The organism is Myxococcus sp. CA039A (assembly GCF_013336645.1).
Classification (GTDB): domain Bacteria; phylum Myxococcota; class Myxococcia; order Myxococcales; family Myxococcaceae; genus Myxococcus; species Myxococcus llanfairpwllgwyngyllgogerychwyrndrobwllllantysiliogogogochensis.
Genome location: NZ_JABUMQ010000037.1, coordinates 1 through 47268, shown reverse-complemented (window position 1 = coordinate 47268; position 47268 = coordinate 1). Strand labels below are relative to the sequence as shown.

38 protein-coding genes are annotated in these 47268 nt (G+C 69.0%); 18 read left to right on the top strand and 20 right to left on the bottom strand.

The genetic code is table 11. From position 1 onward, the window contains the following. Positions 1-1726: PQQ-binding-like beta-propeller repeat protein (locus tag HR086_RS08870; protein WP_254626256.1), on the top strand; the 1726-nt coding region annotated here is incomplete at its 5' end. Positions 1727-1766: 40 nt separating this feature from the next. Here the strand turns inward: HR086_RS08870 and HR086_RS08865 are convergent. Next, on the bottom strand, positions 1767-2681 hold the full coding sequence (locus HR086_RS08865) for a hypothetical protein (protein ID WP_174456665.1): 915 nt from the start codon (positions 2679-2681) through the stop codon (positions 1767-1769). A gap of 51 nt (positions 2682-2732) precedes the next feature. On the opposite strand from HR086_RS08865, the gene HR086_RS08860 reads away from it, so the two are divergent. Beyond that, entirely contained in the window at positions 2733-3767 is a 1035-nt protein-coding gene (locus HR086_RS08860; protein WP_174465359.1) for an alpha/beta fold hydrolase, read from the top strand. Between the two features lie 13 nt (positions 3768-3780). Here the strand turns inward: HR086_RS08860 and udk are convergent, their stop codons facing one another. From udk to HR086_RS08840, 4 genes are read right to left on the bottom strand one after another with little or no spacing between them, the layout of a single operon-like run. Further along, positions 3781-4419 carry a uridine kinase gene (gene udk / locus HR086_RS08855; RefSeq protein WP_141643739.1) on the bottom strand — a complete coding sequence of 213 codons (639 nt, stop codon included), beginning with the start codon at positions 4417-4419 and terminating at the stop codon, positions 3781-3783. 11 nt (positions 4420-4430) lie between these two features. Beyond that, complete coding sequence (locus HR086_RS08850; RefSeq protein WP_174465358.1) at positions 4431-6128, bottom strand: DUF692 family multinuclear iron-containing protein; 1698 nt, start codon at positions 6126-6128, stop codon at positions 4431-4433. 22 nt (positions 6129-6150) lie between these two features. Then, positions 6151-7041 (bottom strand): protein tyrosine phosphatase, encoded by an 891-nt coding sequence (locus tag HR086_RS08845; protein WP_174465357.1) that lies wholly within the window; start codon positions 7039-7041, stop codon positions 6151-6153. A 7-nt stretch (positions 7042-7048) separates the two neighbouring features. Beyond that, positions 7049-9136 carry a hypothetical protein gene (locus HR086_RS08840; RefSeq protein ID WP_174465356.1) on the bottom strand — a complete coding sequence of 696 codons (2088 nt, stop codon included), beginning with the start codon at positions 9134-9136 and terminating at the stop codon, positions 7049-7051. 198 nt (positions 9137-9334) lie between these two features. On the opposite strand from HR086_RS08840, the gene HR086_RS08835 reads away from it, so the two are divergent. Both HR086_RS08835 and HR086_RS08830 read left to right on the top strand, forming a co-directional pair. After that, positions 9335-11215, top strand: coding sequence for a von Willebrand factor type A domain-containing protein (locus tag HR086_RS08835; protein WP_254626255.1), 1881 nt, complete (start codon positions 9335-9337; stop codon positions 11213-11215). A gap of 89 nt (positions 11216-11304) precedes the next feature. Beyond that, on the top strand, positions 11305-12120 hold the full coding sequence (locus HR086_RS08830) for a GNAT family N-acetyltransferase (protein WP_174456670.1): 816 nt from the start codon (positions 11305-11307) through the stop codon (positions 12118-12120). Between the two features lie 9 nt (positions 12121-12129). On the opposite strand, the gene HR086_RS08825 is transcribed toward HR086_RS08830, so the two are convergent. Continuing rightward, a complete protein-coding gene (locus tag HR086_RS08825) occupies positions 12130-12801 on the bottom strand; it encodes an RNA polymerase sigma factor (protein WP_254614888.1) in 672 nt (223 codons plus the stop codon). Between the two features lie 66 nt (positions 12802-12867). Further along, positions 12868-16914 (bottom strand): protein kinase, encoded by a 4047-nt coding sequence (locus HR086_RS08820; RefSeq protein WP_174456671.1) that lies wholly within the window; start codon positions 16912-16914, stop codon positions 12868-12870. 195 nt (positions 16915-17109) lie between these two features. On the opposite strand from HR086_RS08820, the gene HR086_RS08815 reads away from it, so the two are divergent. From HR086_RS08815 to HR086_RS08800, 4 genes are all read left to right on the top strand, one after another. Beyond that, positions 17110-18696, top strand: coding sequence for a hypothetical protein (locus HR086_RS08815; RefSeq protein ID WP_174465355.1), 1587 nt, complete (start codon positions 17110-17112; stop codon positions 18694-18696). Further along, positions 18638-20215 (top strand): Dyp-type peroxidase domain-containing protein, encoded by a 1578-nt coding sequence (locus HR086_RS08810; protein WP_174465354.1) that lies wholly within the window; start codon positions 18638-18640, stop codon positions 20213-20215. Before HR086_RS08815 ends, HR086_RS08810 begins: the two co-directional genes overlap by 59 nt. Before the next feature lie 79 nt (positions 20216-20294). Next, positions 20295-21119, top strand: a complete 825-nt coding sequence (locus HR086_RS08805) for a hypothetical protein (RefSeq protein WP_174465353.1) — start codon at positions 20295-20297, stop codon at positions 21117-21119. A 110-nt stretch (positions 21120-21229) separates the two neighbouring features. Beyond that, the gene (locus tag HR086_RS08800; RefSeq protein ID WP_141643748.1) at positions 21230-21901 is read left to right on the top strand and encodes a 2-hydroxyacyl-CoA dehydratase family protein; all 672 of its coding nucleotides are present in this window, start codon (positions 21230-21232) and stop codon (positions 21899-21901) included. A gap of 290 nt (positions 21902-22191) precedes the next feature. On the opposite strand, the gene HR086_RS08795 is transcribed toward HR086_RS08800, so the two are convergent. Then, positions 22192-23202 carry an Ig-like domain-containing protein gene (locus tag HR086_RS08795; protein ID WP_174465352.1) on the bottom strand — a complete coding sequence of 337 codons (1011 nt, stop codon included), beginning with the start codon at positions 23200-23202 and terminating at the stop codon, positions 22192-22194. Between the two features lie 337 nt (positions 23203-23539). On the opposite strand from HR086_RS08795, the gene HR086_RS08790 reads away from it, so the two are divergent. The 5 genes from HR086_RS08790 to HR086_RS08770 all read left to right on the top strand — a co-directional run bounded on the left by HR086_RS08790 (position 23540) and on the right by HR086_RS08770 (position 28214). Next, the gene (locus HR086_RS08790; RefSeq protein WP_141643750.1) at positions 23540-24061 is read left to right on the top strand and encodes a hypothetical protein; all 522 of its coding nucleotides are present in this window, start codon (positions 23540-23542) and stop codon (positions 24059-24061) included. Then, positions 24055-25266 (top strand): hypothetical protein, encoded by a 1212-nt coding sequence (locus tag HR086_RS08785; RefSeq protein ID WP_174465351.1) that lies wholly within the window; start codon positions 24055-24057, stop codon positions 25264-25266. Before HR086_RS08790 ends, HR086_RS08785 begins: the two co-directional genes overlap by 7 nt. A gap of 44 nt (positions 25267-25310) precedes the next feature. Beyond that, the gene (locus HR086_RS08780; RefSeq protein WP_174465350.1) at positions 25311-27434 is read left to right on the top strand and encodes a hypothetical protein; all 2124 of its coding nucleotides are present in this window, start codon (positions 25311-25313) and stop codon (positions 27432-27434) included. Between the two features lie 114 nt (positions 27435-27548). Further along, a complete protein-coding gene (locus HR086_RS08775) occupies positions 27549-27962 on the top strand; it encodes a hypothetical protein (protein WP_174462410.1) in 414 nt (137 codons plus the stop codon). Between the two features lie 102 nt (positions 27963-28064). Further along, positions 28065-28214: a hypothetical protein gene (locus tag HR086_RS08770; protein WP_174462411.1), complete on the top strand. Its 150-nt coding sequence runs from the start codon at positions 28065-28067 to the stop codon at positions 28212-28214. Between the two features lie 76 nt (positions 28215-28290). On the opposite strand, the gene HR086_RS08765 is transcribed toward HR086_RS08770, so the two are convergent. Beyond that, positions 28291-29037, bottom strand: coding sequence for an endonuclease I family protein (locus tag HR086_RS08765; protein WP_373564280.1), 747 nt, complete (start codon positions 29035-29037; stop codon positions 28291-28293). 219 nt (positions 29038-29256) lie between these two features. On the opposite strand from HR086_RS08765, the gene HR086_RS08760 reads away from it, so the two are divergent. The 3 genes from HR086_RS08760 to HR086_RS08750 are packed head-to-tail and all read left to right on the top strand — an operon-like array spanning position 29257 to position 31940. Then, positions 29257-29955, top strand: coding sequence for a response regulator transcription factor (locus tag HR086_RS08760; protein WP_174465348.1), 699 nt, complete (start codon positions 29257-29259; stop codon positions 29953-29955). Next, the gene (locus HR086_RS08755) at positions 29924-31561 is read left to right on the top strand and encodes a histidine kinase dimerization/phospho-acceptor domain-containing protein (protein ID WP_174465347.1); all 1638 of its coding nucleotides are present in this window, start codon (positions 29924-29926) and stop codon (positions 31559-31561) included. The genes HR086_RS08760 and HR086_RS08755 overlap by 32 nt, the downstream gene beginning before the upstream one ends. A 13-nt stretch (positions 31562-31574) precedes the next feature. After that, entirely contained in the window at positions 31575-31940 is a 366-nt protein-coding gene (locus tag HR086_RS08750; protein ID WP_141643757.1) for a GatB/YqeY domain-containing protein, read from the top strand. Here the strand turns inward: HR086_RS08750 and HR086_RS08745 are convergent. From HR086_RS08745 to HR086_RS08735, 3 genes are all read right to left on the bottom strand, one after another. After that, on the bottom strand, positions 31928-33115 hold the full coding sequence (locus HR086_RS08745) for a hypothetical protein (protein ID WP_174465346.1): 1188 nt from the start codon (positions 33113-33115) through the stop codon (positions 31928-31930). The two genes, HR086_RS08750 and HR086_RS08745, sit on opposite strands and share 13 nt — an antisense overlap. Before the next feature lie 7 nt (positions 33116-33122). Next, the gene (locus HR086_RS08740) at positions 33123-34430 is read right to left on the bottom strand and encodes a hypothetical protein (protein WP_174465345.1); all 1308 of its coding nucleotides are present in this window, start codon (positions 34428-34430) and stop codon (positions 33123-33125) included. A 118-nt stretch (positions 34431-34548) separates the two neighbouring features. Then, a complete protein-coding gene (locus HR086_RS08735; protein ID WP_141643760.1) occupies positions 34549-36342 on the bottom strand; it encodes a choice-of-anchor X domain-containing protein in 1794 nt (597 codons plus the stop codon). Positions 36343-36556: 214 nt separating this feature from the next. On the opposite strand from HR086_RS08735, the gene HR086_RS08730 reads away from it, so the two are divergent. Then, complete coding sequence (locus HR086_RS08730; RefSeq protein ID WP_141643761.1) at positions 36557-37225, top strand: hypothetical protein; 669 nt, start codon at positions 36557-36559, stop codon at positions 37223-37225. Positions 37226-37234: 9 nt separating this feature from the next. Here the strand turns inward: HR086_RS08730 and HR086_RS08725 are convergent, their stop codons facing one another. From HR086_RS08725 to HR086_RS08690, 8 genes are all read right to left on the bottom strand, one after another. After that, positions 37235-38656 carry an RICIN domain-containing protein gene (locus HR086_RS08725; RefSeq protein WP_174465344.1) on the bottom strand — a complete coding sequence of 474 codons (1422 nt, stop codon included), beginning with the start codon at positions 38654-38656 and terminating at the stop codon, positions 37235-37237. A gap of 197 nt (positions 38657-38853) precedes the next feature. Continuing rightward, a complete protein-coding gene (locus HR086_RS08720) occupies positions 38854-39858 on the bottom strand; it encodes a cysteine synthase A (RefSeq protein ID WP_174456687.1) in 1005 nt (334 codons plus the stop codon). A gap of 56 nt (positions 39859-39914) precedes the next feature. Then, positions 39915-41147: an ABC transporter permease gene (locus HR086_RS08715; RefSeq protein ID WP_141643764.1), complete on the bottom strand. Its 1233-nt coding sequence runs from the start codon at positions 41145-41147 to the stop codon at positions 39915-39917. A gap of 4 nt (positions 41148-41151) precedes the next feature. Next, positions 41152-42390, bottom strand: coding sequence for an ABC transporter permease (locus HR086_RS08710; protein ID WP_141643765.1), 1239 nt, complete (start codon positions 42388-42390; stop codon positions 41152-41154). Further along, complete coding sequence (locus HR086_RS08705) at positions 42387-43139, bottom strand: ABC transporter ATP-binding protein (RefSeq protein ID WP_141643766.1); 753 nt, start codon at positions 43137-43139, stop codon at positions 42387-42389. Before HR086_RS08705 ends, HR086_RS08710 begins: the two co-directional genes overlap by 4 nt. Continuing rightward, positions 43136-44401, bottom strand: a complete 1266-nt coding sequence (locus HR086_RS08700) for an efflux RND transporter periplasmic adaptor subunit (protein ID WP_141643767.1) — start codon at positions 44399-44401, stop codon at positions 43136-43138. Before HR086_RS08700 ends, HR086_RS08705 begins: the two co-directional genes overlap by 4 nt. Further along, on the bottom strand, positions 44398-45738 hold the full coding sequence (locus HR086_RS08695; RefSeq protein WP_174465343.1) for a TolC family protein: 1341 nt from the start codon (positions 45736-45738) through the stop codon (positions 44398-44400). Before HR086_RS08695 ends, HR086_RS08700 begins: the two co-directional genes overlap by 4 nt. Then, positions 45735-46448, bottom strand: coding sequence for a YIP1 family protein (locus HR086_RS08690; protein ID WP_141643769.1), 714 nt, complete (start codon positions 46446-46448; stop codon positions 45735-45737). The genes HR086_RS08695 and HR086_RS08690 overlap by 4 nt, the downstream gene beginning before the upstream one ends. Before the next feature lie 232 nt (positions 46449-46680). On the opposite strand from HR086_RS08690, the gene HR086_RS08685 reads away from it, so the two are divergent. Beyond that, a partial coding sequence (locus HR086_RS08685) for a Clp protease N-terminal domain-containing protein (RefSeq protein WP_305794057.1) occupies positions 46681-47268 on the top strand: 588 nt, incomplete at its 3' end.

Here is a 47268-nt window from a genome sequence, read left to right as displayed (position 1 = left end):
CCCGTCGGTGAAGCGGGTGGAGCCGCCTGAAACACCCGGTTTCGGCTTCGAGCTGAAGGACGCCGGCGCGCGAGCCAGTCGCGAGGGAGGCAAGCGGGGCGCGTCCGGAACCCTGGCCTCCCTGTTGGGCGCCGGTGAGGTGTGGCTGGCGCTGCCCGGCCGGCCGGACGCGTGGAAGGTGCAGGCCCCGCCGTTCCTCACCGTGCTGGAGCTGTCGCGGCAGGCGGTGGAGCTGACCCGGGCGGTGGAGCTGGGGGAGGCGCGCTTCGAATTGGAGCCCGCGGGCGCCCGGACTCCGCTGCTTCTGGACCTCCAGACGGGCAAGGCCCGGACGGGGCGCACCGGAGCCCCCTTCGCGCTGACCGGCGGCACCCTGGCCACCGCCCTCTTCCATTTGGGTGAGGCGCTCGCCGCCGCGTTCGCGGAGGAAGACCGCGCACAGGTGAGCAACCCCTATCTGGTGGAGCTGGCGGACCGGTGCCGGGAGGGCCTGTCCCACCTGCGCGGCGCGGTGGAGCCCCCGGAGCAGACCGGCGCGGCCCGCGAGAAGCGGACGAGGACGGCGGAGAGCGTGTCGAAGCCACTCAAGGTGCCCGGTCGACTGCGGCGGCTGCGGTTCGACCGCTTGTGGGAACAGCGCGGGCTGGAGGACGCGGAGGAGTCCCGCCTGTTGCTGGGGCGCCATGGGCCCGTGTGCTGCGCGCCCCAGGCGGCGGTGGCCTTCTCGCGCAAGGACGGCTCGCGACTGTGGAAGCGGGCGGCGGCGCTGGGCGTGGCCGCGTCGGCGGATGGGCACGCGGTGGCGGCGGACCTGTCGCGCGTGTACGGCTTCACGGGCCGGGGCACGGGTGCGCGCTGGCTGCATGACCACGATGGCATCCCCCTCGGGCCGTTGCTGCTGCGCAAGGACGGGCTGCTGCTCACGCTCTCCGAGGACCGCACCGTGGTCGCCTTCGCCGAGGCCACCGGACGAGAGGTGTGGCGGCTTGCGCCTCCCCGCACACAGCGAAGCTGGCTGACGACGCAGGGACACCGGGCCCTGGTGACGACGGACTCCGGCTACGTCTACGGGTTGGACCTGGAGGACGGTCAGGTGCGCTACCGCATGCGCGCGCCCATGCCCTTCCATGGCGCCCCCGTGCCGTGGGGACGGCGCTTCCTGGCGCTGCTGGGACGCGGCTCACACTGGGCCCTGCTGCTGGCGGACGCGCACACGGGCGAGGCGGCGTGGACGCACGAGCCCAACCTCACCCACCCCTCCGCGCCGCTGCCCGTGGGCTCGCGGGTGTTCATCGCGGGAGAGCGCGAGCGCGAGGGCATGTTGCTGTGCCTGGACGCCAAGGGGCAGCGGGTGTGGGAACGGCCGCTGAACCTGGGGCCAGGCCCCTATGCGCTGTCGCCCCTGCCGCGCGCGGTGGTGGTGACGAGCGCCTCTGGCGCCGCGGCACGGGTGGCCGCATCTGGAACAGTGGACTGGCGCGTGGGGGCCGCGGGAGAGCCCCTCATCGGCGCGCTGCCGGCACGCACCGCGCGAGGCGTCACGCTCTTGGCCGGCGAGAAGGTGCGCGCGGTGGACCCTCGCGGGGGCCAGGTGCTGGCGGAGGTCCGCGCCGGGCTGGGGCTCGTCGCGCTCCAGGCGGACGTGCGCCTCAACCTCTACTTCCTGGACGACACCGGCACGCTGTCCGCGTACCGGCTCGGCTCTCACTTCACCGTCGTGGAGTGAGGGCGCGAAGCACCACCGCGCCCCCTCCTCCCCAAGGTCGCTAGTTCGCGGCGGCCTTCTTGCTCGGGTCGATCTCGTCCTCGGGGCGCTCTTCCTGCGTGGCGCCTTCCCACGTCTCGCCCGCACCCAGCTTCCACTCGGAGGGCACGTCCAGCTTCCACACGTAGGAGGCCGTGGCGTCACCGCCCGAGGCCGCGCGCGAGGAGATGTTGATGGTCATGTCCATCTTCGCCACCTCGATGGGCATCAGGTCCAGGTCGTAGTGGCCCAGCACCATCTGCGGAGGGAACTCCGCGATGAAGCGCTCCGGGTGGTCGACCTTCATCGACGGGTCGCTCCCGCGCATCTCGCCCAGGAGCTTCCCCTTCGCGTCGGTCAACTTCCACACCGTGTCGAACGAGGCGCTGGTGATCATCTTCCGCACCTTGCCCTCGTCCTTCAGCGTCCGCTGCGCGCCCCACAGCGCGAGCTGCAAGCGCACCTGGGGCTTGCCCATCACCATGATGACGTCCGAGGACACGACATCCAGCCGCATGCCCTTGTCCGTGGCCGTCCACACCGGGCGGTAGCGCCCCTCGCGCAGGCTGTCGAAGACCTTGCGCGTGTAGTCGTAGAACGCCTTGCGATCTCCGGCGCGCTCGTCCTTGCCGCTGTCGGCGCGCTTCTCCAGCTCCTGCAGGTAGTTGTCGAAGTTCTTGTTGCCGTTGAACGCCTTCAGGTGGTCGTCCACCTGCTCGAAGTAGCTTTTGAAGAAGGGCTTCAACTCCTCGCGATACGCGTTGTCGTCAGGGTTGACCCGTATCCAGGAGACGCGCTCCAGATAGTCGGCGTGGATGCGCTGGATGTCCGCCTCACGCTGCGCCTCCTTGGTGCGGGCACTGGCGCTGCGGTAGCTCATGATGGCGCCCAGCAGCACACCAGCGACGAGGACAATGACTCCGAAATAGCGCTTCAAGCGGCAGTCTCCTGTGCGGTGGAGCAGGCAGTGATATGAAAATTCCCCAACGTGATCCAGGCCACCGGCACCCACCTGTTCAACTCGCTGCTTCCTCTGGAGGAGGGAGAGCTGTTGCGCAACCCCCAGGTGGCTTGGGAGGCCTACGGGGAACCGTGCGACGGCAAAGCGGTGGTGCTGCTGCACGACTTATCTCACTCGCACCGGGCGCTCGGGCCCGTGGAGGACTCCGCGTACCAGTCGTCGGGATGGGCGCGGGAGGTGGTGGGGACGGGGCGGCCGTTGGACCCGGGCATCATGCCCATCGTCGTCCCGGGGCTCCTGGGCAGTCCCTTCGGGAGCACGTCACCGGCGACGGTGGACGTGGAGACGGGCGAGCGGCTGGGGCTCAACCTGCCGCCGCTCACCGTGCTCGACATGGCGCGCGGGGTGTCCGCGCTCTTGAGGGCCCGCGGGCTGAACCGCGTCCGGGGCCTGGTGGGCGTGGGGCTGGGAGGCCAGGTGGCGCTGCGACTGGCGGCCCTGTTCCCAGAGCTGTCGGACTCGGTGGTCGTCATCGGCGCGGCGCGGGCGCTGCCCGAGGGCGTGCGCGAGAAGCTGGGGCTGGCGTGGCAGTTGCTCCGCGCGGACCCGGACTTCCGCGAGGGCCTGTACGAGCCGGACGCCCAGCCTCGCAAGACGATGCGGCGGCTGCGGCTGGACTTCCAGAAGCTGCTGTACGGACGGGAGTACCTGTCCCGGAACTTCCCTGACGTCGACACGGCGAAAGCCGCCCTGGACGCGGAGGCGGAGGACTTCGCCGACCGCTTCGATGCCACGTCGTGGGCCACGCTGTGCTCGGCCTACGCGGGCTGCGACGTGGCGGACTGCTTCTCGCAGATTCGCGCGCGGGTGCTGCTGCTGGCGGGGAGCTCGGACGTGCTGGCGCCGGTGAACCGGGTGCGGGACACGTACCATCTGCTGAGCGCCGCGGGCGTGAGCGCGCGGATGGTGGAGCTGCCCGGCCCCGGAGACCATGGGGCCCTGCTGACGGAGCCGGAGCGACTGCACGCGCCGCTGGGGGATTTCCTCCGGCGCGTGGGCTGAAGACGGCCCTCCGCTACTCGCGGGGCTGCGGCGCGGAGAGCTTCCCGCGCAACGCGCCCACCAGCATGCTGATGGCGATCTCGTTGTTGCCGCCGTGCGGAATGATGATGTCCGCGAAGTGCTTGGACGGCTCCACGAAGCCCATGTGCATGGGGCGCACGTGGCGCAGGTACTGGCTGACGACGTGGTCGAAGTCGCGGCCCCGGTCCTTGATGTCGCGGGTGAGGCGCCGGAGGATGCGCAGGTCATCGTCCGCGTCGACGTAGATCTTCACGTCCATCTCGTCGCGCACTTCCTTCATGTGCAGGACGAGGATGCCCTCGATGAGGATGATGTCCCCCGGGTCCACGCCCATGGTGCGGGGCTGACGCGACGAGGTGACGAAGTCATAGACGGGCTTCTGGATGGGGCGTCCGGCCTTCAGCTCCCGGAGGTGCTTGACCAGCAGGTCCGTGTCGAACGCGTCCGGGTGGTCGAAGTTCACCTCCCGGCGGTCCGCGATGGGGAGGTCCTTCAGGTCCCGGTAGTACGAGTCCTGATCGATGAAGGCCACGCGGCAGTCGGCAAGCGCCTCACGGACCTTTCGGGCGACGGTGGTCTTGCCGGACGCGGTGCCACCCGCGATGCCGATAACCAGGGGTGACGACGTCATTGCGGCGCGACCTACCCTACCGGACGGGCAGGTGCAAGGGTTCGGTCCACTCCGGGGGTGTCACCCAGGCGGATCAGCCGGTGATGGAGCCCTTCCGCCAGCAGGGCCGGGGGCACCGACTCCACCGCCCGGGGCCGGGCGGACAGCTCCCGGAGCAGCTCCGCCAGCCCCCGCGACACGCTCAACAGCTCATGTCCTGGGGACTTGCGTCGCACCGCGAAGGTCCACGGCGAGGCTCCCGGGCGCCGCGCCACCTGCGCCAGGGCCTCCAGCCCGGACAACTCCAGCTCCCCACATGCCCACGCACGGGAGGTGAGGTGCCGGCGCACGGCCCGAGCCGCGAAGAGCAGCTCGGACAGGTCCGCCGGAAAGCTCCCGGGCCGGACCTCGTCCACCAAACCCACCTGCCCCGCCCCCGGTGCGGGCACCGCCTTCATGAACGCGGTGGGCGCCATCATCTCCAGGCTCAGCGCGGCGGAAGCCCCGTCATCGGGCCGCTCGCGCAGCCGCCGCATCGCCCAGGTGGAGAAGGATTGCGGCAGCGAGCGCCCTCCCCCCTCGAAGACGTTCCGGTACTCGCGCGAGCCGGTGAAGGCCACCAGGTCCTCGCGTGTTCCCGCCAGGAGCAGGCGCGACAGCGGCCAGTCCTTGTCCAGCAGCTCCGCCACCACGGCCAGCCGGAAGTCCTGGTCCGCCAGCGTGCCCTCGGGGTCCTCTGTCGCGCCCGTGGGGACCAGGCCGTGGCCCGCCTCGAACAGCTCCCAGGGGCGGCTGTCACCCGTCAGCGGGGTCGGCGTGCGAGCCTCGGGAGCGCGCAGGCGCAGCGGAGGCCGCTCTCCCGAAGGAATCATCGCGCGCAGGCGACGCAGTGACACCTGCGCCACCTCGGCGGGGTGACCATCGCCCTCGAAGGTGACGGCGCGCAGGGAAGGACAACGCGGTAGCAAGGACTCCAACAGTTTGAACAGCTCCTCGCGCACCGGCTGCGTGTGGTCATCGACGTAGAAGCCGCGAGCCCCGCGGCGCGTCACCACACCGCCCGCGATGTGGATTTCGACGACCTGCTCCAGGGGGAACCCATCCAGTCCGGCTTCCAGCGGGAGACCGGACGCGAGCTGATGACTGAAGAGGTGCCCCAGGTCGAGCAGCAGCGGCAGGCCCGTACGCGCGTGCAGCTTCGCGAGGAAGTCGAGCACGTGCCACTCGCCCCGCCGCGCCAGCACCGCGGGGTTCTCCAGCACCAGGGGCATGGAGAGGTGGGCCTGGACATGGAGCGCATGCGCCACGCAGTCGCTGAGCCCCGCCTCGTTGAAGGGAGGCGTGATGTAGAGGTAGCCCGGGAACGGCTGGCCCCCCACGTGCCACCAGCCCACGTCGTTGCCCACCCACGGGCTGCCCACGGCGCGCGCGTGCGCGTCCAGGTCCTTCAGCACGGAGACAGGCTCCAGCTCCGGCCCCCAGAGGTTCAGGTGCACGGGGTGAAAGAGCACGGGCACGTCCGAGCGGCGGCTCCACATCTCGGGGAACAGCGACGCCTGGGCGCGCGCTTCGTCCAGGGACAGGGGCGCGCTGTACTCGACGAAGTCGAAGAGGCCCGGTGACGCGTCGAGCAGCCGGTAGGGCTGCGGGATGTCCGCCGCGCTCAGGTTGCTGCTCAGCCCCAGGCCCCGCCAGGGCAACGTCCATGCGTCCGAAACAGCCTGCGTCATGCGGCGGACCCTAGACCACCGCTCATCCTTTGTGTTCGGGGTTCATGGGCTGCCGAGCAAGCCACGCCAACCATCCGAGCGGCGCACCGCCGGGGTTCTCCCGTGCATACGCGTGGAACCGCTCCAGGAAGGCCCGGCGCTCGGCGATGTACGGGGCCTTGCGGCTGGTGGGGTCCGCCTCCTTGCGAAGGTCATAGCCACCGAGCCGCGTCTGGCGCGTGAGCAGCGCGTCCAGCGAGAGCCTCTCGGCATTGCGCAGCATGTCCAGCAGGCACATGAACGTGGCGGTGCGCCCCTTGCCTCCCCGACAGTGCAGGTGCACGTGCGCCCCCTCGTCCAGCGAACGCACCTTCTGGATGAAGCGCTCCACCGTCTCGTCGCGAGGCCGCGTGTGGTCGGTGACGGGCAGTCGCACGTAGCGCTCCGGCGGAAGCTCGAAGGCCCGCGCCTCGTCGCGGACGTCGCGGCACTCCCACTCCGTGGAGACCAGGGGCTCACGGCGCTTCACCGTGCCGGCATCCCCCACCCTCGCCGTCCGCGACCGCGCGAGCAGCCACAGCCGGCCGGCCTCCAGCGCCAGCGCCTCCTCGTCGGAAAGGCCCGCCGCGCCCCAGTTGGACTCGGCGTACCAGCTCACCGCGACGCCGTTCAGGAAGCCATGTGACTCCTGGCGCAGGTCGAACACGTGCAGCGCTTCAGCGCTCACGCCCTCGAGTCGCCGCACCAGGTCGCGAAAGCCCGCCACGGAGAGCTGGGCGCTCCCCGAGCACCGCAGCTCCGAGAGACCGTGCGTGTCCAACCCCACCATGTCCGGCGGCCGCGTCGTCGTGCGCAGCAGGCGCGCCTCGTCGCCCCCGTCGTCGAGAACGAGCACCGCGGACGTCGCATCGGGAGCAAGAGGAGGTATGCGCATGGGCCTATCAGACGTGCCCTTCATCCGTGATGGGAGGAAGCCCCAGATTCGGGCCGGCAATCGCCAAGACAGGCCCGGCATTCCCCTGGGTGAGCTTATCGAACATCGAGCGGATTCTCTGAACCTCGTCGTCGCGCTTCCTCTTCTCCTCCTCGTCGGTCGTCTTGTCGGAGGAATGCGTGACCAGCCATTTGTGGAAGAGCTTCTTCATCTGGGGGTCGCCCAGGTAGTTCTGCGCGCCAATCGCGGCGGCGATGTCCGCCTGGAGGGTCAACCGCTGTGCGGGCTGGAGGCTGGGCGCCTGTCCCTGGTGCAGCATGAGTGCGCCCATCGACCCATCCAACAGGGGCCGAGGCACGGACTCGCCCCGGACCAGGCGCTGCCACGCCGCGTACTCGCGAAGGACCTCCTGGTTCTTGTCACCAGCCCACACATCCACCTCGGTGCCCGTGCGGTCCACGTCGCCCGTCGTGCTCCACCGGGGAATGACCGAGCCCGGGCAGGCCGCGAGCACCTGCTCACGCGCCTGGGCCGTCGCCGCCTTGAGCTCCCGGCCAAGGTTCGCGCCCGTCTTCTTGTAGAGGTCGACGCAGTCCTGCCAGAACGACCGCACCTGCGTCTGTCCACCCGGTGAACGATTCAACACGGCATTCCACACGTCGTCCCCGTCGACGCGGGGAATGGCGCTCAAATCACGGACCGTCGCGTCGGCGTGCGAGCCCTGGAAGGTCTCGAACATCGTGTGGAAGCCACTCACCCGCTTGTCGTAATACAAGCGCCAGAGCACGGCGTAGCCGGCGGAGATGACGAGCCCCAAGGGGATGTTGGCGAGCGCGGGCACCGTCGGCACGAGCGCGAGCCACGCCAGGATGCGCCCCTGGTTGTGGCCCGACGTGCCCGCGTAGAGCGGCGCGAGCATGAGTCTCGACGAGACGACGTTGGGACAGAACTCGTTGCGACTCCACCCCGTCGCGAACGGAAAGGGATTGGCCGCCGGGTTTCCGTAGCCGGGGTCATGCGGTGTCGCGCTCTGATGGACGCGCATCGTCACCGGCCACCCGCCGCATCCCGCGACGTTGCCGGGGAGTCCTCCCAGCGTGGCATGGTCGAACTCCACCCGGATGTGAGCGCTGTGCGCCTTGCCACCCGGCAGGATGCGCGCCAGGTCGCTGATCATCACCTGGTACCTCGCCACCGGTGGCAACATCCGCCAACGGCGGTACTCCTTGCCGCCGTCGAGCCCCTGGAAGTCAGCGATGTGTTGCGCGTTCGCTCGGGCACGCGTCGCCGGGGAGTCGTTCAGGCAGTCATGCAGCGCTCCGAGCACGCGAGTCGCCACCTGGAGCGCGGTCAGGGCCTGACCCGGGCCCGACTTCTCCAGCGCGATGCCTCGAAGATAGTACGGCAGGTATTCCCACATCGCGGGAGTGGCCGTGGGCGCGGCGACCGCGGCGGCCACCGCGTCGAGCATCTGCAACTGGAGCGCGGCCAGTCCCCTGCTGCGCAGCAGTGACAACACCGAGATCTTCTCGATGGTGCGCGAGGGCCAGGAGGTGACTTCGCCGACGATGGCGCGGGCCGCTTCCGTGACGTTGCGATAGATCTGGATGCGATCCCGGCGACCCGCGACATTCAGCTCACTGAAGAAGGGCAGGTTCGCCAGGTTGTTCAGCGTCGCCTGATTGAGCCCGTGTTTGCTCCACAGCCGGTTGTATTGCTCGTCCACGGTGGAGCGGTGCGCATCGCGACTGCCCAGGTTGCCCGACAGCGGGCTCAGCCAGACCTTGAGCAGCTTCAGGTACTGCTTCTGGACCGCCTCGGTGACGAACGCCCCCGCGTTGATGGAGAAATCCAGCCCCCAGACGGTGGTGGCGCGTGCGACGAGCGCGCGGCACACGGGGTCCGCCGCCGCCACGGTGAGCAGCCGCCTTCCGAACACCTGGGGATCCGCGTCGATGGAGTACCAGGGGACGACGCGGGTGGCGTTGTTCAGCTTGGGGTAGGTCCCGGTGTAGTTCGCGATGAGGATGGCCGGATTGGCCGTGGTGATGGCGGTGTCATTACCGTCGGCGGTGTTTCTCAAGAAGATCATCATGGCGGCGTCACCCTTTTGACGTCGCCTTGAGCAAGGAGCGTACCGACACGGGAGCATGTCCCGTGCGGGCAAGGGTCCCTGACGACCGCGCCCCTGGCGTTCCAACGTGACGCGACTGCGTCTGACGGGAACGCGCGGAACCTTTCGCGCCCGCCTGCTGTCGGAGGTTCCGGCGATTCCAAGACACGGAGGCAGCAAATGAGGCGGAACCCCAGGGCCGTCATGGGTGTCGTGTGCGCACTCGCGGTGGGCAGCATGATGTTCGCGTGCCGTTCGAGCGAGGAGGGCGCCAACGCCCCGGCAAAGGCACAGGGCGACACGGACGGAGCCCCCGTCTTCGCCGACAAGGCAGGGCTGATCGTGACGCCCGAGCCCTCGAAGCAATCGCCAGAGCCCGCGTCCGCATCGGCTCCAGCACCAGCACCCTCCTCGGCCCCGCCCACTGCGAAGCGCAGCCACCTCGGTTCGCAAGGTCTTGGCGTGTTCGGCACCGGCGCGGGCGGCGGCGGCCTGGGGAGCAGGCTGGGCCCGGGCATCGGATCCATGGGAACGGGTTCCATCGGAACGAAGGGCCGCGGCGGAAGCAGCTCGAGCTACGGCTCCGCCAAGGCCCCGTCGGGCTCCAACGGCGCCCACCGAGTGCACCCCATGGCCGTCCTGGCCGGGAAACTGAACACGACGCCCGAGGAAGATCCTGCCGCCGCACAGCGCGCGGAGGCCGCACTCGACACGGTGGTGAATCCCTTCGTGACGACGCAGGAAGACCGGCTCTCCACCTTCGCGGTGGACGTGGACACGGCCTCGTACACGATGACGCGACGGGCGCTGATGGAAGGCTCGCTTCCACCGCGTGACGCCGTGCGCGTGGAGGAGCTGCTCAACTACTTCCGCTACACGTATCCGGACCCTCGGCCGAGCGACGGCCCCTTCGCCGTGCACATGGACGCCGCGCCGTCACCCTTCACCCCGAAGCGACACCTGCTGCGCGTGGGAGTCCAGGGCAAGCGCCTGAGCATCTCCGAGCGGAAGCCCGCGCACCTCACCTTCCTCGTGGACGTCTCCGGGTCGATGAGCTCACCGGACCGCCTGCCGCTGGCCCAGCGCGCCCTGCGCATGCTGGTGGACAACCTGCGTGACGGCGACACGGTGGCGCTCGTCACCTACGCGGGGAACGTGCGCCGGGTGCTCGGCCCCACGGGCATGGAGCGCAAGGCCCTCATCCACTCCGCCATCGAGGACCTCACCGCCGGAGGCTCCACCGCGATGGGCTCGGGCATCGAGCTCGCGTACCAGGAAGCGATGAAGACCCTGGATGGGACCTCCTTCTCGCGCGTCATCATCCTCTCGGACGGCGACGCCAACGTGGGCAGGACGTCGCACGAGGACATCCTGAAGACCATCCAGGGCCACGTGAAGGAAGGCATCACCCTCACCACCGTGGGCTTCGGCATGGGGAACTACAAGGACACCACGATGGAGCAGCTCGCGAACAAGGGGAACGGCAACTACTTCTACGTGGACTCACTGATGGCCGCGCGCCGCATCTTCCAGGAGCAGCTCGGCGGCACGCTGGAGGTCATCGCGCAGGACGTGAAGATCCAGGTGGACTTCGACCCCGCGCAGGTCGCCCGCTATCGGCTCGTGGGCTACGAGAACCGGAACATCGCGGACCGCGACTTTCGCGACGACAGGGTGGACGCGGGCGAGCTGGGCTCCGGCCACACCGTCACCGCGCTGTACGAGCTGGAGCTGAAGCCCGGCGCGGGCGAGGCACTGGCCACCGTGCGAGTGCGCGCGAAGCAGCCGCGCGCGGTGAACGCCACCGAGCGCGCGTACCCCTTCCAGGCCCACGCACTCGCGAGCACGTTCAAGGAGGCCAGTGTCGATCTGCGCTTCGCGACGGCGGTGATGGGCGCGGCGGAGCTGCTGCGCAAGAGCCCACACGCGGAGAACTGGAGCCTGGAGACGATGCGCGACATCGCACGAGCGGCGTCACCCGCGGGCAACGCGGAGCGCGAGGAGTTCCTCACGCTGCTGGAGAAGGCCCGGCCGCTGCTGCGCGGTGTCGCCGCGCGCTGAACAGAAGCGGATGGATTCCGGCGCCCCGCGTTTCCAGGCGGGGCTCGTGGGGTAGACTCGCGGGTCCACCCCTACCCTGGAGCCCCTCCATGCACTCCGCGACGCAGGCAGAGATCGACGAGTCCCATGCGCAATTTCGAGGCGCGTGGAGGAGGATGGCGCTGGCGGGACGCGCGGGTGAGGTTGTCGAGCGTCCCGAAATCTACATCGCCGCGAGCCACGTCTCGTGGGCCCTGATGAACGCGTCCTTCCTGCGCGCCCCCGCGGAGACGGAGCAGGCCCTGGCGACCTCCGTCGCCTCCGCGGCGCGCTACTTCTCCACGGGCAAGCACGCGTGGACGTTCGTCGTATCCGACGACTGGCTCGCGCCCCAGGTTCGTGAGCGGGCCGAGTCCATCCTCGCCTGGTACAAGCTCAAGCCGCTCGCGGTCATCACCGGCATGGTGGCGGACGGGCTCGCGGAGCCCACGCATCCCCTGCCCTCTCTCGAGTTCCGCCCCGTGCAAGACACCTGGGGCCGACAGGCCGTGGCGGACATCAACGCCCAGTCATACGACGCATCTCGCGAGACGGGCCGTGAGGCGTTCGACGTGGAGGCCCTCTACGGGCCGGACTCCCGAGGCTTCGTGGCCTGCCGAGGCGACGCCCCCGCCAGCAGCACCGTGGTGATGCGCGTGGACGACGTCGCATACATCGCGCTCGTGGCGACGTCGCCCGAGCACCGCCGTGTTGGCGCGGCCGAAGTCGTCATGCGACGCGCGCTTCAGGAGGCTCGCGACGCCTGGGGCATCCAGCGCACCGTGCTCCACGCCACCGAGGCCGGACTGCCGCTCTACCTCCGCATGGGTTATCGGCCCGTGACGCGCTTCCGCGTCTACAAGGCCCCGCCTCCCGGGACGACCTGAGGCCGCGACTCACTCCGCCGACTCGACCGTCTCCGCGGAGATGACGCCCTGTTCGATGGCGAGCGCCCGCAGCCGCGCCTTCACGCGCTGGAACTGCTGGCGCAGCGCCGCGGCCCGCCGGTTCAGCGCCTCGCGCGTCAGCGGCTCGTCGGACTCCACCATGACACGCGCGATCTCCGTCCAGGGCTGACGCTGGTCCACGCGCAGCATCAACAACATCCGCTCCTGCGGCTCCAGTTGTTCCCGCAGCGCGCGGAAGCGCTCCTTCACGGCGGTGCGCTGCCAGGGGTGCGTGTCCGTGCGGTGCCGCTGGGGCTCGTTCGCCGCGGGCTCGCTCACCGGCTGTTCCCGCAGCGACGGCGAGTGGAGCTGGTGGTAGCAGGCATTGCGCGCCAGCCGGTATGCCCACGTCCGGAAGGAGCTCTCCCAACGAAAGCCCGGCAACCCCTTGACCAGGTTCTCGCTGAACAGCCCGAACGCGTCCTTCGCCAGCTCAGGATGATGCAGCACGGACGCCATCAATCGTCGCAGCTCCGGCCCATACGTGCGCATGGCCAGCTCCACCGCCTTGCCGTACTCGCCGCGAGTGCAGAGCACATGGAGCACCTCCTCCGCCTGCTCACGGGGCACCGCCACCTCCGCGCCCGAGACTCCCCCTGGCTCGACGTTCATGGACATCATCACGTCACGCTCCTGCTGTGGACCTGCCGGGAGGAGTCACCCCCTCGGCCCTGTGACGACGTCGTCTCACGGCCCAGGCGCGGGCTCCTCCGCTTGAAGGTCCCGCAGGGGAGGAAGCTCCAGGAGCGGATGGCCCAGCCTTCGCTCCCGCACCAGCCGTCCGTACCCCAGCGCCCCCTGCGTCTCCGCGACGCGCAACGCGTGCGCCCGGGCGAGCAGGGCCTCGTCCTCGCGCCCCATCATGGACAGCGCCTCCGCTTCCAGGCCCCGCAGCACCACCTCGTAGGAGCGCTCGCCCGTCGACCCCGCCTCCCCCAACGCCTCGTGCAGCGAGTCGAGCGCCTGGCGCTTCTGCCCAAGGAGCAGCTGGATTTCAGCCAGCATTCCCAGGTTGTGGGGCAGCCCCGCCTTGAAGCCGGAGCGTCGCCAGTGCCCGAGCGCCGCCTGCATCAGCGCCAGTCCTTCACGCGCATTGCCCAGGAGCGCCTGCGCCCAGGCGCGGATGAGCGTGGACCAGCCCAACCACAGCCGGAAGTGGTGCTCGCGGGAGAGCGCGATGTTCCTGTCACACAGCTCCAGGGCTTCGCGCGGCTCGCGGCGAAGCTGGGCCGCCAGGGCCGCGTACAACAACGCGAACGCGGAGGTGTTCGCATGGCCGATGTCCATCGCCAGCCGCAGCCCCTGTCGCGCGTGCTCGCGGGAAGCGTGGGGGGCGTCCATCACCGCGTGCAGCACCGCCGCGTAGGCCAGCGCCGCCACGCGCGGATTGACCCAGTGCTTCACGGCCAGCATCTGATGCCGCTCCAGCTCGAAGTCCGAGAACGTCAGCGCCAGCTCCACATTCTCCAGCGCTGAAGCCAGCCGCCCCCACGTGAAGAAGTCCGTGGCTCGCATCCGGTAACCCAGGGCCAGCAACTCTCGCTGCCCATGCCGTTTGCCCAGGCGCACCAGTCGCTCCGCGACCTCGTGGGCCTCGTCCCAGTGCGCCCGCGCGAAGGCGTGCGCGAAGGCCACCCAGTGCGGCGGCTCCAGTCGAGGCAGGTCATCCTCCAGCTCGCGCATCAGGAAGCGGACCCGCGCATGGACGGACTCGACCTCCGGCGACGAGTACCCCTGCACCTGGACCAGTGACAGCGCGAGGCCGAGCAGCAGCCGCAGCTCCTCGCCATCCAGCGTGCGCGACGGGCGCTGCGCGCGAAGCAACGACAGGGCCTGCCGCAAGTGGCTGATGGCCTCCACGTTGGCCATGCGCCGGCTCGCCATCTCTCCGGCTCGCGCCCACCACCGGATGGCCGCCTCGGCCTGGCCCGACTCGGTGTAGTGCCACGCCAGCAGCTCCGGCTGGGCCTCGGTCACCTCCGGGAACTGCTCCGCCAGCACGCGGGCCACGCGACGGTGATACTGCCGCCGCGCCTTCCTCGGCAGCGAGTCCGCCGCCGCGTCCTGGATGAGCGCGTGCCGGAATCCGTAGCTCGGCTCCACCGTCTCGGCTGGCTGCAACAGCCCCTCGGCCACCAGGCCTGAGAGATCCGCGCGAAGCGAGGTCTCCGTCCGCCCCGACAGCGCCGACAGCAGCGCATGGGAGAAGCTGCGCCCCACCACCGCGCAGACCTGCGCCAGCTCCTTCTGCGAACCGGGCAGCCTGTCCAACCGTGTGAGGAGCAGCTCGCGCAGCGACACGGGCACCTCCACCGATGCGGACTCGCCCCCTCGGGGCTCCTCCACCACCCGACGCGTCAGCTCCTCGGCGAAGAGGGGAATGCCGTCGGTGCGGCGCACCAGTTGGGCGACGAGCTCCGACGAGAGCGGCCTGTCCCCCGCGGCCTTCCGCACCAGCTCGCCCGCAACCGGGGGCGGCAGCCGCTCCAGGGCCAGGCGTTGGACCCTCGAATCGTCGCCCCAGGGCGGAGGCAGCGCGACGCGCGAGGTGAGCAACATGCAGACGCGCAGCTCCGGCAGCCGCTCCAGAAGGAAGCCCAGCAATTGCAACGAGGACGGGTCCGCCCAGTGCAGGTCCTCGACCTCGAGCAACACCGGGCGCTGCTCGGCCAGTCGCGCCAGCAGGTGCGCCAGTGCATCCAGCGTCTCCTGCTTGAGGCGCTCGGGGGCGTAGCGCAGGTGCGGCGCGCCCTCGTCACCGGAGAGCCCCACCAGCCCCGACAACAACTGCGTGCGCCCCGCGCCCAGCCCGAGCACACCCAGGCCCGCCTCCAGCTTCGCCCGGTGCTCCTTCGGAGTGCCCTCGGCGTCGAGCTCGAGCATGCGGCGCAACAAGTCGATGACCGGCGCGAACGCACTGGTGGTCGACTGGGGCCAGCACTGTCCCCGGAGCAGATGGGCCATGAAGGGCGGCACGCGCTCACGCACCTCGCGCACCAGCCGGGACTTGCCGATGCCCGCCTCTCCCGTGACGAGCACGCACGACCCTCGGCCCGCGCGCGCCTCCTCCCACTGTTCCAGGAGGAACTGGAGCTCTCCCTTGCGTCCCACCAGCGGTGTGAGGGAGCGCGACACGAGTCCCCGGTCGAAACGACTGGTGACGCGCCGAGGCTGCACCAGCCGATACGGCGTCACATCCCGCACGCCCGACAGCCCGGTGAATCGCAGCGGCGGCATGGCTTGCGTCACGAAGGCCCCGCGCGTCAGCGCATCCGTCGAGTCGCTGATCCACACCGTCCCCGGCGTGGCCTGTCGCGCCAGCCATGCCGCCACGCGGGGCGCCTCTCCCTGGATGGAAGCATCGTCCAGCACCACCGTGTCCGTGTGCACGCCCACCGTCACGGTCAGCTTCCGCTCCGGGAGCGATGCCAGGGACTCCTGGAGCGTCGGAGCCACGGTGGCGGCGAGTCGCAGCGCGGCGCGCAGGGCCCGCTCGGAGTCGTCCTCTCTCGCCACGGGGTGACCGAAGCAACCCAGCACCTCCTCACCGACGCACAGCACGACCGTGCCCCCCTGCTGCCTCAGCACCTCCGAGCAGCTCCGGTGGAAGGCGGCCTCCAACTCGCCCAGGTCCTCCGCATCCAGCCGCCCGGCCAGCCCGGCCAGGTCCGCGAGGCGACAGGCGACCAGCGTCACCTGTCTTCGCTGCGGGGCCCGGACTCGCCTCGGCTCACGTCGCGGCGCCAGGCCCTCCTCCACCTCGCGCAGCCGCTCGCGCAGCTCCGTCGCCGAGCGGAGCCGGGCCTCGGGCGCCTTGGCCAACAATTCGGCCAGGAGGCCCTCCACCGGCTCCGGCACATCGAGCTCTCGCTCACGCACCGCCGGCACCGGGCCCTGCGACGTCACCCGCTCGCGAATCGATTCGGGGGTGCCCAGGAAGGGTGGCTCACCGGCGAGCATCTCGTAGAGCAGCACGCCGGCGGCCCATAAATCCGTCCGGGAATCCTGCGCCTCGCCACGCCATTGCTCGGGCGCCATGTACGGCGGCGTGCCGGCGGTGGAGAGCGTCACGTCAGGCGCGGCGCTCGCGGCCACCAGCCAGGACAAGCCGAAGTCGAGGATCTTCACCACGCCCGAGCGCGTGATGAACACGTTGCTCGGCTTGAGGTCGCGGTGGACGATGTGCCGCTCGTGCGCGTGAGCCAGCCCCGAGGCCACCGCGTCCAGGATCTCCATCGCTCGCCGGTGCCCCGGACGACCGCGCCGCAACAGGGAGGACAGGGACTCGCCCTCCAGGCACTCCATGACCAGGAAGGGAACCGGCGGCTCCGTCGGCCCACTGCTCCAGAGGTCCACGTTGAAGATGCGGACGATGTGCTCGTGGTCCAGCTGCGCGATGGCCCTCCCCTCCTGACGGAGCAGGGAGATCATCGGCGCCTCCGCGATGGACTCATGCGGGACGAGGAACTTCAGGGCCACGGGCCGCTGGAGTTCCGAGTCGAGCGCGCGGAAGACCTGCCCCATGGCGCCGCCCCCCAGCTCCTCCAGCACCTCGTAGCGCTTCCCATCCCGGTCGCCGACTCGCATCCCAGGGACAGGCAGCCGAGGGGGCACGGACGCCCGCGCCACCTCCCGGAGAAAGGCGTCGTCGAAGTCCCCGTCCTCGATTGCGTCCGGCCCGTGCTCCAGCACGGAATCAGTACATCGCTCCTCGTCCTGGCCGCTCTCAGGCATCACCGAGTCCCCCGGATGTCTCCGCGCCCGTTGTCCTCTCCTGCCCCCAAACCCCAGGCGTGCCACGCGGCTCCTGCCTGCCCATGAACCGTCGGGTGGGACAAGCGGGCGCAGCCCCTGGTCCCACTCTGGTTCCCACCCGCCCGGGCCAGCGTCACCTCATCGGAAGCAGCCCACGCAACGGGGAAGGTGTGAATGCACCATGGCACATCGACCGTCATCACCCGCGTCCTCCAAGGCAAGCGCGAGGCACTGGATGACTTGCTGAGCTCGGCCGCCAACGCGCGGCGTGAGCTCTTCGCGGGAGTGCCCGGTCTGCACTTCGCGCGCTGGGCCCTCATTGACCTGGGGCCTCGGACCTCCGGAATGGGCCCCGCCGACCCCAGGCTCATCTTCGGCGCGGATGCCGTCCTCGACACGCGAGCCACGAAGCCGGACGCGCTGGACCGCGAGTTGCTCCATGCCCTGGTCCGCTGGTTGACGACGCTCCACGAGCGCGGCGCCGACGCCGCCCACCTGTTCGACGCCATCTACCGGAACTGCGCGGGTTATCCCGAGGCGGGACTGGCCGAGCCCGAGGCCGTGGAGGACTACCTCGTGGGCCACCGCGCGCCCGCCGTCACCCGGCACGTGGACTTCGCCTACCGCTTCCAATCTCCCGAGGACCTGCGCGCCTCCGTGGACGCCCTGCGCGCGGTCAACACTCACCTGGACACGCGGGCCCCACTGCTCGCGGAGACACCCTGGCGGGGACGCCCCCGGGACATGCCGGACCTGCACCACGAACTGAGGGACGTCGCACGCGCCGCCGCGACGAACCTGGATGACCCGGGCTGGCGGGAGCGCCTGGCCACCGCGCGCGAATCGGCGGCGGTGGCCACGCTGGGCTACGCCTTCTATCGCTACGCCTGGGCGCTTCCCGGCATCTATCTGCTCAAGCTGAGGATGTGGCTGGGCGCGAGGAATCGGCCCGAGAGCGCGACCTCCTCGCAGGCGCATGCTTCGGAGTCCGCGCCCCCCATCCCACCCATGAGCGACGCCATGGTGCAGAACCCCATGGTGCATGTCGCGCGCATCGTCGATGACCCGGGCGCACTGGCCCTGGCGAGACTGGCGCTTCGCAGCGTGAACCTGCGCCTGCGACGGTACGTGGTGGGCCTCAACCACGTTCAGACCATCCACTGCGCGCGCTGGCTGGTGTACAGCGACGAGGACGGTCGGGGCCCGCACCACCTCATCTTCTTCAGCAACTACGACGACACCTGGGAGTCGTACATCGACGCGTTCGTCGACCACGCGGACGTGCGTGGCTTCCTGGAGCTCATCTGGAGTCGGACCGAAGGGTTCCCCGCGAAGTCGCGGGGCATCGACCCGACGATGCCCAAGCCGCGCCTGCCCGTGGAGCCGTTCAAGGCCTGGCTGCGCGCGCACGAGGTCCCCACGCGAGTCTGGTACAGCGCAGCGCTCGACGGGACTCCACGCCAACGTCACTCCGTCCTGCTGCTGCACAACGCGCTCCGCCTGCGTGAGCTGCTCACGCGCGAGCGCATGGACCAACCCGTGAAGGACAGAGGCGCTCGCCGCGCCCTGGCCGCGTTCCTGTCCAGGGGCGCGTGCGACCCCGGCCGTCCGCTGCTGCGCCCCATGGCCATCGTCATCCACTCGATGTCCGCGCTGCTCACCTCGCTTCGACACGGGCGGCGAGAGCCCCGGAGGAAACACCATGCGAACTTCCGAGCCGAGCCTTCCCACGTCGCCCCCATGGAGCACGCCCCCGCCTGAGCTTTCGACGCAGGTGGACCTTCATGATGTGCAGGGCGTGCTGCTGCATGGTTACCGGCACATGGGGGAACTCACCCTGCTCTTCTTGCGCATCGACGACGCTGACGGCTGTCGAAGGTGGCTGCGTGAGCTGACGAGCGATGGGACGCTGACCCAGGCGGACCGCACCGAGCACCCGAGCGACTCCACGCGTGACAAGACGCGCGTCAACGTGGCGCTGTCCCATGCGGGGCTCGTGGCGCTCGAAGTGCAGGAAGACGTCCTCGACTCCTTTCCCCATGAACTGCGCGAAGGCATGGCCCTCAGGGCCCGGGAGCACCTGCGCGACGTGGAGGAGAATGACCCGGACCGCTGGACGCTCGGTGGGACGCGGCACGAAGGCGCGCTGCATGTCCTGCTGCTGCTCTATGCGTCGGACGCCGCGAACATGGAGCCGCTGCTTCGTGAACACCGCGAGCGAGCACTGCGCCACGGGCTGCGCGAAGTCTTCGCCCAGCGAGGCCAGCGACGCGCTCGCGAGGGAGATCCTCCGGGGTATTTCCGCGACCACTTCGGCTTCCTGGATGGCGTGTCGCAACCTCGTCTGGAGGGACTCGATGGCCCCACGGCGCACCCTCGCGACTACGACCGCCCCGTGAAGCGGGGAGAGTTCCTCCTGGGCCACGCCAATGAATACGGCGAGTGGCCCTTGTCACCGCACGTCGCGGAGCACCTGCCTGGCGCCAGCGCACTGCCTCCCGTCCCGGGCCTTCCGGGCCGAAGGGACCTGGGACACAACGGGACCTTCCTCGTCCTGCGCAAGCTGGAGCAGGACGTGCCGGCCTTCGAGTCCTTCCTGGACGAACAGGCCTCGCTCGCACCGGAAGGAAGCCCCGAGGAGCGACGGGAGTGGGTGGCCTCGAAGCTGGTGGGGCGAAAGCGCGACGGTGCTCCTCTCGCCGCGCCGCGACGACATCGATTGCTGCGCAGACTGCTTCCCTTCCTGTTCCAGAAGGACGGCACACCCGCGCGCGCGAGCGGCACTGGACGGCCCCAGCCCGACAACGACTTCCTCTATGCACGGGATGATCCTCACGGGTACGGCTGCCCCATCACCGCTCACACGCGGCGATGCAACCCTCGCGACGCACTGCCTCCCTCGCCTCACGTGTCGAGCGACGTCACGCGGCGCCATCGACTCCTGCGGCGCGGATTCAACTACGAGGACCCGGAGGGCAAGGGACTCCTGTTCATCGCCCTCAACGCGCACGTGGGCCGTCAGTTCGAACTTGTCCAGCGAAGCTGGGTGCACTTCGAACAGCTCGGAGGCATTGAGGGCGTTGAGGACCCACTCGCCGGAGACGGCGGCGGACGCCTGGTCATCCCCGCGGAGCCAGTCCGGCAATGCGCGACATCTCTGCGAAAATTCGTGACTACCCGGGGAGGCGGGTACTTTTTTCTGCCGAGCCTGAAAGCGCTCTCGTTCCTGGGCATGAAAGAGCGCGCGGCGGATGACGGAAGAGGGGTCCCCCGCTCGTGAAATCGCGTGGCTGTGGCAGACTTGTTCCTCAGGGGGTTCGACGGATCCATGAGGCGCCGCAGCACACGGGAGTCCGCAAATGGCGACGTGGAATGACCTCATCCAGGCGACGCCCCGACAGGTTGGGGGCAAGTTCCAGGATGATGGTTCGGTGGCGCTGCTGGAGGCGCTGCTGGGGACGGAGGGGGAGCAGTTGGTCCTCTTGGGCCATCTGCATCGGGAACCGCATCTGCTGAGGGAGGGGGCTTTTCACCAAGGCCGGCTCCACCTGGAGACAGCGACGCGGCCCGAGTGCACCCGCGAGGCGCAGCTCGAGCTGCTCAAGTCCGCGAGTCACTGCTTCACGGAGGCGCTGGGCGCCGAGCGGGACACCGCGCGCGTCTCGTTGATCTCCCTGCACCTGGGGGTCTGCCGGCTGCTGCTGGGCAGTCCGAAGGACGCCAGGGAGTGGGCGGCGATGGCGAACCAGGCGGCGGTGGAGACGCTGAAGGACATCCTCACGGAGGCGACGGGTGAGCAGGGCTTCACGCGCAACCGCTACCTCGGGGGCGTGCTGAACTTCGTCATCTTCTTCACCAGCTCGGCGACGTTGGGCGCGGGCTACCTCGTCTGGGACCGGGTGATGAGCAAGCGGGCCGACAAGGTGCTGCGCCGGGCGCTGGCGCGCATGGAGCCGCTGGCTGGCTACATCGACTCGATTCGGGAGATGCGGCTGCGGCTGGGTGAGGCGGCCTCCAACGTGCCGCGCTACGTGGTGACGCACGCCGTGGACGACAGCCAATGCCTGTCACGCATCACCATCCGCGCCCTGGTGGGTGAAGGCGAGTCCGTGGACTTCAACGGACGAGAGACACGCCGGGTGTCGCGCACGGGGTCTGAGCGGATCACGACGGTCATCCGCTGAGCGTCGGGCGTCGCATGCATCGGTTGTGATGTGAACCGGTGCGACAGAACGAAGCATGGAACGTTGGAGAGGTACGGGACGTACCAATCCTACCCGCTCGAGGAATCTCCATGCCCGCTCACCGTGCTCCCCTCCTTTCCGCTCTCTTGCTCGTCGCGATCTCCGGCTGTGTCCCTGGCCTCGCGACCTCCAACCCGACCTACTTCACCGGAGGGAAATGGAGCGCGCTGGACAAACCCTACGCGCTCACACCGCTGCTCGCGTGTGCCGAGTCGGCGGACAACAACGACAAGGTCATCCAAAACATCGAGGACTACGTCGCACCGGCGCTCTGGAGCGCCTACGGCCAGGACGTCTCCACCGCGAAGGTGAAGCGCTTGAAGGGGGACAGCGAGTGGTGCGAGGCCCTCCCAAACATCGCCACCGACAAGTTCACTGTCCCGCCGAGGATGAAGCAGGACCTTGCCCGGTACGTGAAGGAAGCGGGCGCCAAGGGCATCATCATCCCGGTCGCGACCCTCTATCGCTCCCCCATCCAACGGGAGCTCCGGACCGAGGACGGGACGCCGTTCGCAAGCGTGGATACGGATCGCTTCACCGCCGACGGCACCGCGCTCTTCTATGTGCACTACATCAACGAGAGCGGAGAGCTGCTCCACACCGAGCGCGCGGGCAGCGGCGGCGACGGAGACTTCAATGATCGGCTCAAGTACATGCGTGACAGCGCGGCGGCGGTCGCCAAGAGGCTGACGCAGGGAGCGCCGCCGGTCGACTTCCAGTAGCGCCCGGCCCGGTCAACGCCACGGCATCGTCCATGAGCCGTGCCGAGACCATCACAGACAAGCGCTCAAGGCAGACCACTCCGGCCGCACCGTGCGAATTGTTCGACGCGCTGCTGGAGTTCGCCATCTCGCGCGGCATCTCGGCCAGGACGAATAGCCAGACACTCCCGCGCGGGGACTCGTTCGTCAGCGAGAGTTCCTTGGATTGAAACGACGGGCCGAGCATGGCGTTCCTCATCCACGAGGACACCGCACCCGGCCCCACGGCGAATCCCCCCTCACGCGCTCGACTACGGCGCGGGAGTGGACACCACGCACAGGTGATACGAACCCGAGCGAACGCCACCCTTGAGGTCTCGCGCCGTCATCGTGACGCTGCAGTTGTTGCAAGCGCCCGTGGGGACCGCCGACGGCGTGAAGTTCGACGACTGGCCCGTGGGCGAAGAGAAGGTCCCCGCACAGGACGACGTCCACTGATACAGCACCGTCCCCAGGTCCGGATCATGAACATTGGCGCTCACCGCCGTGCTCTGGCCCAGCACCACCCTGCCCTCGCTCGCGGTCACCAAGAGGATGAGCGGCGGCGTGTTGAAGCTCACCTGGATGGTGACACTGCCGCCCACCTCCAGCTCCTCCGTGACCTCCACTGTCACTCGCGCCCGGCTGATGCCGTTGCGCTGATCTCTCACCGTCAGCGTCAGCGTGACGGTCTGCGCGGATGAGGGCGCCGTCCACGTGGGGTTCGCGATGGTCGCGCTGCTCAGCGTTCCCGCGGAAGCGCTCCAGGAATACGACACCAGGTCGTTCGGTGCCGGGTCATGCGCCGTCGCGCCCAGGGTGAGCTGCCCACCGGCCTCCACCGTCGTGCCTGACACCGTCACCGAGTCGATGATGGGCGCATCGTTGTCCGTGTAGTGCCCCAACGTCATGTCATGGAGCGTGACGGCCACGAGCGCCGTCTCGCCTTCGACGATGGTGACCTCCGTCGCCTGTCCCTGGTACTGGAGCGAGTTGTTCGAGGCGTAGGCGGAGACCACGACGACCCGATTCGTCCCAGCGGGGATGCCATCGATGGTGCCGCCCCAGGTGCTGCCCGTCTTCACCAGGTCCTGCTGGATGTCGGAGATGCCCAGACCGGAGATGACCACCTGGATGCGAGTGACGCTGGACTCGCTCGCCGCGAACTCCTGCGTCCCGATGACCATCTGTACCGCCCCCGCGCCCGCGGGTAACTCCTCACCACAGCCAGCGACGAGCGCCAGCAACAACCCGGCGACGGGAAGACGCTTCAAAAGGTGCATGACTGTTCCCCTCTCGCGCGAAAGCGAAGATTCGCTGATGTGGCGCGAGGACTTCGGGGCCCATCAAATACAAGACAATCCATACATCCAACTGGGGCAGGTCCGACACCTTCGCGCGGGGTTTGCGCCCTTCGGGTGACTCAGAACGCTGCATTCCCCAAGGCACCGAGCGGGTCATTCCAGAGGCCCCGGAGTGCCCGAGCCATCACCTCCCGGTGTTTCACGCGTCCGGCAAACCACGGGAATCCTGTCCGTGGACATACACACAGGGAGTGCGCCGGCACCCACCCTCGTGCTAGAGACATCGGCCGAACCGTCCACCTGGGAGTCTCTCTCCATGACCTCGGCTGTCCGAAACGTCCTCGCCCTCGCCCTGTTCTTCGCCTCCACGTCCGCCGTCGCCATCGAGCAGTGGGCCGACGGCCGCGCGGTGCTCCACTCCTGTGTCTACGCCAGCTCCTATGAGGCGGAGATCCGGATGTCGTACCGGAACTACACGCTGCCCTGGGGCACGTCCGTGTATCTCATCCACGGCTGGGGCGGGCTCGACAACGGCGTCGCCATCGAGTGGGACAACACGCAGACGGTCGCCGCCCCCGCGTCCGCCCCGTGGACGTGGACCGTGACGGTCCGGAACACCATCTCCAACCGCACCACCCCCAAGTGGTACGAGCACTTCGACTACGTCTGGAAGGTCGTCCTCCCGAACGGCACCGAGTTCTACGAGAAGGGCAACGGCTCCACCTACGGCTATTACTCCGCCAACCTCCTGGACATCACCAACCGCCCCTGCACGTCGAACGGCACGTTCATCGGCACTCCGTTCGCGCTGACCATCACTTCCATCGAGAAGTGGTAGTCCGTCTGGCTTCGCCGCGACACCTCCGGGCACGGCTGCTGTTGTGGGCCGCCGTGCTCGGCTGTACCTCGAAGCCCCCGCCGTATGCGCTGGATTGCGCGCTACCCACCGGGGACGTCGAGTCCCACTGCACCCGCCTCGTCGAGCATCAGCAAGTCAATCGGCTCGAACTCACGGGCGCGCGCGAGCTGGTGGTCACCGCCCTGTCCGCGACGCGCACCACCACGCGCCTGGTGGTGGATGCGACGCTCCAAGGCGGCTTTCGCAACCCCGCGGACCAGAACCTCTATCTGTTCCTGGGCGAGCCCACCGACGGCGCCCCGACGACGTATTCGCTGACGGCGGACCCGCAGTACGCCGCGGACCTGGGCTACCCGGTGCGCATCGCGCTGGAGCTGCCCCATCGACTGGACGTGCGCGTGGGCCTGATGGCGCCGCGCACGCAGGGCTACACGCCCCAGGTCTACGTGCGCGACACGGTCCGCGCGGACGCGGTGGGCCCCGACGCGGAGGTGCTCGTGCAGGTGGATGGCGCCCGGATCCACGTGGAGGTGCCCCTGGAGCGCTACTACGCCCTCAAGGGTGTTCCCGTTCCCGGCACGCTCTCCGTCACCCTCGCCACCGCCCGCGACTACGTGGGCTTCGTGGACCACCTCACCGTCCCCTCCGTGGGCCCGGGCGACATGAGACTCGCCGCGACTCGCACCACGGAGCCCGTGCTCTACCCTTCGCTCAACGCGCGCGCCCACCGTTTCAAAGCTGTGACATTGCGCCGGGACGAGGCCGTCACCAGCGTCGAGCTGGAGATGGCCGCCCCCATCACCGACTGGGCCCAGACAAACCTCCAGTTCTTCTTCATCCCCCTGCCACCCACCGCACCACGCCAGGTCATCCAGGACGCCGCGCACGCGGTGGACCTGCCCTATGCCTGGTCCTGGTATTGCGCCGTGTATTCCCCCCGCCGCGTCTTTTGCCGAGCCTCCGGGGGGCTCGACTTCTCCTACGACACCGCCTACGCCGAGCGCACCGAGCTGCCCACGCTCACCGGCGTCCGCTTCCGCGAGACGGCCCCGGGCCGCTACATCCTGGAGTCCCCCAACACCTCCGTGGGCGCGGGTCCCGAGGGCTTCGCGGTAATGCTGGCGGCGGGGCGAGATGGCTTCGCCCCCACCGCGTTCTACGGCAAGCCTCCACCCGCCAGATGACAGACAATCTCACGAGCTGAGTCCAAGCCACGTCCCCGGTATCCATGAAGCAAACACTCACCTCGCGCCCTGTCCTGTTCGTCGCGCTCGCCCTGGCGGCGCTTTACGGGGCGGTGCTCATCGTGACCCGGCTGGATGTCTTCAGCATCGACGTCGCCGGACATCTCGCCAGTGGAATGGCGGTGCGCCGAGGGTACTTCCACCAGTTCAACGACAGCGCCTTCCTGGGCTACGTCCAGAACCTCTTCTACCCGCCGCTCGAGGACCTGCTGTTGGGGGCGCTGCTCTGGCTTCCGCTGGAGCCCATCACCACCTTCAAGCTGTTCCTGTCACTGCTGGTGGCGGGCTACTTCGCGGGCGTGGGCGCCCTGGCGCTCCGCTTCGAGCGGCCAGCGGTCCGCTCGCTCTTCGTCCTCGCCTCGGTGCTGCTCTTCTACACGCACAAGGCGGAGGGCTTCGCGCAGGGACTCTGCTTCCTGGACCTGTTCCGGGTGGGCATCACCAGTCAGTTCCTCGGCGCGGTGTTCTTCTTCGCGGTGACCGCCGAGCTGTACGGAACGCCGCGCCCACTCCGAATGGCGTTGCTCCTGGCCGGAGTGGTCCTGTCACACCTCATCATGGGCCTGGCCGCGGGAGTGCTCGTGATCCTGTCGCTGCCTCGGATTGTCCGGGTGCCTCGGCTCATGGGGGCGCTGGTGCTCGGCGCGGGACTGAGCGCGTTCTTCTGGCTGCCCTTCCTCGCCTACCGGGGGTTGATGGTCAGCAACCGCGTCATGGTCGAACAGACGGGCTGGAGCGTCGCGCTCGCGTGCCTGCCCGTGGCGCTGTTCGGCTGGACGCGCGGCATGCGCCTGCTCGCGGCCGGCACCGTGACGCTGCTCCTGCCCTCCCTCTTCGCGCGTGTCTTCGAGGACGCCGCGTGGCTGCCCTCGCTCCACTACTACCGCTTCGACATCTGCGGCCTCGTGCTGGTCCCCGCCGTCGCGGCGGCGGTGCTGGACGCCCTGCCCGCGACGACGTCCCCGTGGAGAACCCGACTGGTGCGCAGCGCCGCGCTCGCGGCCCTGGGGCTCGTGACCTGGCTCTTTCCGCTGCGCTCGGGCCTCACGCTGCCGGACAGGATCGCGCAAGGAACTCGCTTCGAGCAGGAGGCCGCGCCCATTCCGGATGAGCGCTTCGGACGCCACTTCGTTCTGGAGTACCGACGGGCCTTCGACTTCGCGGTGGAGAGCTACCTGGGGGCGATGGACGAGGAGTTCAAAGGTCCCAAGGGCCTCTTCTGGGAGAGCAACACCGCCAACCACCTGGTCAGCTCGTACATGGCCACGCTCGTGGGGCGGCCCGTCATCCTCGACCACTTCTACTTCGGCAGCTTCACGTGCCCCTTCCAGCAGTGCGTGCTGGACCACTTCCTCGCGGACTTCAACGTCACCCGCTTCTCGGTGGACGCCCGGGTGCTGGCCGCGCGTCCCGTGGAACCGGGCACGCCGCTGGAGGCCATCACCGCCCGCGCCGCCTGCTACACGCGGACGCTCGAGCTGGGTGGGACCTCGCGCTTCCGGCTCGTGCCCGAGCCCTCGTTCTCGGTGAATGGCGCGCCCTTCCGCACCCTGCGAGTCGAACCTCGTGAAGACATCCCGGGCGGCCCCGCCCTCAACTCCGCCGTGGAAGTGTTTGCTCCGTCCGAGCTGATGCCCTTTGAGCGAGAGGAGCGGTTCTTCTACAACGCTTATTTCCATCCCATCGGCCCCGCCTGCGAGGCGCGCATCCACCTGCGACAGACGCTCGTGGGCGACGCGGAATGGCAGCCGTTGCACGACGCGCTCGCCCACGCGGGGCCCTCTGTGAACCTGCCGCCCGCGCCCGTCTCGTTGCACAAGGAAGGGCGAGGAACCTATCGCCTGGAGCTTCCCGAGGGAGGCCCGCGACTCTTCAAGGTGAAGCTGGCGTGGTTTCCCGGCATGCGGCTGGTGAATGAGCAGGGCATCGAGCAGCCCCTCTTTCGCGCATACCCGCATCTGCTCGGCCTGGGACAAGGAACGCTTCGACTGGAGTACCAGCGGCCGCCCATCCTCTGGGCGGGCTATGTCATCAGCGCGCTGTCCTGGACGCTGCTCATGACCCTGGCGCTCATGGCGCGGAGACAGTCCAGACACCCGTCCGCCTGACGCCCCGCGACGGCGCACAAAGACTCGCAACGCTTTCGCTGGATTTAACGACTTTGCACTGATGATATTGTTGAAGCGCGGTCCTTCACCCGAATCACGTTCCAGGAGACGCGCATGGCGACGAACTTCATGGCAGCGACGATGCTCGGAGCTGGGTTGTTCTTGATGGCCTGTGGTGGACCCGCCGACATCGAGGACCCCGGTGCGGACTCGCTGACCACGCAGGGCGCGGCCCTGTCGGCCTCGCTCGCCTGCTCCCAGGACTTCAGCGGCGTCACCTGCACGGCGACCGTCACGGACGGCATTCCGCCGTTCACCTACTCCTGGACCCAGCAGCACTTCCTGTATGCGACGAACAGGACCTACACGTCCGGGCCCACTGCGGGCGGCGCCACCCGGAGCTTCTCGTGTCCCGGGCCAGATGGAACCGGAACGTTCCTCTACGACTTGAGGGCCAGGGTGACGGTGACGGACTCCACGGGAGCTTCGGTGGGCACCGGCTACGGCCCTTACTTCTCCTGCTCCTGAGCCGTTCCGTCACACCCCGCCCCACACCTGGAGTCCAGGCTCTTTCAGGTTTTGCAGGGACTGAGCGTCAGACCCCACCGCCATAGTTCCAGGAGGAGGGAGATGGTGACGGCTCAAGCGTTGTTGGTGTTCGTTCCGGTGGTGCTCGCGCTCGTAGCGGCGGTGGCCATCCGGCGCCCGCGGCGGCGGACGCGGCGACTCAAGGTTCGCGAAGGGTACCCGCCGTACCCTTCGCCCACGGTGACTGGGTGAGCCGGGGCTCGGACTGACGCCCCGGCTCGGCCCGGACGAGCCCCTCCCCCGAGGTCGCTCGTCCCTTTCCGTCAATTCAGAAGTCCTTGATGCGGTCGACCAGGTCCTCGTGTTCGACGAACTGGTTGACGTTGCCCTGGATGTCCGAGACGCGCTGGTTGCGCGCGTGCTCCGCGGTGTCCACGACGTCCAGGTCATTCCACTCGCGCAGCACGGCCTCTTCCGCATCCGGGATGGGCTTGCTGTAGGTGGAGGAGAAATAGAACATCGCGCGCGCGACGTTGCCCTTGTGCGAGTCGGGCGGCTCGAACACCGTGCGCCCCTGAGCGTCGGTTCCAAACTTCGCGCCGTTCTCACTCCACTTCACGTTGACCACCTCGCCGAAGGGCCAGTTGCCCCGCTTCGCGTTGGTCTTGCTGTCAGTGGGGAACAGGTGGTGCAGGTCGCTCTTCGCGACGCCCGTGGCGCCCTTCGACTGGGGCCAGGTGTGCTCCACGTTCATGTCGGAGTTCTTGGGCAGCTTGCCGCCCTCGATTTCCCGGCCGGTGTACACGCACGCCACCTTGCCGTTCACCACATCGAGCTCGCCGAAGATGATCTTGCGCGCCTCGGTGTAGCTCTTCACGTGCTTGCCGGAGGACGACTCCTTGATGGCGCGAAGCAGCGCGGCGTCCCGGAGCCCCTCGAAGGGATCACTCCCCTCTGACGGCGCCGGCGGGGTGGGCGCCTCCGTCCTGGCCGGGCCCTTCTTCGCGGCGGGCGCCTGCTCGAACGTATCCTTGAGGCCCAGGGCGGCGACGTTCCGCGCCTGGGGCGACGACACGTCTTGAGAGGGACGGGTCCCCACGCCAGCAGTGGATGAATTGACGAGCAGACGAGTCAGCGGGCGGGGGGAACCGACAACGGTCATGCCGGGGTTATCGACCGACCCATCCGGCAGTTGCGTTCCGTGACGACAAAAAATACGACTGTGACGGCAAGTCCCTGAGGAGGGGTGGCGGAGCTACACTCCGAGTCTCGCCCTCCCATTTCCGGGTGTCCCTTGGCCGAGCGTCCCACCATCCTCGTCGTCGATGATGATCCGCACCTGCGGGACATCGTCCGCTTCGCGTTGGAGCAAGGAGGCTTCCGGGTGGAGGAGGCCGCGGATGGACGGGCGGCGGTGGCGCAGGTCCAGCGTGCGCCCCCCGCGCTCATCGTCCTGGACATCATGATGCCGGAGATGGACGGGCTGGCGGTGTGCCGCGAGGTCCGCCGCGCGCACGAGTTGCCCATCGTCTTCCTCTCCTCGCGCGACGACGAGGTAGACCGCATCCTCGGCCTGGAGCTGGGCGGCGACGACTACCTCACCAAGCCCTTCAGTCCGCGCGAGCTGGTGGCGCGCGTGAAGGCGGTGCTGCGCCGCGCCCGGCCCGCTCCTGAAGCCGCCGCCACCTCGACGGCGCCCCAGCCGCTCTCGCGGGGGCCCTTGAAGCTGGACGAGGAGCGCTTTCGCGCCTGGTGGGGCGAGCAGGAGGTGGTGCTCACCGTGACGGAGTTCCACCTGCTCGCGGCGCTGCTGCGCGTGCCCGGCAAGGTGTTCACCCGCGACGAGGTGATGACCCGCGTCTATGACGACGGCGTGGTGAGTGACCGCACCATCGACAGCCACGTGCGTCGGGTGCGCCAGAAGTTCGCCGGAGTCGGCGGAGAAGTCATCGAGACGGTGCATGGCCTTGGCTATCGGCTCGCCATCCCCTAGGCCCCGAGCCAGGCCCCGGCTGTGGATGGTCTTCGCCTCGGTGGGGCTGGCGGGCTTCGTGCTCACGCTGGGCGGACTGTCCTTCGTGCGCGTCTACGACAACCAGCTCATCCGACAGACGGAGACGGAGCTGCTCACGCAGGGCGCCGTGGTCGCCGAGGTCTACCGGTCCATGCTGGCCGAGCAGGTGGGGACGCTCGACTACGGAAAGCCTCGCACCGCGAAGTGGCCCTTCCCCATTCCGAGCGACGACCAACTGCGGCCCGTCCTCCCTTCCCTCCGGGCCTCGGACGAGCCCTTGCCGCCGGACGACCGTCCACCCCTCTCGCGCGTGCCAGGAGAACCCCTGGCCCAGGACGTGGGTCAGCGACTGCGGCCTCTGTTGGAGAACGTGAGGGCGGCCACGCTCGCGGGCATCCGCGTCGTCGACGTCAGGGGCGTGGTGGTGTCCAGCAGCAGCGCCGAGTTGATTGGCGCGACGCTGGGTGACCGGCTCGAAGTGCAGGAGGCGCTTCACGGCGTCCCCACCAGCGTGCTGCGTCGCCGCCACGCAGAGCCCGAGGACACCCCCCTCGCCTCCCTCAGTCGAGACACCGGCATCCGCGTCTTCGTGGCCCTGCCCGTCCTCCACGGTGAGCGCGTCTGGGGCGCGGTGGTGCTGGCGCGCACGCCCATGACGTTCGCCAAGGCCACGTATGCGGACCGATGGAACCTGACGGCCACGGGGCTGGTGCTGCTGGGCGCGGTGGCGCTGATGTCGCTCGCCGCCGCCGCGCTGCTGGGCCGTCCCGTGCGTGCGCTGGTGAGGCAGACGCGCGCCATCGCCGCCAGCGCGCCCGAGGGCTTCGAGCCCGTGGCCCGCCCCGTCGTCGCGGAGCTGGCCGAGCTGTCCGAATCCCTGGCCGGCATGGCCACCGCCCTGCGCGACAGGAACCAGTACATCCGCTCCTTCGCCGCCAACGTGTCGCACGAGTTCAAGACGCCGCTGGCCTCCATCCAGGGCGCGGTGGAGCTGCTGCGCGACAGCGCCGAGGTGATGACGCCAGAGCAGCGCGCGCGCTTCCTCTCCAACATCGACGCCGATGCGAAGCGCCTCACCCGGCTCGTGCAACGGCTGATGGAGCTGGCCCGCGCGGACTCGATGACGGCCCGCCCCGCGCAGGTGGAGCTGGCGCCCTTGCTGACGGCGCTCTCCACCCGGGCAGGCGCGGAGGGACTCGCGCGCGTCGACGTGGGGCCCGTGCCGGAGGGGCTCACCGTGAGCCTGCCCGCAGAGGTGATGGATGACGTGCTCTGGCAGCTCGTCACCAACGCGAGGCAGCACGGGGGCGAGGACGTCCAGGTGTCTCTGTCCGTGGAGACGAACACCGAGGGGTCCGTTCGAGTCGTCGTGCGAGACACCGGCCGAGGCATCTCCGAGGCGAACCGGGCGCTCATCTTCGACGCCTTCTTCACCACGGCGCGTGAGCGCGGCGGCACGGGTCTGGGCCTCACCATCTCCCAGTCGATGCTGCGAGCGTTCGGCGCGGGACTGGAGCTGCTCCCGGCCCGCCCCGCGGAGTCGGGCGCGGCCTTCGCCGTGGCGGCGCCCCTGGTTCGTCGCTAGGTTGGGCAGGCCCATGAAAACCGTGGATGAATGGAAGGCGATGCTTCGCGCCGCGATGAAAGAGGCGCTTCGCGCTCGGAACGCACCTGCCTCGGCGGTGCTTCGTGAAGTGCTGGCGGCCCTCGACAACGCGGAAGCTCCCGACGTAAGCGGCGCTCCAGCGGCCGTGGATGGGGCCTTCGCGGGAAGTGCCGGTGGCCTGGGGAGTGGTGAAGTGGCCCGCCTGGCCCTGACGCCCGAAGCCGTGAACGCCGTCATTGAACGCGAGGTTCAAGAACGGCGGGACGCGGTGGCCCTCTACGTCAGCCTCGGCAGACACGACGAGGCCAACGCGTTGAGGGCCCAGTTGAACGTGCTCCTGGAGCTTCAGCGGAAGTAGCTGTTGGAGATGTCCACCGAGTAGCCCAGCTCGAGCGTGGGCGAGGACGCGGCCACCAGGTACTGACGGAAGTGCAGCACCTTGCCCGGCAGGGGCGCGCTCTCCGCCACGGCGGCGGCCTCATCCACCTGCTCCAGGCTTCCACCCTCGCGGCGGTAGTTGAACACCGCGGGGAAGTGCGCACGGGCCCGCAGCTCCGCCACCGGCCACGAGACGCGGGGCAGCGCCAGCTTCAGCCGACCGGACAGGTGGAAGACGCCCAGCTCCCGCGCCAGCACCACTTCCAGCGCGCCGCCCGTCTCACCCAGCCGCGCCGGAGCGACCTTCAGCTTCAGCACGCCGTCCGTTGCCTCCTCCACCGGCACGGGCACCGCGTTGAGGGTGACACGCTCCAACTTGTGCCCTTCCGGCACCGTCAACTCCAGCGGCTGCTCGCGGTCCAGGCTCAGCGTGTAGCTGACGCGCAGCGAGGCACGCCCCTCCAGGGTGGACACCCACGTCGCGGTGGCCTCGGCGATGCGAGGCTCCATCGGCGGGCGCACCTGCGGCTTCATCGACTGCGACACCAGCGAGGCCGCGCGCCACCCCACCCGCAGCACGCCCTGCACGGGATAGACGGCGTAGCCCTCCCCCGAGGTCGGCAGCGGCTCCATCAGCGTGAAGACGGACGTGTCGGCCTCCAGCTCGAGCGGCACCGGAGAGGCCTGTGGTCCGAAGCGAAGTTGCGCGCGACGCTCAGGTCCCGTGCCCGACGAGCGCACCGTGAGGCCCACCTCGAAGTCGTGACGCCCCGCCTTGCGCGTGAGCAGGCACAGGAAGCCGTCCACGACGCCCACCGTGGCGTCTTCCAGCGTGGGCAGCGCGGTGGGGTACGTGTCCGCGTCGAGCTGGAGCAGGCGCACCTGCGTCCAACGTCCGTCCGCGAGCACCTCCACCTGGAAGGTCGCTTCCACCTGGAGGGCATCCGTCGACAGCCGGCCCTTGAGCTCACTCTTCACCAGGGCCTCGGTGGGAGGCGCGGGCACATCCGCCTGGCGCTGCGTGTAGAGGGGAATGAGCTGCTCCAACGGCACGGTGGCGGTGCCCGCGGGAGAAGTCGAGGCCGCGGTGGCGCCCGTGGCCAGGGCCTCCGGGGCGAGCAGCATGAATCCGACGAGGAGAGAAAGGGTCCGCATGGTGGGCTCAGCTCGCTTCCGGGGTGACAGGGGTGGCGGCCTCGCGAGGTGCGGCGCCGGGCTGGGACAAGTCGGAGAGGAAGGCCCGCACGCTGGCGCGGGTGGAGAGGACCATCAGTCCGAGCAGGCCGGCGAGAATCTCCAGCGTGTAGATGAGGCCGGTGTAGCCCTCCAGGATGACGGCGCCGGTGGGCACCAGCAGCGTGGCCGCCCAGAGGCCCGCCAATACCGCCATACGCTCCTTGGGGAACAGCCAGCGGGCATAGGCCACCACGGCCGCGCCCAGTCCCAGCGCGCTGAGGACGTACGCGCCATAGAAGTTCATGAAGGCGGCCAGGTACGCGAGGAGCACGAAGAAGAAGCCGTACACGGCGGCCAGCAGATACGCCTCATGCAGCGCGAGCTGTCGCTTGTGCCGCATGCCCAGCGCCGCGAGCAGCGCCACCAGGGCGAGGAACGGCACCCACGCGCGGCTCGCCATGCGGGACACCATGGAGTCGAACGTCTTCTCCGAGGGCAGGATGACGCCCAGGTTGACGCCGGACTCCAGCGACTGGAAGGCCCAGTCCAGTGTCACGGTGTCGCTGCCCGTCTGCACGGCCGAGGCGGACAGCACGCCCCCCGGATAGTCGTAGTTGTCGCCCCCCTCCACGGCGAAGTGCAGGCGGACGTCGCGCGCGGAGAGCGCCGGGTCCAACTTGTAGATGAAGGAGTCGAGCCCTCGGGCGCGGTAGCGGATGACGAAGCGGGCCGTGGCGCCCTTCGCGATGCGTCCCGTCCACACCAGCCGGTTGCCGGAATCACCCAGGTCCAGGCTGGCCTCCTGGCCGTCCACGAGGAACTGGAGCTCCGACAGCAGCACCTGCGACTTGTCCATCTCCATGGGGAAGATGAACGCCACGTCGATGTCGTGGCCCTCGCGGTTGACCACCGCGTACTCCGCGCCCAGGTTGAAGTCGAAGCCGGAGAAGTAGCGCAGGCCGCGCTTGCGGTAGTTCATCTTCGCCAGCACCTCCACGTGCTGACGGTCGAAGGCCAGCGGCTTCAGCTCGGTGAAGATGGTGCCGCTGTGCACGAAGCGCAGCGAGGGCGCGGGTTGGACGACGGGAGCACCCCACCGGTCCTCCACGCCCGCTGCCAGCTCCGAGTTGGCGAAGTCCGCCCGGTCCGCCACCTGGCCGGCGATCACCGCCGTGGCGAAGATGACGATGAAGAGACTGCCGAAGACGTGGTGGGCGACGAGCCACCGGAAGGCCCTTCGGATGGGGCCGTCGGACGTCCGCTGCGGACGCGGCGCGGAAACAGGGATGTTCATGGGCCCAGACTGGCCCCCCGGTGTGCAACCCGGATGGCCAGCCTGTGCGCTTCATGAGGAATGTTCGTGCGGAATTTGTGCAAGCCCGGGGAGATTCCCCCCGGACCCGCGTTTCACATCAGTGCACCGCGAGGTTGCGCACGTCGAACGCGCGGGTGAGGCAGGACTGGTTCGCGGTGGAGTCCAGGTGCTGCGCGCGGTCCCGAATCTCGAAGAAGCTGCGCACCGTGCCGTCCACCGGGTCCGCCACGTTGAAGGGCGTGAGCGGGTTCACCATGCCCGTGGAGAGGAAGGCCGACAGCGCGCCCGTCTCGCCAATGTGCGTGAAGGGCGTGTTCGTCTCACGCGCGTGACAGCCGTTGCACGTGTTGAACGAGAACTTGTGCCGCGCGGTGTTGTTCACGATGCCGGTGGCCCGCCAGAACGTGCTGGACGGCGTTGGGACGCGCGGGTTGGCGCCCAGGAAGTTCACGCTCGCGAAGGTGGCCGGCACGCCGTAGGTGTTGGCGAGGATGGCCGCCTGGTTGGTGTTCACGAAGTCGCGGAAGATGGTGGTGTTGTTGCGCGCGTCTCCCGGCGTCAACGCCACCGTGGTCTCCGACAGGAAGTTCGGCGTCGCGCCCGTGTCGAACAGGTGGAACTCCCGCAGCTCCCAGGGCGAGGCGAGCATGAAGTCGTTGGTGCGAATCTGGTTGATGGCGTTGCCGTTGGGCTTGGTGGGCGCCGCGCCGGCGACGACGACCTGCTCCGTGAGCGCCTGCAGCGCCGCGTTGTAGGCCGGGCTGCCCAGCACCATCAGCGGGTTCGACAGCTGCATCCACTGCTGCGCCCAGCTCTTCACGTTGAGGCAGCCGGAGATGGGCACGCCGTACTCGAAGATGACCAGCAGCGGCCGGATGACGCAGCCCGCGCTCTTGTCCACCGCGGCGAAGACGAAGCGCAGCTCACCGCCACCGCTGGAGCCGCCGTAGCCCACCGGGCCATTGCCCTTGCCCAGGTCCAACCGGTTGAAGATGGCCACCAGCTTGAACGCCGACTTCGTCATGTCGAGCGTGCCGGCGATCTTCGGCCACGGGTTCAGGATGCGCGGCACCACCTGCGTGCGCGCCGGGACGGTCCACCCGTTGAGCGTCTGGTTCGCGTTCCACTGCAGCAACCACTGCTCGGTGAGGGCCGACGGCGTCACGAACGTGCTCGCCATCTCCGTCATCAGGTGGTTGAACGTCCACACCCCGTTCGGGTTGCCAGAGTTCGAGCACGGGTCATACGTCCGCGTCGGGTCGTTGATGACGTTCGGATGGGTGATGATGAGGGATTTGGCCGGCCTGACGTCGGCGAGCAGGCCCACGGGCGTCACGGGGATGGGGACGCGCGGACGGAAGACGTCCGATGAGAGAGCCACCACCCGGCGCTCCTCCACCAGCTCGCGGTTGTTGAAGACGGCGAACGTCAGCGGCTCGTTGGGCTGCCGGTTCTGCGCCGCGGTGATGCGGTCCTGCGTCTTGCGGTGCAGCTCGAGGTCGACCTCGGCGAAGCCGGAGAACACACCATCTCCGGCCTGCTCGTCACCCTCCGTGCCTTGATCTCTCAGCACCACGGGCTTGCCCGTATCGGACACCACGGGGACCTCCGTGAAGAGGCCTTGCTGACTCTGGGCGAGCCGCACTCGGACCAGGCTGCGGGTCGCGGTGCCCAGGACGTCGTCCTGCGCCACCACGTCGAGCGACTGGATGATGGGCGCGGGCTTGTTGGTGGGCGTCGGCTCGGCCACCGCCGCCTGGGGCCGCTCCTCCAGGGGAGCCGGGCTCTCCAGCGCCTCTCCACCACAACCCGTCATGCACAATGCGATTGCGAGCACACCGGACCCAGCCCACTTCAGGCCCAGGGCCTTCTTCGGGGACCACTTCTTCATGGATGTCGCCTCCAGGGGATTTACGGCGACCCCTCCAAGTGCACCCCGCAGGCCAGGACCAGCACCCCGAGAGAAGCCCACACACACCAGAGGGATGTGTCTCTTGAGGCAACAACCGTCACTCGGACTGTGACTTTCCGCGCTACAGCGCCTCTCCTTTCCCGAGAGGGTCCAAAGTTGTACGGCAGCCCAGAAACCGGCTCAAATCCAGGAAATGGAGAGAGTCGAGGAGATCTACCAGGGCTTCGTGGTTGATCATCAGCTCGAGCGCGCGGGCCTCTTCGAGCTGCTCCGCGAGCGGTTCGTGGCCGTGGACACCGTGCTGTACCCGGGGTGCTTCGTGCACATCACCCCGTCGTTCTTCTTCCAGCACGTCGTCTACGTGGACCGGAACGATTTGGCGCAGGGGTTCTTCGCCAACAAGGACGGCGTGCTGCGGAAGATATCCTCCCGGCAGCAGTACGCCCAGAAGGCCCACGTGCGCTTCGTCTCGCAGGACTACCTGCAGCCCATCCCCGCGCTCGAGGAGAGCTTCGACCTGCTGCTGGCGCTGTATGCCGGAGGAATCTCCCGTGCCTGCGGCAAGTACCTGAAGGTCGGCGGGCTGCTGGTGACGAACGACCACCACGGCGACGCGGCGGAGGCCGCGGCCGAGGAGAACCTGGAGCTGGTCGCCGTGGTGAAGGAGCTGCGGGGGAAGTACACCTTCAGCGACCAGGAACTCGCCGCGTACCTGGTCCCAAAGCTACCGCCCCGGGGCCCCGCCGCGCTCGACGACGCGGGCGGCTCCCACTGGGCCCGGCCCGCCGACTACTACGTGTTCCGCAAGACGCGCCCGGGCGCGGCGTCGCTGGAGACCGGGCGCTTCTCGGCACCGCACTGAGGCCCCTCGTTACTGGGCCTCCAACCGGAACTGCTGGCAGTCGTTGTTGGACCAGGTCCACTGCTGGATGACGGTGCCGTTGGCGCTCGTCCCGCAGCTCGTGACATCCAGCACCTTGCCGCTGTGTCGGGCCTCGATGCGATGGAACCCGCCGGAGGTCTCCACCGTGCGGAACTGCTGGTTTCCACCGTTGGACCAGGTCCACTGCTGGAGCCCCGCGCCATCCGCGGTGCTCACGTCGCGCACGTCCAGCACCTTGCCGCTGTACTGGGACACGATGCGGACGTAGCCGCTGTCGGTGGGCTCCAGCACCCACTGCTGGCTGGCGCCCGTGTGGCACGCCCACTGGTGAATCGTCGCGCCGTCCGCGGTGCTGGGACCGTTGATGTCCAGGCAGCGGCCGGAGGACTTGTTGACGATGCGGTAGCGGGTGGCGCCACCGCCGCCCTGCGCGGCGTTGAAGATGGCGAGCAGCAGCGACGTGTCATTGCGCGTGTCCTGGGTCAGCTCCCAGATCATCACCCCGCCGCCCTGCTGGAGCCCCAGCCGCGTCTTCGCCTGGATGGTGGCGATGCCGTTGTAATAGACGTCGCCCACGTTGTCCTTGTACGGCGCCTGCGAGTCGCGCGCGACGAGGTCCGCGTAGCCGACATACGACGACGGCGAGCGCCCGTAGAACGGCACGCCCAGCACGGCCTTCGACGCCGGCAGGCCCCGCCCCTTCCAGTAGTTGAGCGACTGGACGGCGTAGTCGTACGTCGAATGCGGCTGCCCGCCGTCGTACGCCATGATGTTGAGGAAGTCGAAGTCGGCGAACGTCGAGGCGGGGATGCCCTCGCCGTAGTAGCCGTTGGCCACCACCGCGGCCGTGAGCAGCTTGCCGCGCGAGCGCATCGCCGCGCCCAGCTCCCGGATGAGCGCCGCGTAGTTCTGCGCGGAAGCGCCCGGGTCCGGGTACTCCCAGTCGATGTCCACGCCGTCCAGCCCCGCCGCGTTGACGTAGTTGACCAGGTTGTTCACGAAGGCCGTGCGAGTGCCCGCGTTCGCCGCGAGCGACTCGAAGCCACTGTCATTGCCGTCGTTCCACCCGCCCACGGCGATGAGCACCTTCACGCCTCGCGCGTGCGCCGCCGTGACGAGCGAGCGAAGCCGTGCGTCCGTCCCGCTCGGCCCCGTGAGCCCACCCTGCGCGGTGGGCACCACGAAGGCGTAGTTGATATGCGTGAGCCTGTCGTAGGGGATGGTGTTGACGTCGCCCGCCCACGTCGGGAAGTAGCCGACGACGCGGGTCGCCAGCGCCGCGCCCTCTTGCCGGCCCAGCGGCTCTTCTCCGGAAGAGGCGGCGTCCGGCGGCCCGGAACAGGCCAGCACCACGGCCGCCAGCGCGGATTGCACCACCAGGGCTCTCAACGGCAACACCATGCGCGACATGCGGACTCCATGAGGTGAGCCCCCGTCCCCGACATGGGGACGGATGGGTCGCGCACCTGTAGCGTCGCCCTAAACCCGCAACAACAGCTTTTCCAGAAAACGAAGAAAGACTATCCAGTCCTGTCGGACAGTTGAGAGGACCCTGAACGCGCTTGCGCCGGGGTCCGCATTTTCGGCGCGGGCTGGACGGGCGCCGCTCAACGCGCGGCGAGGTTGACGGGCAGCGGCTTCACCCGGAGCTGCTTCGAGGCGAGGAACTCCGTGTTGAAGACCTTGGAGGCGTAGCGGCTGCCGTGGTCGCACAGGAACGTCACGATGCGCAGGCCCGAGCCGGGGTGCTGGCGGGCAATCTCATACGCGGCGCGCACGTTGAGAGCGGCCGACGTGCCCACCACGAGCGCGTCCTCGCGGGCCAGGTGGTAGAGGGTGTCGAGCATGTCCTCGTCCCCCAGGCGCATCGCCTCGTCCACGCGCGCGGCCTTGAAGTTGGCGGTGAGCCGCATGATGCCGATGCCCTCGGTGATGGAGGAGCCCGACGACTCCAGCTTCCCGTCGCGCACGAAGCAGTAGAGGCCGGAGCCCGGCGGATCCACGAGCACCACGCGCAGCGCGGGGTTCTTCTCCTTGAGGAAACGGCTGACGCCGGACATCGTCCCGCCGCTGCCCACGGAGACGACGAGCACGTCCACGCGGCCCTCGCACTGCTCCCAGATTTCGGGCCCCGTCGTCTCGTAGTGGAAGTCGCCGTTGGCCGTGTTCTCGAACTGGTTGGCCCAGAACCAGCCGTGCTGCTCGGACAGCGCGCGCGCCTGGTGGAAGAAGTGGCCGGGGTTGGCGAAGGGCACGGGCGGCACCTTGCGGACCTCCACGCCCATGGCCTCCAGCAGCTCGTACTTCTCGCGCGCCTGGTTGTCCGGCATCGTCACCACGACGCGGTAGCCGCGCTCGCGGCCCAGGAGCCCCAGGCCGATGCCGGTGTTGCCCGCGGTGCCCTCGACGATGGTGCCGCCCGGATGGAGAAGTCCCTCCTCCTCCGCGCGGCGAATCATCCCCTTGGCGGCGCGGTCCTTGATGCTGCCGCCAGGGTTCATGAACTCCGCCTTGCCCAGAATCTCGCAGCCGGTGATGCGGCTGAGAGAACCGATGCGAAGCAGCGGAGTGTTTCCCACCGAGTCCCACAGCGAGCCGATGCGTGGCGCCATCCCCCTCCCCTAATGGAGTCCGGGGAGGGAGGCAACCGACGACGGACCGGGGCCCGCTACTCGTTGCGCATCGCCTCGACGGGGTCCAGCTTCGCGGCGCGGGCGGCCGGGTAGATTCCGAACAGCAGCCCTACCCCGCAGCTCATCGACAGGGCCAGGCCCACCGCCCAGGGCGGCACGGACATGGGGAAACCCACCATCCAGTCGCCCAGGAAGACGAGCCCGAAGCCCAGGCCCACGCCCAGGCCACCGCCAAAGAGCGCCAGCAGCACGGCCTCCGTGGCGAACTGCCCGAGGATGCGCCGCCGCTTGGCCCCCAGCGCCTTGCGCACGCCAATCTCCCGCGTCCGCTCCATCACCGACACCAGCATGATGTTCAGGATGCCGATGCCGCCCACCACCAGCGACAGCAGGCACACGCCGATGCCGGCGATGGTGATGACCTGGGAGAGCTGGTTGAAGGACGCCGTCACCGACTCGTTGGTGTGGATTTCGAAGTCGTTGGGCTGGTCCGGGTCCACGTTGCGCCGACGCCGCATCAGCGTCGTCACCTCGTCCTGCGCCTTGCGGAACAGGCTCGGGTCCTTCGCCTGGATGTCGATGTCCAGCGAGCGCTCCTTGCCGTAGAGCTGCTGGAACACGCGCAGGGGGATGAGGGCCTGGTTGTCCATGCTCACCATGCCCAGGAAGCTGCCGCGCCGCTGGAGCACGCCAATCACCCGGAACGGCCGGTTCTGGATGCGCACCTCGAAGCCCACCGGGTCGATGCCGGGGAAGAGCAGGTCCGCCACGTCAACGCCCAGCAGCACCACGTTGCGGCCGTCCATGCCCTCCACTTCGTTGAAGTAGCGGCCGGACTGCACAGAGACACCGCTCGTCATCGGGTACGTCGTGGACGCGCCGATGATGCGCACTGACGGCCGCGTCTCCGCGCTCACCGTCGACACCTTCTGCCCGCCCTGGTCGTCCGACGGGGCCACCACGCCCACCGACGGACAGAACATCTCGATGGCGCGCACGTCCTCCAGGCCCATGTCCGGGCGCTTGGCGAACTTCGCCCAGTTGAAGCGGCCAAAGCCGCCCGCGGGCCACTTGGTGAGCTGGAAGGTGTGCGCCCCCAGCCGGCCCAGGTCGCGGTTCACCTTGGTGCGCAGGCCCTCGATGAGGCCCATCATCGTGATGACCGTGGCCACGCCGATGACGATGCCCAACAGCGTCAGCAGGGAGCGCAGCGGGTTGCCCAGGAAGGTCCCCAGGGCCAGCCGCAGATTGTCCAGGAAGGCTCGCATCGACTCACTCGTACCGAAGGGCTTCCACGGGGTCCAGGTTCGCCGCGCGCGCCGCCGGCCAGATGCCGAACAGCAGGCCCACCAGCGCGGCGAAGAACACCCCACCCAGCACCGTGGACGTCTGCACGTCCGCCGCCAGCGGCGTTATCAGCGACACCACCTTGGCGGTGCCCAATCCCACCGTCGTTCCCAGCAGGCCTCCCACCGCGGACACGCTGGCCGCCTCCATGAGGAACTGGACGACGATGGTGCGCTTGCGCGCTCCCAGCGCGCGCCGCACGCCAATCTCCCGCGTCCGCTCGCGCACCGACACCAGCATGATGTTCATGATGCCGATGCCGCCCACCAACAAGGTGATGAGCCCCACGCCCACCGCCACGCCGTACAGCGCGCCGGTCAGCTGCGCGTAGGTCTGCGCCATCGCCTCCGGCTTGTTGATGTTGAAGTCGTCGGGCTGACCCGGCTCCGTGCCGCGCAGGCGCCGCAGGATGCCGATGAGCTGGTCCTCCGCCATGCGCACCTGGGACGCGTCCGCCACCGCCATGGCGATCTCGAACGGCCGGCCCTTGCCGAAGTTGCTGTAGAACGTCTTGAAGGGGATGAGCACGAGCAGGTCCATGCTCTCGTTGACCACCTTCCCCTTCCGACTGAGCGTTCCCACCACCTGGAAGGAGCGGTTGTCCACGCGGATGCTCCGTCCCACCGGGCTGATGCCGGGGAACAGCCGCTCCGCCACGTCCGCGCCCAGCACCGCCACCGGACGCGTCACCTCTTCATCCGACTCCGTGATGAAGCGGCCCCCGGTGATGTCGAAGCCCGCGATGCCCAGGTACTCGTGGTTGACGCCCTGGATGCGCACCGACGACATCTGCTCGCCGCCGTACGACACGTCCGACAGCCGCGAGACGGACGGGGACATCGCGGTGATGAACGGCGCCATGGCGCGCAGCCGGGGCAGCTGCTCCAGGGTGAAGTTCTTGCGATTGCGGTACTTCCACCAATCGCCCTTGATCATCCACGGGAACTTGGAGACGTAGAGCGTGTTGGCGCCGAAGCTCGCGAGCTGTCGGTGGAAGGACGTGTTGAGCCCCTGGATGATGCCGACGATGGCCAGCAGCGTGGCCACGCCGATGCCGATGCCCAGCGTCGTCAGCACCGTGCGCAGGCGGTTGGCGCGCAGGGAGAACACGGCGATGCGCGCCCCCTCCAGGACATCCACCCGCAGGCTCGTCGCGTTCTTCATACGCCTGCCACCATCGGGCCGGCGACGCCCATGGCCACTTCACGCCCGGGACCGTCGGCGACAATCTCTCCGTCGCTCAGGCGGATGGCCCGGGGGCAGCGCGCCGCGAGCTTGGGCTCGTGCGTGACGAGCACCAGCGTGTGGCCCGCCTGGTGGAGCTGCTCGAACAGCCGGACGATCTCCTCGCCCGTGGCCGAGTCCAGGTTGCCCGTGGGCTCGTCCGCCAGGAGCATGGAGGGCTCAGACACCAGCGCGCGGGCAATGGCCACGCGCTGACGCTGACCACCCGACAGCTCGTTGGGTCGGTGGTGCATGCGGTGCGTGAGCTGAACCTTGTCCAGCGCCGCCTTCGCCCGCTCCCGCCGCTCCTTGGCCGCCATGCCCCGGTACACCAGGGGCAGCTCCACGTTCGCCAGCGCCGTCTCCTTCGGCAGCAGCTGGAACGTCTGGAAGATGAAGCCGATCTCCACGTTGCGGATGACGGCGAGTTCGTCGTCGCTCATGCGCGACACGTCCTTGCCGTTGAGCATGTAGCGGCCGCTGGTGGGCGTATCCAGGCAGCCCAGCACGTTCATCATCGTGCTCTTGCCAGAACCGGACTGGCCGATGATGGCCACCCACTCCCCTCGGCTGATGCCGAAGGTGACGCCTCGCAGCGCGCGCACCTCCTCGCCACCGACATGGAAGACGCGGGTGATGTCGTCCACCTGGATGAGCCGGCCTGTGCCGGCGCCGCTGCCGTCACTCACGACTTCTGACCGCCCTTCGCGCCAGGACCCTCGCCCGGTTCGGGCGCCTGGACATTGTCCCCGTGGTTCAGCTCCTTCGACAGCGTGCGGTAGGGCCCTTCCACCACGCGGTCCCCATCGCTCAGCCCGGAGAGGATCTCCAGCTCCGTGTCGGAGGCGATGCCCGTCTGCACCCGCCGCACCTGCGCCTTGTTCGCCGCGTCCACCACGAACACCACCTTGGCGAGCGTCTCGGTGCGCTTGGCCTTCAGCGCGCCGCCCTCCACCGACTCCTTGAAGTCCGGCAGCGAGCGCTCCGCGCGCACCGTCACCGCCTGGATGGGCACCAGGATGACGTCATCGTGCGTCTCCGCGGAGATGCGAGCCTCCGCGCTCATGCCCGGCAGCACGCCCGGCGGCCGCATGTCCAGCGCCACCGTGACAGGGAAGCTCGTCACTTCCGCCTCCGTGCCCGGGTTCTTGATGAGCGCCTTCTGGGCAATTTCCACCACCGAGCCCTGGAACGTCTGCCCCTCCAGCGCGTCCAGCGTCACGTCCGCGGGCTGGCCCGGCTTCAGGTGCACGACCTCGTGCTCACCCACCTCGAACTTCACCTCCATGGCGCTCAGCGCGGCGATGGTCATCACCACGTCCTCGGCCAGCTCCGAGCCACGCACGCGCTCACCCACCTCGCGCGACAGCTCGATGACGTTGCCGTCGATGGGCGACGACAGCGTCGTCCTCGACAGGTCCGCCTGCGCCTGCTCGACGATGGCGATGTTGCGCGCCAGCTGCTGGCGGGCGGACGCGAGCCGCGCCTCCGCCGTGTTCTTGCTCGCCTTCGCGATGTCCAGCTCCGCGCCGGACGCCAGGCCCTTGGTCACCAGGCCCTCCACCCGTCCCAGCTCCGACGTGGTGCGGCTGACCTCCACCTCCGCCACCTGGGAGTCGGCGCGCGCGGCGTTCTGCGACGCCATCGCCTGCTTCATCGCGGCCTCGTAGATGCGCTTGTCGATGCGCCCGAGCACCTGCCCCTTCTTCACCGGCTCGCCATCCTTGACGAGCAGCTCCACCAGGTCTCCGGAGAGGCTGGAGGAGATCTTCACCGTGGTCGCAGCCTGCACCTTTCCCGCACCGGTGATGGTGCGGGTGATGGTGCCCTTGCGAGCCTTGGCGATCTGCACTTCCTGGGACGGCGGCGGACGCTCCTTCAGTCCTCCAGCCGTGATGGCCGCGGCACCCAGGAACAGCGCACCGGCAATCGCACCCTTCCACCACTTCATTTCGTCTCTCCCGGGCTCAGGGCGCCCATGGCCCGCAACAAACTGAAGCGGGCGATTTCGACATCAATCCTGTTTTCCAACAAGCTCAGCTCCGCTTGCGTGAGGTTCAGCTGGGCATCGCGGACTTCCAGCGTGGAGCCCGCACCGGCCTTGAAGCGCTCCTCCGCAAGCCGGAGGCCCTGGAAGGCGGCCTCCTTGTTCTCGGCGGACAGCCGGGCGGCGACCATCTGCGCCTCCAGCGACTGGTGGGCGGCACGCACCTGGCCCTCGATCTCCCGGGCCGACTGCGCCAGCGTGAGCTGCGCCTTGCGGATGCCGGCCTCGGCGCGCCGCGTCTGGGCGGGGGTGATGAACCCGTTGAAGACGTTCCACTCGAGGTTGATGCTGCCCAGGAAGTTGTTCTGCAGGCGAGGCTCGGTGAAGACCTGCTCCGCGTCCGGGCCCTGGCGGGTGTAGAGGCCACGGGCCGACAGCACGGGCAGGTAGTCCGCCCGGGCGATGGAGCGCTGCAGCTCCGCCGAGCGCACCTGAAGCTGGAGCGCCTTGAGCAGCGGGCGCCGCTCGCGGGCGGAGTCGATGGCCTGCTCGATGGTGGGCGCGGGCGCGGGCTCCGAGGTGAGCACGCCCGGATCCACCGCCTCCAGGGGCTCGGTGCCGGGACGGGTCAACCACACGGCCAGCTGCGTCTGGTCCGTCACCAACGTGGTGAGGGACTGGACGAAGGTGATGCGGTCATTGCCCAGGTTCACCAGCGCGGAGATCTCCTCGACCTTGCCCACGCGTCCGGCCTGGAACAGGGAGCGCGCGCGGTCCAGCTGCTCCTCGCTGCGCTTGACGGTGGCCTCCAGCACCTGGCGGGTGGCCTGGGAGCGGAAGAGCGTGAAGAACCGCCGGATGGCCTCCAGCTCGGAGGTGTCCGCCTCTTCCTGCGCCTGGCTCGTCTGCGCATCGCGCAGCACGCCGCTCTGCTCCAGCTGCTTCCAGCGCGCCCTGTCGTAGATGACCTGATTGAGGATGAAGCCCAGGTCGTAGTCGCCCGTGCTGGTCGGCTTCGACTCGACGGGGATCTGCACGAACTCGCCCGGGTTGTTCGGGTCCGGCACCAGGTTGAAGGACTTGCGGCGACCGAACCAGTTCTTGCCAACCGAGGCGTTGACGGAGAGCTGCGGCAGGAGCGCCGAGCGCGTCACGCGCACGTCTTCACTGGCGATGTCCAGGTCGAGCAGCGCCTGGAGCGCGGTGGTGCTCTGGCGGCCCTGGGTGCGGACCTCGTCCAGGGTGAGGCGCGTGGGCGCGGGAGCGGCGGAGAGCAGCACGGCGACGAGGAGCGCGTTCATCGGCCACCTCCCGCCATCTCCGCTCCGGGAAGGCCCACCATCAACACCCCCGCGAACATCACGTAGAGCACCAGTGCCAGGATCAGCGCGCGGCCGCGGGGCATACCGGTGGCGGCGGCGAAGCCCAGGCCCAACAGGCCCGTGCTCCAGAGGTTGAAGAAGTCCACGGTGGACGCCACGCGCGCCATCTTCGGGCTGAGGGTCCCCAGGAACGCGCCCAGGTGCGACGGCACCAGCTGCGCGACGCGAGCGACGCTGAGCGTGTGCTGCGCGGCGATGCAGAGCGTGAGGACCGCGTGGTACAGCGCGATGGGCAACAGCGCCAGCGCCGCCACGGACATCAGCTGCTCGAAGTGGGCGGGGCGATCAAACAGCCAGGACACCACCCAGAGGATGGCGGCCAGCAGCAGCGCCACCATCGGCATCACGAAGACGCCCTTGGCGATGCCTCCGACGAGCGCCTTGCGGGTCGTCGTCTGGATCTTGTCGGTCAGGTCGGCCTCGGAGATGGTCGCCATCTCCCCGGACGCCTGGAGTTCACGGATGACATCCGGGGTCGCGTCCCAGCGAAGGGAAAACAGCGTCCCGGAGGCGGACACACAAAGCGCGAGGATGAGCAGGGGCCAGACCCAACGGCGGGCTTCGACGGCGGCGGGCGTTCCCTCGACAGGGTCGATGAAGACGCGCACGGGTTGGACGAGTGAGGTCATAGAGTGAGTGGTCTCGGAGGGATGTACGGCGCTCCCCCTCAGGCAATTGCTCGGCCAGTCGAAAAATCGCGGCGGTGAACGGGCAGCCGGCCAACCGAATTCCATCCTCATGGAAGGTTGCGCGGCTTTCTACCTCAAGGATTCCGCAGACCTGTAGCAACCTGTTGCGGAAATTTTGCCGTCGGGATCGAGAGGGTGTATTCCGCTCGGCTGCACGCTTGCCGGAGCTCGAATGGTCGAAAGCACGGATCTGGCCCAGGTCCTCCAAGAAGCGAATGACATCGCCCGGAGCGTGGCCCAGAAGATTACTTCGGCCCACGTGCTGTTGGCGCTCTTCACGGTGGAGAACCGGGCGCAGCTCCTGCTGAAGGAGCGGGGTGTGGACGAGGATGCCCTCCTCCACCTGCTCACCGCGGCCCCGGCGGAGACGGACGGACAGGTTCGCGAACTGCGCGAGAAAGCCCGGGAAATCGCCACGAGCTGCGGCTCGCAGGAAGCCGACTGCCTGCACCTGCTCATCGCGGTGACCCGGGTGCGCTGCGTCGCGCAAGAGCTGCTGGTGCAGACGGGGTTGGATCTGGCGACCCTGCGGACCACGGCGGTGTCCTACTTCGTGAGTGGGCGGATGCCTCGCAAGCTCCAGCCCGGTCGCACGCACGTCCTGGGCGCGCGCCCCGCCCCCAGCCGGCCGCTCGGTGCACCTCCGTCTCCCCTGCCCGCTTCCGCCGTGGCGGTGAGCCTGCCGCGCTCGCTGCCGAGCGCGCCCCCGGCACTTCCCCCGCTGCCGCCTCCGCCGCCACGCGTCACCACTCCCGCCCTC

Excerpts from the sequence above, each read along its gene's own strand:
- HR086_RS08775 (WP_174462410.1), top strand. The coding sequence starts at position 27,549 with ATGGCGACGAACTTCATGGCAGCGACGATGCTCGGAGCTGGGTTGTTC.
- HR086_RS08830 (WP_174456670.1), top strand. The coding sequence starts at position 11,305 with ATGCACTCCGCGACGCAGGCAGAGATCGACGAGTCCCATGCGCAATTT.
- udk (WP_141643739.1), bottom strand. The coding sequence starts at position 4,419 with ATGACGTCGTCACCCCTGGTTATCGGCATCGCGGGTGGCACCGCGTCC.
- HR086_RS08825 (WP_254614888.1), bottom strand. The coding sequence starts at position 12,801 with ATGATGTCCATGAACGTCGAGCCAGGGGGAGTCTCGGGCGCGGAGGTG.
- HR086_RS08800 (WP_141643748.1), top strand. The coding sequence starts at position 21,230 with ATGCCCGCTCACCGTGCTCCCCTCCTTTCCGCTCTCTTGCTCGTCGCG.
- HR086_RS08835 (WP_254626255.1), top strand. The coding sequence starts at position 9,335 with ATGAGGCGGAACCCCAGGGCCGTCATGGGTGTCGTGTGCGCACTCGCG.
- HR086_RS08735 (WP_141643760.1), bottom strand. The coding sequence starts at position 36,342 with ATGAAGAAGTGGTCCCCGAAGAAGGCCCTGGGCCTGAAGTGGGCTGGG.
- HR086_RS08690 (WP_141643769.1), bottom strand. The coding sequence starts at position 46,448 with ATGACCTCACTCGTCCAACCCGTGCGCGTCTTCATCGACCCTGTCGAG.
- HR086_RS08815 (WP_174465355.1), top strand. The coding sequence starts at position 17,110 with ATGCACCATGGCACATCGACCGTCATCACCCGCGTCCTCCAAGGCAAG.
- HR086_RS08805 (WP_174465353.1), top strand. The coding sequence starts at position 20,295 with ATGGCGACGTGGAATGACCTCATCCAGGCGACGCCCCGACAGGTTGGG.
- HR086_RS08840 (WP_174465356.1), bottom strand. The coding sequence starts at position 9,136 with ATGATGATCTTCTTGAGAAACACCGCCGACGGTAATGACACCGCCATC.
- HR086_RS08820 (WP_174456671.1), bottom strand. The coding sequence starts at position 16,914 with ATGCCTGAGAGCGGCCAGGACGAGGAGCGATGTACTGATTCCGTGCTG.
- HR086_RS08725 (WP_174465344.1), bottom strand. The coding sequence starts at position 38,656 with ATGTCGCGCATGGTGTTGCCGTTGAGAGCCCTGGTGGTGCAATCCGCG.
- HR086_RS08710 (WP_141643765.1), bottom strand. The coding sequence starts at position 42,390 with ATGAAGAACGCGACGAGCCTGCGGGTGGATGTCCTGGAGGGGGCGCGC.
- HR086_RS08720 (WP_174456687.1), bottom strand. The coding sequence starts at position 39,858 with ATGGCGCCACGCATCGGCTCGCTGTGGGACTCGGTGGGAAACACTCCG.
- HR086_RS08770 (WP_174462411.1), top strand. The coding sequence starts at position 28,065 with ATGGTGACGGCTCAAGCGTTGTTGGTGTTCGTTCCGGTGGTGCTCGCG.
- HR086_RS08730 (WP_141643761.1), top strand. The coding sequence starts at position 36,557 with ATGGAGAGAGTCGAGGAGATCTACCAGGGCTTCGTGGTTGATCATCAG.
- HR086_RS08755 (WP_174465347.1), top strand. The coding sequence starts at position 29,924 with ATGGCCTTGGCTATCGGCTCGCCATCCCCTAGGCCCCGAGCCAGGCCC.
- HR086_RS08715 (WP_141643764.1), bottom strand. The coding sequence starts at position 41,147 with ATGCGAGCCTTCCTGGACAATCTGCGGCTGGCCCTGGGGACCTTCCTG.
- HR086_RS08845 (WP_174465357.1), bottom strand. The coding sequence starts at position 7,041 with ATGCGCATACCTCCTCTTGCTCCCGATGCGACGTCCGCGGTGCTCGTT.
- HR086_RS08850 (WP_174465358.1), bottom strand. The coding sequence starts at position 6,128 with ATGACGCAGGCTGTTTCGGACGCATGGACGTTGCCCTGGCGGGGCCTG.
- HR086_RS08695 (WP_174465343.1), bottom strand. The coding sequence starts at position 45,738 with ATGAACGCGCTCCTCGTCGCCGTGCTGCTCTCCGCCGCTCCCGCGCCC.
- HR086_RS08750 (WP_141643757.1), top strand. The coding sequence starts at position 31,575 with ATGAAAACCGTGGATGAATGGAAGGCGATGCTTCGCGCCGCGATGAAA.
- HR086_RS08810 (WP_174465354.1), top strand. The coding sequence starts at position 18,638 with ATGCGAACTTCCGAGCCGAGCCTTCCCACGTCGCCCCCATGGAGCACG.
- HR086_RS08740 (WP_174465345.1), bottom strand. The coding sequence starts at position 34,430 with ATGAACATCCCTGTTTCCGCGCCGCGTCCGCAGCGGACGTCCGACGGC.
- HR086_RS08790 (WP_141643750.1), top strand. The coding sequence starts at position 23,540 with ATGACCTCGGCTGTCCGAAACGTCCTCGCCCTCGCCCTGTTCTTCGCC.
- HR086_RS08700 (WP_141643767.1), bottom strand. The coding sequence starts at position 44,401 with ATGAAGTGGTGGAAGGGTGCGATTGCCGGTGCGCTGTTCCTGGGTGCC.
- HR086_RS08745 (WP_174465346.1), bottom strand. The coding sequence starts at position 33,115 with ATGCGGACCCTTTCTCTCCTCGTCGGATTCATGCTGCTCGCCCCGGAG.
- HR086_RS08795 (WP_174465352.1), bottom strand. The coding sequence starts at position 23,202 with ATGCACCTTTTGAAGCGTCTTCCCGTCGCCGGGTTGTTGCTGGCGCTC.
- HR086_RS08780 (WP_174465350.1), top strand. The coding sequence starts at position 25,311 with ATGAAGCAAACACTCACCTCGCGCCCTGTCCTGTTCGTCGCGCTCGCC.